The sequence below is a fragment of the Streptomyces sp. NPDC037271 genome (genome assembly GCF_055603605.1).
The window spans coordinates 365,840-421,440 of the sequence record NZ_JBVJVN010000003.1; the positions used below are offsets into that span (position 1 = coordinate 365,840).

At 72.5% G+C, this 55,601-nt stretch carries 54 protein-coding genes and 3 pseudogenes (2 of these 57 running past the window's edge); 25 read left to right on the forward strand and 32 right to left on the reverse strand.

Features of this window, described 5'->3' with window-relative positions:
• A protein-coding gene (locus tag ACZ7G3_RS09430) for a hypothetical protein (protein ID WP_470924437.1) crosses the window boundary here: on the reverse strand, positions 1-198 show its beginning. The gene continues 519 nt to the left of window position 1, outside the view; 198 of the gene's 717 nt are visible here — the first part of the coding sequence; the start codon lies at positions 196-198; the stop codon falls past the left edge of the window.
• Positions 199-362: 164 nt separating this feature from the next.
• Between ACZ7G3_RS09430 and ACZ7G3_RS09435 the strand changes: the two genes are divergently transcribed.
• A complete protein-coding gene (locus ACZ7G3_RS09435; protein WP_470924439.1) occupies positions 363-770 on the forward strand; it encodes a CoA-binding protein in 408 nt (135 codons plus the stop codon).
• Positions 771-919: 149 nt separating this feature from the next.
• On the opposite strand, the gene ACZ7G3_RS09440 is transcribed toward ACZ7G3_RS09435, so the two are convergent.
• From ACZ7G3_RS09440 to ACZ7G3_RS09450, 3 genes are all read right to left on the reverse strand, one after another.
• Entirely contained in the window at positions 920-2,224 is a 1,305-nt protein-coding gene (locus ACZ7G3_RS09440; RefSeq protein ID WP_470924440.1) for a vWA domain-containing protein, read from the reverse strand.
• Positions 2,221-3,501 (reverse strand): AAA family ATPase, encoded by a 1,281-nt coding sequence (locus ACZ7G3_RS09445; protein ID WP_470924442.1) that lies wholly within the window; start codon positions 3,499-3,501, stop codon positions 2,221-2,223. Before ACZ7G3_RS09445 ends, ACZ7G3_RS09440 begins: the two co-directional genes overlap by 4 nt.
• Before the next feature lie 84 nt (positions 3,502-3,585).
• Complete coding sequence (locus tag ACZ7G3_RS09450) at positions 3,586-5,007, reverse strand: hypothetical protein (protein ID WP_470924444.1); 1,422 nt, start codon at positions 5,005-5,007, stop codon at positions 3,586-3,588.
• A 159-nt stretch (positions 5,008-5,166) separates the two neighbouring features.
• Here ACZ7G3_RS09450 and ACZ7G3_RS09455 point away from each other — a divergent pair, with 159 nt between their 5' ends.
• Positions 5,167-6,390 carry a 4-hydroxybenzoate 3-monooxygenase gene (locus ACZ7G3_RS09455; RefSeq protein ID WP_426598544.1) on the forward strand — a complete coding sequence of 408 codons (1,224 nt, stop codon included), beginning with the start codon at positions 5,167-5,169 and terminating at the stop codon, positions 6,388-6,390.
• 10 nt (positions 6,391-6,400) lie between these two features.
• On the opposite strand, the gene ACZ7G3_RS09460 is transcribed toward ACZ7G3_RS09455, so the two are convergent.
• Positions 6,401-6,760 carry an ArsR/SmtB family transcription factor gene (locus ACZ7G3_RS09460; protein WP_426598545.1) on the reverse strand — a complete coding sequence of 120 codons (360 nt, stop codon included), beginning with the start codon at positions 6,758-6,760 and terminating at the stop codon, positions 6,401-6,403.
• Between the two features lie 172 nt (positions 6,761-6,932).
• On the opposite strand from ACZ7G3_RS09460, the gene ACZ7G3_RS09465 reads away from it, so the two are divergent.
• Positions 6,933-7,988 carry a cation diffusion facilitator family transporter gene (locus ACZ7G3_RS09465; protein ID WP_470924446.1) on the forward strand — a complete coding sequence of 352 codons (1,056 nt, stop codon included), beginning with the start codon at positions 6,933-6,935 and terminating at the stop codon, positions 7,986-7,988.
• A gap of 4 nt (positions 7,989-7,992) precedes the next feature.
• Here the strand turns inward: ACZ7G3_RS09465 and ACZ7G3_RS09470 are convergent, their stop codons facing one another.
• Both ACZ7G3_RS09470 and ACZ7G3_RS09475 read right to left on the reverse strand, forming a co-directional pair.
• Complete coding sequence (locus ACZ7G3_RS09470) at positions 7,993-8,550, reverse strand: YbaK/EbsC family protein (protein ID WP_470924448.1); 558 nt, start codon at positions 8,548-8,550, stop codon at positions 7,993-7,995.
• A 342-nt stretch (positions 8,551-8,892) separates the two neighbouring features.
• Positions 8,893-9,729, reverse strand: a complete 837-nt coding sequence (locus tag ACZ7G3_RS09475; RefSeq protein ID WP_470924552.1) for an acyltransferase — start codon at positions 9,727-9,729, stop codon at positions 8,893-8,895.
• A 107-nt stretch (positions 9,730-9,836) separates the two neighbouring features.
• On the opposite strand from ACZ7G3_RS09475, the gene ACZ7G3_RS09480 reads away from it, so the two are divergent.
• Positions 9,837-10,373: a gamma carbonic anhydrase family protein gene (locus ACZ7G3_RS09480; protein WP_470924450.1), complete on the forward strand. Its 537-nt coding sequence runs from the start codon at positions 9,837-9,839 to the stop codon at positions 10,371-10,373.
• Positions 10,374-10,439: 66 nt separating this feature from the next.
• On the opposite strand, the gene ACZ7G3_RS09485 is transcribed toward ACZ7G3_RS09480, so the two are convergent.
• Entirely contained in the window at positions 10,440-11,063 is a 624-nt protein-coding gene (locus ACZ7G3_RS09485) for a DedA family protein (protein ID WP_470924452.1), read from the reverse strand.
• Positions 11,064-11,186: 123 nt separating this feature from the next.
• Complete coding sequence (locus ACZ7G3_RS09490; protein ID WP_426598655.1) at positions 11,187-11,624, reverse strand: DUF4442 domain-containing protein; 438 nt, start codon at positions 11,622-11,624, stop codon at positions 11,187-11,189.
• An 85-nt stretch (positions 11,625-11,709) separates the two neighbouring features.
• Between ACZ7G3_RS09490 and ACZ7G3_RS09495 the strand changes: the two genes are divergently transcribed.
• Positions 11,710-12,654 (forward strand): DUF8017 domain-containing protein, encoded by a 945-nt coding sequence (locus tag ACZ7G3_RS09495; RefSeq protein ID WP_470924454.1) that lies wholly within the window; start codon positions 11,710-11,712, stop codon positions 12,652-12,654.
• Between the two features lie 126 nt (positions 12,655-12,780).
• Positions 12,781-13,812 carry a DUF8017 domain-containing protein gene (locus ACZ7G3_RS09500; RefSeq protein ID WP_470924456.1) on the forward strand — a complete coding sequence of 344 codons (1,032 nt, stop codon included), beginning with the start codon at positions 12,781-12,783 and terminating at the stop codon, positions 13,810-13,812.
• A gap of 30 nt (positions 13,813-13,842) precedes the next feature.
• Here the strand turns inward: ACZ7G3_RS09500 and ACZ7G3_RS09505 are convergent, their stop codons facing one another.
• The 3 genes from ACZ7G3_RS09505 to ACZ7G3_RS09515 form a co-directional block, all read right to left on the reverse strand.
• A complete protein-coding gene (locus tag ACZ7G3_RS09505) occupies positions 13,843-14,688 on the reverse strand; it encodes a spermidine synthase (protein WP_470924458.1) in 846 nt (281 codons plus the stop codon).
• A 25-nt stretch (positions 14,689-14,713) separates the two neighbouring features.
• Positions 14,714-15,883: an elongation factor Tu gene (gene tuf, locus ACZ7G3_RS09510; protein ID WP_426598553.1), complete on the reverse strand. Its 1,170-nt coding sequence runs from the start codon at positions 15,881-15,883 to the stop codon at positions 14,714-14,716.
• Between the two features lie 300 nt (positions 15,884-16,183).
• Positions 16,184-16,906: a DNA alkylation repair protein gene (locus tag ACZ7G3_RS09515; protein WP_470924460.1), complete on the reverse strand. Its 723-nt coding sequence runs from the start codon at positions 16,904-16,906 to the stop codon at positions 16,184-16,186.
• A 49-nt stretch (positions 16,907-16,955) separates the two neighbouring features.
• Here ACZ7G3_RS09515 and ACZ7G3_RS09520 point away from each other — a divergent pair, with 49 nt between their 5' ends.
• From ACZ7G3_RS09520 to ACZ7G3_RS09530, 3 genes are all read left to right on the forward strand, one after another.
• Positions 16,956-17,744 (forward strand): TVP38/TMEM64 family protein, encoded by a 789-nt coding sequence (locus ACZ7G3_RS09520; RefSeq protein WP_470924462.1) that lies wholly within the window; start codon positions 16,956-16,958, stop codon positions 17,742-17,744.
• A gap of 355 nt (positions 17,745-18,099) precedes the next feature.
• Entirely contained in the window at positions 18,100-18,975 is an 876-nt protein-coding gene (locus ACZ7G3_RS09525) for an undecaprenyl-diphosphate phosphatase (RefSeq protein ID WP_470924464.1), read from the forward strand.
• A gap of 63 nt (positions 18,976-19,038) precedes the next feature.
• Entirely contained in the window at positions 19,039-19,218 is a 180-nt protein-coding gene (locus ACZ7G3_RS09530; RefSeq protein WP_426598593.1) for a hypothetical protein, read from the forward strand.
• 126 nt (positions 19,219-19,344) lie between these two features.
• Here ACZ7G3_RS09530 and ACZ7G3_RS09535 read toward each other — a convergent pair whose 3' ends face one another.
• Positions 19,345-20,085, reverse strand: a complete 741-nt coding sequence (locus ACZ7G3_RS09535) for an SDR family NAD(P)-dependent oxidoreductase (protein ID WP_426598594.1) — start codon at positions 20,083-20,085, stop codon at positions 19,345-19,347.
• A gap of 284 nt (positions 20,086-20,369) precedes the next feature.
• Between ACZ7G3_RS09535 and lnt the strand changes: the two genes are divergently transcribed.
• Positions 20,370-21,944, forward strand: coding sequence for an apolipoprotein N-acyltransferase (lnt, locus tag ACZ7G3_RS09540; protein ID WP_470924466.1), 1,575 nt, complete (start codon positions 20,370-20,372; stop codon positions 21,942-21,944).
• On the opposite strand, the gene ACZ7G3_RS09545 is transcribed toward lnt, so the two are convergent.
• Together ACZ7G3_RS09545 and ACZ7G3_RS09550 are read right to left on the reverse strand one after the other, a co-directional pair.
• Positions 21,868-22,773, reverse strand: a complete 906-nt coding sequence (locus tag ACZ7G3_RS09545) for a Gfo/Idh/MocA family protein (protein WP_426598596.1) — start codon at positions 22,771-22,773, stop codon at positions 21,868-21,870. The genes lnt and ACZ7G3_RS09545 overlap by 77 nt on opposite strands.
• A 13-nt stretch (positions 22,774-22,786) precedes the next feature.
• The gene (locus tag ACZ7G3_RS09550; RefSeq protein WP_470924468.1) at positions 22,787-23,044 is read right to left on the reverse strand and encodes a hypothetical protein; all 258 of its coding nucleotides are present in this window, start codon (positions 23,042-23,044) and stop codon (positions 22,787-22,789) included.
• A 51-nt stretch (positions 23,045-23,095) separates the two neighbouring features.
• On the opposite strand from ACZ7G3_RS09550, the gene ACZ7G3_RS09555 reads away from it, so the two are divergent.
• Together ACZ7G3_RS09555 and ACZ7G3_RS09560 are read left to right on the forward strand one after the other, a co-directional pair.
• Entirely contained in the window at positions 23,096-23,608 is a 513-nt protein-coding gene (locus ACZ7G3_RS09555) for a DinB family protein (protein WP_426598599.1), read from the forward strand.
• A gap of 151 nt (positions 23,609-23,759) precedes the next feature.
• On the forward strand, positions 23,760-24,224 hold the full coding sequence (locus ACZ7G3_RS09560; protein ID WP_470924470.1) for a hypothetical protein: 465 nt from the start codon (positions 23,760-23,762) through the stop codon (positions 24,222-24,224).
• A 34-nt stretch (positions 24,225-24,258) separates the two neighbouring features.
• Here the strand turns inward: ACZ7G3_RS09560 and ACZ7G3_RS09565 are convergent, their stop codons facing one another.
• From ACZ7G3_RS09565 to fabG, 5 genes are all read right to left on the reverse strand, one after another.
• Positions 24,259-24,801 (reverse strand): hypothetical protein, encoded by a 543-nt coding sequence (locus ACZ7G3_RS09565; protein ID WP_470924472.1) that lies wholly within the window; start codon positions 24,799-24,801, stop codon positions 24,259-24,261.
• 124 nt (positions 24,802-24,925) lie between these two features.
• The gene (ung, locus tag ACZ7G3_RS09570; RefSeq protein WP_426598602.1) at positions 24,926-25,609 is read right to left on the reverse strand and encodes a uracil-DNA glycosylase; all 684 of its coding nucleotides are present in this window, start codon (positions 25,607-25,609) and stop codon (positions 24,926-24,928) included.
• Between the two features lie 82 nt (positions 25,610-25,691).
• Positions 25,692-27,278 carry an ABC transporter substrate-binding protein gene (locus tag ACZ7G3_RS09575; protein WP_470924473.1) on the reverse strand — a complete coding sequence of 529 codons (1,587 nt, stop codon included), beginning with the start codon at positions 27,276-27,278 and terminating at the stop codon, positions 25,692-25,694.
• Between the two features lie 209 nt (positions 27,279-27,487).
• Positions 27,488-28,249, reverse strand: a complete 762-nt coding sequence (locus ACZ7G3_RS09580; protein WP_426598604.1) for an SDR family oxidoreductase — start codon at positions 28,247-28,249, stop codon at positions 27,488-27,490.
• A gap of 59 nt (positions 28,250-28,308) precedes the next feature.
• A complete protein-coding gene (gene fabG / locus ACZ7G3_RS09585) occupies positions 28,309-29,070 on the reverse strand; it encodes a 3-oxoacyl-ACP reductase FabG (RefSeq protein ID WP_426598605.1) in 762 nt (253 codons plus the stop codon).
• Between the two features lie 282 nt (positions 29,071-29,352).
• Between fabG and ACZ7G3_RS09590 the strand changes: the two genes are divergently transcribed.
• A complete protein-coding gene (locus ACZ7G3_RS09590) occupies positions 29,353-30,165 on the forward strand; it encodes a hypothetical protein (RefSeq protein ID WP_470924475.1) in 813 nt (270 codons plus the stop codon).
• 43 nt (positions 30,166-30,208) lie between these two features.
• Here ACZ7G3_RS09590 and ACZ7G3_RS09595 read toward each other — a convergent pair whose 3' ends face one another.
• Positions 30,209-30,592 carry a DUF3037 domain-containing protein gene (locus tag ACZ7G3_RS09595; protein WP_470924477.1) on the reverse strand — a complete coding sequence of 128 codons (384 nt, stop codon included), beginning with the start codon at positions 30,590-30,592 and terminating at the stop codon, positions 30,209-30,211.
• A complete protein-coding gene (locus ACZ7G3_RS09600; RefSeq protein WP_470924479.1) occupies positions 30,589-31,344 on the reverse strand; it encodes a HipA family kinase in 756 nt (251 codons plus the stop codon). Before ACZ7G3_RS09600 ends, ACZ7G3_RS09595 begins: the two co-directional genes overlap by 4 nt.
• A gap of 237 nt (positions 31,345-31,581) precedes the next feature.
• On the opposite strand from ACZ7G3_RS09600, the pseudogene ACZ7G3_RS09605 reads away from it, so the two are divergent.
• Together ACZ7G3_RS09605 and ACZ7G3_RS09610 are read left to right on the forward strand one after the other, a co-directional pair.
• A pseudogene (locus ACZ7G3_RS09605) lies at positions 31,582-31,740 on the forward strand (site-specific integrase); the annotation flags it as partial.
• A pseudogene (locus ACZ7G3_RS09610) lies at positions 31,689-32,379 on the forward strand (IS5 family transposase); the annotation flags it as partial. The pseudogenes ACZ7G3_RS09605 and ACZ7G3_RS09610, both read left to right, overlap by 52 nt.
• 45 nt (positions 32,380-32,424) lie before the next feature.
• Here ACZ7G3_RS09610 and ACZ7G3_RS09615 read toward each other — a convergent pair.
• On the reverse strand, positions 32,425-32,910 hold the full coding sequence (locus tag ACZ7G3_RS09615; protein WP_470924481.1) for a hypothetical protein: 486 nt from the start codon (positions 32,908-32,910) through the stop codon (positions 32,425-32,427).
• A 704-nt stretch (positions 32,911-33,614) separates the two neighbouring features.
• Here ACZ7G3_RS09615 and ACZ7G3_RS09620 point away from each other — a divergent pair.
• The 4 genes from ACZ7G3_RS09620 to ACZ7G3_RS09635 all read left to right on the forward strand — a co-directional run bounded on the left by ACZ7G3_RS09620 (position 33,615) and on the right by ACZ7G3_RS09635 (position 40,361).
• Positions 33,615-36,701, forward strand: a complete 3,087-nt coding sequence (locus tag ACZ7G3_RS09620) for an FG-GAP-like repeat-containing protein (RefSeq protein WP_470924483.1) — start codon at positions 33,615-33,617, stop codon at positions 36,699-36,701.
• Between the two features lie 568 nt (positions 36,702-37,269).
• Positions 37,270-38,625: a D-alanyl-D-alanine carboxypeptidase/D-alanyl-D-alanine endopeptidase gene (gene dacB / locus ACZ7G3_RS09625; protein ID WP_470924485.1), complete on the forward strand. Its 1,356-nt coding sequence runs from the start codon at positions 37,270-37,272 to the stop codon at positions 38,623-38,625.
• 145 nt (positions 38,626-38,770) lie between these two features.
• On the forward strand, positions 38,771-39,583 hold the full coding sequence (locus ACZ7G3_RS09630; protein WP_470924487.1) for a GNAT family N-acetyltransferase: 813 nt from the start codon (positions 38,771-38,773) through the stop codon (positions 39,581-39,583).
• Between the two features lie 289 nt (positions 39,584-39,872).
• Positions 39,873-40,361, forward strand: coding sequence for a Rieske (2Fe-2S) protein (locus ACZ7G3_RS09635; protein ID WP_426598618.1), 489 nt, complete (start codon positions 39,873-39,875; stop codon positions 40,359-40,361).
• 234 nt (positions 40,362-40,595) lie between these two features.
• Here the strand turns inward: ACZ7G3_RS09635 and ACZ7G3_RS09640 are convergent, their stop codons facing one another.
• The gene (locus tag ACZ7G3_RS09640) at positions 40,596-41,516 is read right to left on the reverse strand and encodes a LysR family transcriptional regulator (RefSeq protein ID WP_426598619.1); all 921 of its coding nucleotides are present in this window, start codon (positions 41,514-41,516) and stop codon (positions 40,596-40,598) included.
• A gap of 74 nt (positions 41,517-41,590) precedes the next feature.
• Here ACZ7G3_RS09640 and ACZ7G3_RS09645 point away from each other — a divergent pair, with 74 nt between their 5' ends.
• A complete protein-coding gene (locus ACZ7G3_RS09645) occupies positions 41,591-42,715 on the forward strand; it encodes a DMT family transporter (protein ID WP_470924489.1) in 1,125 nt (374 codons plus the stop codon).
• A 554-nt stretch (positions 42,716-43,269) separates the two neighbouring features.
• Here ACZ7G3_RS09645 and ACZ7G3_RS09650 read toward each other — a convergent pair.
• Positions 43,270-44,619, reverse strand: coding sequence for an aminotransferase class I/II-fold pyridoxal phosphate-dependent enzyme (locus ACZ7G3_RS09650; protein ID WP_470924491.1), 1,350 nt, complete (start codon positions 44,617-44,619; stop codon positions 43,270-43,272).
• Between the two features lie 35 nt (positions 44,620-44,654).
• Here ACZ7G3_RS09650 and ACZ7G3_RS09655 point away from each other — a divergent pair, with 35 nt between their 5' ends.
• Positions 44,655-45,347: a pyridoxamine 5'-phosphate oxidase family protein gene (locus ACZ7G3_RS09655; protein WP_470924493.1), complete on the forward strand. Its 693-nt coding sequence runs from the start codon at positions 44,655-44,657 to the stop codon at positions 45,345-45,347.
• 252 nt (positions 45,348-45,599) lie between these two features.
• On the opposite strand, the gene ACZ7G3_RS09660 is transcribed toward ACZ7G3_RS09655, so the two are convergent.
• From ACZ7G3_RS09660 to ACZ7G3_RS09675, 4 genes are all read right to left on the reverse strand, one after another.
• Positions 45,600-46,541 carry a DMT family transporter gene (locus ACZ7G3_RS09660; protein WP_426598659.1) on the reverse strand — a complete coding sequence of 314 codons (942 nt, stop codon included), beginning with the start codon at positions 46,539-46,541 and terminating at the stop codon, positions 45,600-45,602.
• Positions 46,542-46,741: 200 nt separating this feature from the next.
• Positions 46,742-47,746: an EamA family transporter gene (locus ACZ7G3_RS09665; RefSeq protein ID WP_470924495.1), complete on the reverse strand. Its 1,005-nt coding sequence runs from the start codon at positions 47,744-47,746 to the stop codon at positions 46,742-46,744.
• 96 nt (positions 47,747-47,842) lie between these two features.
• A complete protein-coding gene (locus ACZ7G3_RS09670) occupies positions 47,843-48,382 on the reverse strand; it encodes a Clp protease N-terminal domain-containing protein (protein WP_470924497.1) in 540 nt (179 codons plus the stop codon).
• Between the two features lie 340 nt (positions 48,383-48,722).
• Complete coding sequence (locus ACZ7G3_RS09675; RefSeq protein ID WP_426598625.1) at positions 48,723-49,373, reverse strand: PadR family transcriptional regulator; 651 nt, start codon at positions 49,371-49,373, stop codon at positions 48,723-48,725.
• Positions 49,374-49,781: 408 nt separating this feature from the next.
• Here ACZ7G3_RS09675 and ACZ7G3_RS09680 point away from each other — a divergent pair, with 408 nt between their 5' ends.
• The gene (locus ACZ7G3_RS09680; RefSeq protein WP_426598626.1) at positions 49,782-50,591 is read left to right on the forward strand and encodes a PhzF family phenazine biosynthesis protein; all 810 of its coding nucleotides are present in this window, start codon (positions 49,782-49,784) and stop codon (positions 50,589-50,591) included.
• A gap of 48 nt (positions 50,592-50,639) precedes the next feature.
• On the opposite strand, the gene ACZ7G3_RS09685 is transcribed toward ACZ7G3_RS09680, so the two are convergent.
• A complete protein-coding gene (locus ACZ7G3_RS09685) occupies positions 50,640-51,590 on the reverse strand; it encodes a CPBP family intramembrane glutamic endopeptidase (protein WP_470924499.1) in 951 nt (316 codons plus the stop codon).
• Positions 51,591-51,680: 90 nt separating this feature from the next.
• Complete coding sequence (locus tag ACZ7G3_RS09690; protein WP_426598628.1) at positions 51,681-53,198, reverse strand: glutamate-cysteine ligase family protein; 1,518 nt, start codon at positions 53,196-53,198, stop codon at positions 51,681-51,683.
• A 551-nt stretch (positions 53,199-53,749) separates the two neighbouring features.
• On the opposite strand from ACZ7G3_RS09690, the gene ACZ7G3_RS09695 reads away from it, so the two are divergent.
• From ACZ7G3_RS09695 to ACZ7G3_RS09705, 3 genes and pseudogenes are all read left to right on the forward strand, one after another.
• Entirely contained in the window at positions 53,750-54,334 is a 585-nt protein-coding gene (locus tag ACZ7G3_RS09695; protein ID WP_470924501.1) for a hypothetical protein, read from the forward strand.
• 274 nt (positions 54,335-54,608) lie between these two features.
• Positions 54,609-54,812, forward strand: coding sequence for a DUF5999 family protein (locus ACZ7G3_RS09700; RefSeq protein WP_426598630.1), 204 nt, complete (start codon positions 54,609-54,611; stop codon positions 54,810-54,812).
• A gap of 219 nt (positions 54,813-55,031) precedes the next feature.
• Positions 55,032-55,229 (forward strand): annotated as a pseudogene (locus ACZ7G3_RS09705) (LacI family transcriptional regulator); the annotation flags it as partial.
• Between the two features lie 188 nt (positions 55,230-55,417).
• Here the strand turns inward: ACZ7G3_RS09705 and ACZ7G3_RS09710 are convergent.
• On the reverse strand, positions 55,418-55,601 hold the 3' end of the coding sequence (locus ACZ7G3_RS09710; RefSeq protein WP_470924503.1) for a potassium-transporting ATPase subunit C. It continues 485 nt past the right edge of the window; the window shows 184 of its 669 coding nt (coding positions 486-669); its start codon lies off the right edge, out of view; its stop codon occupies positions 55,418-55,420.

Here is a 55,601-nt window from a genome sequence, read left to right on the forward strand (position 1 = left end):
CTCCTCCGCGCCGGTCAGCACCGCCCACACGGGAGTGCCGTCCAGCTCCAGGGCGCGGACCAGGAGGTCGGCGACGAGCAGCACGCGCAGTCCGGTCGTGCCGCGGCCCGGCGCGTGCGCCTCGACACGGGTGGGGCCCCGCCGGGCGGGGGCGGCGGGGGCGGGCTCTCGGGTCCGGGCGTCGATGATGCGCAGCACGGGGTGAGCGTAGGCGGGGTGGAGCGGTGGCGCACAGAGGGCGCGCTCGCCGCGGCTCCCCCGCCGCACGGGAATCCCGGCGGGCCGCCGTCCGTTGTCCTGCGGGAAGACACGACACACGACACGCGGCAGGCGAGTCGTCCAGGAGTCCAGGGAGGCCGCCGGTGTACGGCGACGAGGCAACCGTCCGGAAGATCCTCACCGAACTCGGTGACACCTGGGCCGTGGTGGGCCTGTCGTCGAACAGGCAGCGCGCGGCGTACGGCGTCGCCGAGGTGCTGCAGCGCTTCGGCAAGCGCGTCGTGCCCGTGCATCCCAAGGCGGAGACGGTGCACGGTGAGCGGGGGTACGCCTCTCTCGCGGACGTCCCCTTCGCGGTGGACGTCGTCGACGTCTTCGTCAACAGCGACCTGGCCGGACCGGTCGCCGACGAGGCGGTCGCCAAGGGGGCCGGGGCCGTCTGGTTCCAGCTCGGCGTGATCGACGAGGCCGCGTACGAGCGGACCCGGGCCGCGGGACTGGAGATGGTGATGGACCGCTGCCCGGCGATCGAGATCCCACAGCTCGGCTGACTCCTGCCCGACCACCGGCATCCCACAGCTCGACCGACCCCCTGCCCGCCACCGGGATCCCACAGCTCGACCGATACCCCCTGCCCGGCGTTTCGGGCCGCCAGGAGGTGACGGCCCTCGCACCGGTGGCGGGTGAGCCCGCGGGCGCCTCACCCGCCACCGGCCGGGTCGGACCCGATGACCACCACGCGCGCCCAGTCGGGTGGTGAGTCCGGCACGTACTCGGGGTCGTCCTCGTTCCAGGAGCCGCGGATCCGCTGCCGGGGAAAGAGGCCGACCACCGTCCGACACGCCGGCCGTGTGTCCGGCCAGGGCGTCTGCCCGTCGGTCAGGACCACGACGGCGTCCGGTGCGGGCTGCGCGCGCAGCGCCTTGGCGAAGCCCGTGCGCAGGTCCGTGCCGCCCCCGCCCACCAGGGGAATTCCCTCGGCGCGGCACAGGGAGTGCGCGAGCCGCGCCGACGCGTCGCAGGGCACCACCGTGACCAGGTCGCGGCGGCCACCGACGGCACGGGCGATCGCGGCGACCTCTAGCAGCGCGCTGCCGAGTTCCGCGTCGCTGACCGATCCCGAGGTGTCGATGACCACGGCGACCCGGGGCGGTCTGCGGCGCAGGCTCGGCAGCACGACGCCGGACATTCCGGCCGAGCGGCGCGACGGCCGGCCGTACGTGTAGTCCTCGCCCGCGCCACCCGAGGAGGTCGCCGAGCGGACCGCCGTTCCCAGCAGGTCCCGCCACGGCTGCGGCGGATGGAACGCCTGTTCCGCCCACCGCTTCCACCCCTTCGGCGCGCTTCCCGGGCGGGCGTTGATGCCCTGCGCGACCCGGAAGCGCACCGCGTCCTGTTGCTGCTCACTGAGCCCGTCCGCGCCGTCCGGCCCGAGGTCCCACTCCCGTTCGAGGCCGTCGGCGCCACTGCCGCAGTCCAGCCAGGCCAGGCTCTCGGTGAGCCGCCCGAGCCGGAACTGGCGCAGGTAGTCCTCCATGAGCTGGCCCTCGGGCAGTTTGAGGAGCTCCGGCTCGACCGCGCCCTCGGGACGGACCAGTCCGTCCCCGAACACGTCGTCGTTGATCTCGCAGTCCGCGGCGATGTTCATCCGAAGCCGTTCGGCCGGACCGGTCAGCCCGCGCTCCCGCGCGACCCGGTCACTGCGCCCGTGGTGGTCGCGCAGCAGGTGCGCCACCTCGTGCACCCAGACCCCGGCCAGTTCCTCCGCGGGCGTCCGGTCCACGAAGACCGGCGAGACGTAGCACCGCCAGTACCGGTCGACGGCCATCGTCGGCACCGTCCTCGACGGGACGACGTGCAGGGCGAACAGCGCCGTCGCCAGGTAGGGCCGGGCCCGGGCGGCGTGCAGCCGGGCGGCGAAGAGCTTGTCGCGGTCGAGCACGGCCGGAACCGGTGTGGTCGTCACCGTGGCCGACGCGGCCGTGCTCGACGTGCCGCTGCTCATCGGCCCGCCTTGACGGGGCCGGCGGTCCGCGTCACCGCACGGTCCGCCGCCCGGTCCGCGCGCCGGGACAGCGACACGGCTCCCGCGAGCCGCTCGATCGACGCCGGGATGTCCCAGTCCTGTTGCCGCAGGGCGGCGAGTGTCGTGGCGGGGACGACCACGACGTCCGGGGCACCGGTCTCCATGGCGCGGGCCAGCAGCGCCCACGCCGCGTCCCACCGGGATCTTTCCGGCCGTTTGCGTACCGCGGCCACCACACCGTCGAGCGCGGCCTGGCGCAGGTCTCCGCGCTCGGGCAGGACGGCGCCGGTCGGGTCGGCGAGCAGTGTCTCGGGGTCCGGGAGGTCCATGCGGTCCAGGCTCGCCATCAGTTCCAGCCCGGGACCGTCGCCGACGGTGCCCCGCACCAGCAGGGAGAGCACCTCTTTGGAGGAGCCGGCCGCGGTCGCGAAGGCGATGAGGCACAGGGTCATCTCCCAGCTCCGGGGCGACGGCCAGGCGCCGCCCCGGCGTGTTTCGCCGCTGGGCAGGCGGTGCACGAGCCCGGGGCGGGCGGTGAGGAAGGCGCACACCGCACGGCGGGCGTGGCCCACGGCGTGAGCGAGCCCGTCCGGGTCGAGCCGCGGCAGTGTCGCCCGGGGCCAGGTCCCGCCGAGTCCTCGTACGACGACGTCGTGGTCGTGGGTCCACTGGAGGTGGACGAACCGGTTGGCCAGCGGCGGGCTCAGCTCCCAGCCGTCGGCCGCCGAGGACCGGGGGTTGGCGGCGGCCACGATCCTGACCCCGGGCGGCAGTCGGAGGGCGCCGATCCGCCGTTCGAGGACGAGGCGGAGCAGGGCGGCCTGTACGGCCGGTGGCGCGGTGGACAGCTCGTCCAGGAACAGCAGCCCCCGGCCGGCCCGTACCAGTCGCACCGCCCAGTCCGGCGGGGCCATCGGGACACCCTGTTCCGCGGGGTCGTCCCCGACGACGGGCAGCCCGGAGAAGTCGGACGGCTCGTGCACGCTGGCGATCACGGTGGTCAGCGGAAGGTCCAGGGCGGTGGCGAGCTGGGTCAGGGCGGCGGTCTTGCCGATCCCCGGCTCACCCCACAGCAGTACGGGGAGGTCGGCGGCCACGGCCAGGGTGAGGGCCTCCAGTTGGTTGTCGGGCCGCGGTTCGGTGGTCGCGTCGCGCAGCAGGGCCAGCAGGTCACCGGCGATGTCGAGCTGGGTACGGTCCGGTGAGGAGTCGGGGCGGTCGGCGGAGACGGAGGCTGCGGGCGTACAAGTCGTCATAAGTCATCACCTGTGGGGTCGTGGTGGGCGGGTGGCGGCACCGGGCGGACGCCCCGAGCCAGTCGCGGGGCGGCACTCCCCGTGTCAGTCGCGGGTCGCATGGCGCGGGCGGGAACGGGCGACGCGGGGACGGTGACGGTCCGGGCGGACCCGTCCCGGACCGGGTCCGTCGAGGCCGGCGCGGAACATCCCGTAGGTGATCCGCCGTAGCGCGGCGGCCTCCAGTTCGTCCCGCAGGGCGCCGTCGCGCAGGCGTGCGCCGGGACCCAGCAGGTCTTCGACGGCCGCGAGGGCGCCGGTGGTGTCGCCGTGTCTGAGGCGTTCGCGGATGTCGGGGAGGCACTCCGGACGTCGGTGCGCCTCGTCGATGACCTGGAAGCAGGGCAGCGGAGTGCCGGTCAGTGCGGCCAGCAGCTCCTCCCGGCGGGTTTCCGCCGGGTCGTGGTCCAGCGCCGCCAGTACCCCGTCGACGAGGCCGATCCGGTGCCGGGCTCCCCGGCAGTCCACGAGGCGGGGATGTCCGGCCGGGTCCGGGGGCCGGGGCGGGACGGCCGGTTCGTGGTCCGCTGTCAGCGCGGAGGCGACCAGCGGATGGAGCCGATCGGCCTCGATCGCGCCGGCGCGGACCAGTTCCAGGTCGGGTGAGATCCAGGTCGCCGCGTCGGGCAGCACCGGCAGTGCGGACGGCGCGACGCCGCCGGTGGGCGCCGGCTCGATCCGGAGCACGGGCGGACTTGCGCCGTTCCGGTCCGCGACCAGTTCGACGGCCAGCCGGCGCCCGGCCCCGAGCCGCACGGTCACGGTGCCGGTGCCGTCCGTCGTCCGTCCCTCGGCGCGGAGCAGGATTTCCGCCTCGGCTGCCCACCGGCCGAAGGCACAGCGGTGCCCCGGCGGCACCGTCCCCGGCAGGCCCGGAGGTCGGGGGTGCCCGAAGTGGTCGTCGGTGGGCGGCAGGTCGGCCCCCGCCCGGACGCGCAGCTCATCGGTTCTGCGCGCGTCCCACAGGTGGCGGTGCAGGTCGAGGCGGAACCGTCGGTTGGGCCGGGGGTGCGGATGTCGGCCGGCGCCCGTTTCCGGACCGGAGCCGTCCCACAGGGCGAGGCTGATCCGCTGGCCGCCGTCCGCCCAGGCGGGCGGCGTCCGGACCACGAGGTGCACCGGTTGTGCGCCGTCGCCTCCGGTGCTGTCGTATCGCGCCAGAGTGAGCGTGAGGCCCGGGCGCAGCAGCCCGTCCGGAGCGATTCTCGGCATGTGCCAGCGCAGCAGGTCGGGCGCGAGATGGCGCAGGTCGGCCCGGATCCGGGCGGCGAGGTCGTGGCCGTGCGTGCGCGCCACGGAGCGCGGGTTGAGGTCGACGTCGATGCCTGCGGCGGCGCATGCCCCGGCCCAGTCCCCGGCACGGCGGCGGGCGGTCGCAGTCTCGATCATGGACGGCGGCACGGCGAACTCGCGCACGCGCCGCCAGAGGGAAAGGCGGGAGTCCTCGTTCACGGGGTGAGTGAGCATCAGCACTCACCTTGCGCGGACGGGTCCCCCAATCTGCCGACGGAAGGAGTAGTCATCGCGGGGAGCATAGCCGCGCCGGTCGCGGGCCGCGAGGTGTTTTCCGGGCGGCGGGCCGCGCGGACCGTTCCGGTGGCCGGGTACCGCCCGCATAATGCTCGAGTGACCGCAGCCTCCTCCCACGGCAGCTCCGGTGCCGCACAGGGCTTTTCGGCCGTCGTCGTGGGTGCCGGCCCCGCCGGGCTCACCGTCGGCAACATCCTGCGCGCCGCGGGCGTCGGCTGTCTGGTCCTGGAGACCGAGACCCGGGAGTTCATCGAGCGGCGGCCCCGCGCCGGGGTCATCGAGGAGTGGGCCGTACGGGGGCTGGAACGGCGCGGCCTGGCGCGGACCCTGCTGGAGCGGGCCCAGAGGCACACCGAGTGCGAGTTCCGGTTCGCCGGGGAGTCGTACCGGTTCGAGTACACCCGGCTGACCGGCCGGCACCACTTCGTCTACCCGCAGCAGTTCCTGGTGACGGACCTGGTCCGCGAGTATGCGGACGTGCGGGGCGGGGAGATCCGGTTCGGTGTCCGGGACGTCCGCCTGCACGGGCTGGAGTCCGGTCGGCCGTCGGTGTCCTACGTGTGCCCGGACTCCGGTGAACGGCGCGTCGTGGAGGCCGACTTCCTGGCGGGCTGCGACGGTGCGCGCGGGGTGACCCGCGCGGCACTGCCGTCCGGGCGGGTGCGCGTCGCGCGCCATGACTACGGCGTCGGCTGGCTGGCGCTCCTGGCCGAGGCACCGCCGTCCTACGACTGTGTCGTGTTCGGCATGCATCCGCGCGGTTTCGCCGGCCACATGGCGCGCAGTCCGGAGGTGACCCGCTACTACCTCCAGTGCCCGCCGGGCGACGATCCGGAGAACTGGCCGCACGAGCGGGTCTGGGCGGAGCTGCGCGAACGGCTCGGCGCCGTCGGGGTGCCGCCTCTCGAGGAGGGGCGGCTGATCGAGAGACGTGTCCTGGACATGCACGGCCACATCGTCGAGCCCATGGCCTTCGGCCGTCTCTTCCTGGCCGGGGACGCGGCCCACCTGACCGCACCCATCGCCGCCAAGGGCCTGAACCTCGCCCTGCACGACGCCTTCCTGCTCGGCGACGGACTGGTCGCGTACCTCACGGAGGGCGACGAAACCGGGCTGTCCGGCTACTCGGCAACGTGCCTCGCCCAGGCGTGGGACTACCAGGAGTTCTCCCAGTGGCTCGGGGAGATGTACCACGGCACGGCGTCGGGCGACCCGTACCGAGCGGGCGCCGCCCTGGCCCGGCTGCGGCGCCTGTTCGCCTCTCCGGTCGCGGCGGCGGCCTTCGCCGAGCAGTACCTCGGCACCCGGACCACCGGCTGAGAACTCCCGGTCAGTCGTGGAGCGGCCGGTCGCCGAGCCGGTGGTCGGCGACGTTCAGCGCCTCGGCGACCAGGCGGCGCAGATGCCCGTCACGGAGTGCGTACACGACCCGCCGCCCCTCCTTGCGGGTGCTCACGAGCCCCGCGAGCCGCAGCCGGGCCAGATGCTGGCTCACGGCGGGCCGGGCCGCTCCGCACGCCTCGGTGAGGGTGGTGACGTCGGCCTCGCCGCCGGTCAGGGCGTGCAGCAGGGACAGGCGGGTCCGGTCACCGAGCAGCGCGAGGACCTCGGCGGCGAGGGCGAACTGTTCTTCGCCCGGGGTGCGCGGGTGCGCATCGTCCGCAGGTGAAAGGTGCATGCGTGCGCTCATACGCACATAATGGCGTGGGGGACGCCGGCCGTCCACCGCCGCACCGGAACACCGCACCGCGCCGGCCCGCCCCGCCGTACCGCACCGCGCCGCGCCGCGCCGCGCCGCGCCGGCCCACCGCACCGTGACACCCACACCGGCCATCACACCCCGGCTTCGGAAGGGGAACCCCGTGAGCGACCCGCACCGGCATCACCGTCACCCTCACCACGGCGAGCACGCCCCCGGCCGCCGCTCCCCCGCCGGCCCGTGGCACCGCCCGGCGCACCGCCTCATCCCGCACTCCCACGAGAGCGCCGACAAGCTCGACCCGGCCCTGGAGTCCTCGGCCCGCGGACTGCGCGCGCTGTGGGTGTCGCTGGCGGTGCTCGGCGCGACGGCGGCGGCGCAGGCGGTCGTGGTGGTGGCCTCCGGGTCGGTGGCGCTGCTCGGCGACACGGTGCACAACGCCGCGGACGCGCTGACCGCCGTGCCGCTGGGCGTCGCCTTCGTCCTGGGCCGGCGCGCGGCCACCCGGCGCTTCACGTACGGCTACGGGCGGGCGGAGGACCTGGCCGGCATCGTCATCGTCCTGACGATCGCCGCGTCCGCGGTCCTCACCGGGTGGACGGCGGTGGACCGGCTGCTCGATCCGAGTCCGGTCTCCCACGTGCCGGCGGTCGCCGTGGCCGCCGTGGTGGGTTTCGCCGGCAACGAGTGGGTGGCCCGGTACCGGATCCGCGTGGGCCGGGAGATCGGCTCCGCCGCGCTGGTCGCCGACGGACTGCACGCCCGTACGGACGGCTGCACGTCACTGGCCGTTCTGCTGGGCGCCGGGGGCGCGGCGCTGGGGTGGCGGCTCGCCGACCCGGTCGTGGGCCTGGTGATCACGGCCGCCGTCGTGCTGGTGCTGCGGGACGCGGCGCGCGAGGTGTTCCGGCGGCTGATGGACGCCGTCGATCCGGCTCTGGTGGACCGGGCCGAGCGCGTACTGGGCGAGGTGGCCGGCGTGCGCGGGGTGGGCGAGCTGCGGCTGCGCTGGATCGGGCACCGGCTGCGCGCCGAGGTGGCCCTGGTGGTGGACGGCGAGGTCACGGTCCGCCAGGCCCACCGCATCGCCGTCGAGGCCGAGCACGCGCTGCTGCACGCGGTGCCGCGGCTCACCGCCGCCCTGGTCCACGCCGACCCGGAACCGGTCCCCGGTGAGACGGATCCGCATCTGGCGCTGGCCCACCACGCCACCGCCTGAACGGTCAGGCGACGCCCAGTCCCTCCAGGACCACGGCCCCCGGCAGTTCCGCGAAGGCCTTGCCCGGAACCAGTAGTTTGCCGCGTCGGCGTCCGCTGCCGACGAGGACGTACGGCAGGTCGACGACGGCCGAGTCCACCAGCACGGGCCAGTCGCCGGGCAGGCCGACCGGGGTGATGCCTCCGTACTCCATGCCGGTCTCGCCGGTCGCCGTGTCCATGGGCGCGAAGGAGGCCTTGCGGGCGCCGAGGTGGCGGCGTACGACCCCGTTGACGTCGACCCGGGTGGTGGAGAGGACCACACAGGCGGCGAGCGTCGTGCCGCCGCCCCGCTTGCCGGTGACCACGACGCAGTTGGCGGACTGTTCGAGCAGCTCGCGGCCGTAGTGCTCGACGAAGGTGGCGGTGTCGGCCCACTCCGGTTCGGTGTCGACGTAGACGATCTCGTCGGCGGGGACGCCGCCCCTCCAGTGGCGTACGGCGTCGGCGACCGGGCGGGTCAGCTCGGCGAGGCATTCCGTCGCGGGCGTGGCGCTGTCGAAGTTCCCGATGGGTGCGTGCATGGCGGCACGCTAGCAACAGCGGGCGGCGCGGTGAACGGCCGTCTCGGCGGAGGGCTGCGCACTGTGCGGGCGGTGAACGGCCGTGCCGGCGGACGGCTGCGCACTGTGCGGGCGGTGAACGGCCGTGCCGGCGGACGGCTGCGCACTGTGCGGGCGGTGAACGGCCGTGCCGGCAGACGGCTGCCTACTGTGCGGGCGGTGAACGGCCGTGCTGGCAGACGGCTGCCTGCTGTGCGGGCGGTGAACGGCCGTGCTGGCAGACGGCTGCCTGCTGTGCGGGCGGTGAACGGCCGTGCTCCGGTGGGCGCACCGCGTCGGGCGGCGGGCCGAGGCGCCGGACGGTCAGCTCTCGGCGGCCGGCTCCGCGAGCCTGCCCGCCGCTCCGGCCCGGTCGTCCGGTCCGGGCGCCCGGGCCACCGCCTCGTCGTCCAGCTCGGCCAGCCGGGCCACCGCCTCGTCGTCCAGCTTCGACAGTGCCCGCAGCTGTCCCGGCGTCACCCCGTCGGGGATCGGGACGGGAGGCGGGGTCCGCAGCGGCGGCTGCCAGCCGTCGTCGGGCGTCCAGCGCCGTACGACGCGGGCGGGCGCGCCCGCCACCACAGCGTGGTCGGGGACCGTGCCCCGGACCACGGCACCGGCGGCGACCACCACGTTCCGCCCGATCCGCGCGCCGGGCAGGATCACCGCGCCGGTGCCGATCCAGCAGCCGGAGCCGATCTCCACCGGTTCCATCCGGGGCCACTGCTTGCCGATGGGCTGGTGCGGATCGTCGTAGGAGTGGTTGGTGGAGGTGACGTAGACGTACGGGCCGAAGTAGCAGTCGCTGCCGATGGTGACCGTGGTGTCCGCGATGACGTGGCTGCCGCGGCCGAGCACGACTCCGTCACCGATGCGCAGGATCGGCTCGGGGCCCAGGTCGAGGTCGGGCATGAGTCCGGCGGTCAGGGTGACCTGTTCGCCGATGATGCAGTGGTCGCCGACGTGGATCCAGGGCTCTCCGAAGACCGTGCCGAGCGGGAACGCGAGCCGGGTGCCCGTGCCCAGCGCGCCGAAGCGGAAGCGCCCCGGGTGTGCGGCGGTGACGGAGCCGGTGCGCTGCACCCAGGCCCAGCCCGCGTGAACGGCCCGCTGCGCGAGGCGGCTCCGCCAGGACGGATACGTGTTCTTGCGCTTCGGCACCCGCTCACGGTAGTCGGCGGGCGCTGCCGGCATGGCTCCGAAGGGCTGTGACCTTCACCCCACCGGGTGGCGTACGGTGCCGTACACCACTTGAGCAGGAGGCGACGATGACACAGAAGGCGCTGATCACCGGCATCGGCGGCAGGGACCCGAAGGTGGACGCGGAGGCCTTCGTGGCACCGACGTCCTCGGTGATAGGGGACGTGACGCTGCACGCGGGGGCGAGCGTCTGGTACGGCGCGGTGCTGCGCGGCGACGTCGAGCGGATCTCCGTCGGCGCGAGCAGCAACGTCCAGGACAACTGCACGCTCCACGCCGACCCGAGCTTCCCCGTCACCGTCGGCGAACGCGTCTCCATCGGGCACAACGCCGTGGTGCACGGGGCGACCGTCGAGGACGACTGCCTGATCGGCATGGGCGCCACGGTCCTCAACGGCGCGGTGATCGGCGCCGGTTCCCTGGTCGCGGCGCAGGCGCTGGTCCCGCAGGGGATGCGGGTGCCGCCGGGTTCGCTGGTCGCGGGGGTGCCGGCGAAGGTGAAGCGGGAGCTGACGGAGGAGGAGCGCCAGGGGGTCACGCTGAACGGGACGATGTACGCGGCGCTGGCCGTGGAGCATCGGCGAGCGGTGGGGGGCGGTCTGTAGGCACGCCTTCCGCGGGTCGGTCGTGGTTGCCCGCGCCGTTCCCCGCGCCCCTTCGGGGGCGCGTTCCTACTCTGCGGCGGGGAGGGACTGGATCTTCTTGGCCTTGCGCTTCAGGACCAGCATCGACGCGACGCCGATGCCCACGGCCACCACCAGGCCCAGCCACGAGAAGCGCTTGAGCCAGGACTCGGCCACGACGCCGACGTAGTAGATGACCGCGGTGGTGCCGCCCGCCCAGACGATGCCACCGAGGACGTTGGCGATCAGGAACTTCCAGTACGGCATCCGCAGCACACCCGCCAGCGGGCCCGCGAAGATGCGCAGCAGGGCGACGAAGCGGCCGAAGAACACCGCCCACATGCCCCACTTCTGGAAGGACCGCTCGGCGGTCGCGATGTGCCCGTCGCTGAAGTGCCTGGGGAACTTCCCGCCCAGCCAGGCCAGCAGTGGCCGGCCGCCCTTGCGGCCGATGGCGTACCCGATGGAGTCGCCGATCACCGCGCCCGCGCTCGCACAGGCGCCCAGGACCAGCGGGTCGACACCGCCGTGCTGGGAGGAAAGGAGGGCCGCCGAGACCAGGATGATCTCGCCCGGCAGCGGGATGCCGAGGCTCTCCAGACCGATGACCAGTCCGACGACGGCGTAGACGGCCGCCGCGGGCACGGTGTCGAGCCACTCCTGGACGTGCAAGGCCGGACCCTCCGAGTTCGCGTTCCTGCTGCGTTCCGGGTGGGCCCAGGGCCTGCCTGGCCTGTCCGCTTCCCGGGTTCGCCTCGACGAGGCGCACCCGGAAGCGTACCGGCTCGGCCGGCGTCAGCTGTTGGGACGCAGGGTCCATATGACGGTCATCTCACCGGTCACCGCGCCGTCCTCGCGCCGGATGGCGACGCTCACCGGGAACTCGGGGCGGCTGCCCTCGTCCAGCTCCGCGACGACCTCGGCGACGGGGCGGCCGAGTGTCGCGGTGGCCGTGACCGGGCCGAGCGCGATCTTCTTGAAGGCGATCTCCGCGGTGACCGGCAGCGGCACCGCCCGGGAGAGCTGGTCGCCGAAGGCGGCCAGCACGATCGCGCCGCTCGCCGACTCGCCCAGCGTGAACATGGCGCCGGCGTGCGGCCCGCCGACGTGGTTGCGGTACTCGGCCTGGTCCGGAAGGGCCAGTACGGCCTTCTCCGGGGTGGTCTCCAGGTACTCGAGGTTCAGGGTCCGGACCATCGGCACCGTGGCGGCGAGCAACTCGCCGATCGACATCTGATCTGTGCTCATGGAGGGAGGTTACCCATGAGTAGCATCCAGTCGCCAGGTGTCCGCGGTGATCGTCGTATGCTTTCCGCCCATGTGGCCAGGAGAGCAGTCACCCACCGGCGGACCGACCCCCCAGCAGCCCAACCCGTACCAGCAGCCTGGCTACCAGCAGCAGCCCGGCGCGTACGCCGGGCAGCAGCCGCCCGCCCCGTGGAACGCCCCCACGGTCACGGCGGCCCCGCCCCCCGGCCGGGGTCCCGGGGGCCGTACGAAGGTGGTGGCGATCGTCGCCGCCTCGGCCGTCGTGGTGGCCGCCGCCGTGACCGGGGCCTTCCTGCTGGGCGGCGGCGAGGACGACGGGGCCGAGCCCGGCCCCACCGCCGCCTCGACGACCGCGCCGGTCGCCGACAACCCGCGGAACGGGGAGGACGGCCCGAAGCCGACCGTCGAGGGCTGGAACGTCGTGGCCAACCCCGACATCGGGATCGCCTTCGACGTACCGGCCTCCTGGATGCGGCAGTCGCCCGACTGGGTCACGTACGTCGCGGAGGACGACGACCCCGAGGAGAAGCCCCTGGTCGCCATGCGGGCCCCGGCCGTCCTCAAGGAGAAGTGGTGCCGGGCGGACGACGACCGGGACGGCTCGGCCGACCACACGCCCCTGGCCAGCGCGGGCACCCGCGGCAACAAGGGGGCGCGGAACACCGAGGAGATCGCCCGGGCCGACTCCGCGGCCTGGGTGTACGGGGGCTTCACCCAGCCGGACCGGGACAAGGTCTCGACGGGGCCGGTGACCTCCTTCACCACCGCCTCCGGCATCGAGGGCAGCGTCGCCACCTCCCGGTCGTCGGGGGTCGAGAAGAAGGGCAAGTGCGACGTGGACGGCAAGGCGACGACGTTCGCCTTCAAGAACGCCGACGGCGACCTCGTCTCCTGGTCGTTCTTCGGCGCCGCGGACGTCGACGACGAGGTACCGGACGCCGCCGTCCAGAAGATCCTCGCCACGGTCAGGGAGTACACGCCGGCGGATTCCTGAGGCACCGGCCCGCGGAATGCAGAGAGCCCAAGGGCCGCCGCCGGGACGCGCGTCGTGGGCTTCGGTACGTCCCTGACAAAGGCCGGTGACCGAAACGTGTCCTGGGCGGCATTAGGGTGACTGCTCATGTGGCCAGGACAGCAGCCGCCCGGGGGCGAGCAGAACCCGCAGAACAATCCGTACCAGCAGCCGGGGTACCAACAGCCGAATCCCTATCAGCAGCCCGGCTACCAGCAGCAGCCCGGCCCTTACGGGCAGCAGCAGTGGGGGGCTCCGCAGCCCGTCGGGGCTCCGCAGCCCGCTCCGGGCGGCAGTGGCAACGGCGGCAACGGCGGCAACAGAACCAGGCTGGTCGCGATCGTCGCGGCGCTCGCCGTGGTGGTGGCCGCCGGTGTCACCGGTTTCCTCGTGCTGGGCGGTGACAAGGACGACCAGGCGGACGGGGGCAAGGACGGCAAGCCGTCCGCGAGCGCGTCCACGGACACGTCCGAGCCCCCGACCGCTGAGCCGAGCGTGTCCGGCTCCGAGGACAACCCGCGGGGCGGCGACGGGCCGAAGGCGACCGTCGACGGCTGGAAGGTCGTCGCCAACCCGCGCTTCGGCACCATGTTCGACGTGCCCGCCGACTGGGAGATCGAAAGCACCGACACCAGCGTCGGCTTCGAGTGGGAGAAGGACGGCGAGTGGGACCGCACCTCCGTCACCGCCCCGGCCTACCTGAAGTCCGAGTGGTGCACCAGCGACGAGAACAAGGACGGCCGCAAGGAGAGCACCGCTCTCGCCACCGCCGGTACCCGCGGTGAGGAGGGCGCCACGAACACGGAGCAGGCGGCCGAGACGCGGGTGCCGTGGTGGATCTTCGGCGGTTACACGCAGCCGGACATGAAGAGCGTCAAGTACGGCAAGCCGAAGGCGTACACCACCGCGTCCGGCATCAAGGGCAGCGTCATCACGGCGCACTCGGAGGGCACCCCCCAGAAGGGGAAGTGCGACAGCGAGGGCAAGGCGATCACCTTCGCCTTCCAGAACGGCGCGGGTGACTTCGTCACCTGGAACCTGTACGGCGCCAAGGGCGTCGCAGACGAGATCCCGGAGGCGACGATCCAGAAGATCCTGAGCACCGTACGCCTCACCGAGGCCCCGCCGACCGATCAGTAGGAGCCCCGCGCGCGGCGCCGCGGGCGCCGCTCAGCCGATGCCGAACGCCCCGGCCGGAGGCTTGGGCGACGGTACGGCGTCCTCGTCCCGCACCGGCCGCGCGTCGCCGATGAACGCCCGCAGGGCGGGCCCGTGTTCGACCCTGGCCGGGAAGGCGTCCGCGGCGGTGCGCCGGGCCAGGGCGGCGGTGTCGAGCGGCCGGTGCGCGGCGACGAGGACGGCGTTGCCGAAGCGGCGTCCGCGCAGCACACCCGGTTCGGCGATCAGCGCCAGCTCCTCGAAGAGCGTGGCGAAGCCGGCCAGTTGGGCGCGCAGGAAGGGGAACGGCGCCCCGTCGGCCAGGTTGGCCACATACACGCCGTCGGCGCGCAGGACCCGTGCCGCCCGGTGGGCGTAGTCGACGGAGGTCAGATGCGCCGGCACCCGCGAGCCCCCGAAGACATCGGCGACCAGGACGTCGGCCGAGTCGGCGGGGGCGGCCTCCAGCCAGGCACGGGCATCGGCCCCGTGCGCGGTGATGCCCGAGCCGTCCGGAAGCGGAAGGTGCTCGGCGACCAGGTCCAGCAGACCCCGGTCGGCCTCCACGACGTCCTGCCGCGAGCCGGGCCGGGTCACGGCCAGGTACCGGGGCAGGGTGAAGGCGCCCCCGCCCAGGTGCAGCACGTCCAGCGCACGTCCCGGCTCGGCGATCGTGTCCAGGACATGGCCGAGCCGGCGCGTGTACTCGAACTCCAGGTGCGCCGGCTCGTCCAGATCGACGTACGACTGCGGGGCCCCGTCGACAGTGAGCAGCCAGGCCCGCTCCCGGTCGACGTCGGGCATGAGCTTGGCGGTGCCGTGGTCGGTGACGCGGCTGACGGGTATGGCTTCGTTCACCTTCTCATTGTGCCGGGCACCGTCCTCACCCGACGCCGGTCACGGTCCCCGCCCCCACGGTCCGCCCGCCCTCACGGATGGCGAACCCCAGCCCGGGCTCCAGGGGTACGTCACGCCCCAGTTCGACGGTCATCGTGACCGTGTCCCCCGGTCGCGCCACCGGGACCGGGCCGAGGTCGATGTCCCCGACGACGTCCGCGGTCCTGATGTAGAACTGCGGCCGGTATCCGGTGGCGACCGGTGTCGAACGCCCGCCCTCGCGCGCCGACAGCACGTAGACCCGCGCCGAGAAGCGCCGCGCGGGTACGACACTGCCGGGCGCGGCGACCACGTGCCCCCGGCGCACCGTGTCGCGGGCGACACCGCGCAGCAGCAGCGCCACGTTGTCCCCGGCCTGCGCCTCCTCCATCGGCTTGCCGAACGTCTCCAGTCCCGTGACGACCGTCTCCACGGACGCCCCGAGCACCTCGACCCGGTCGCCGGCCCGGACGGTGCCGCGTTCGACCGCGCCGGTGACGACGGTGCCGCGCCCGGTGATGGTGAGCACGTTCTCCACCGACAGCAGGAACGGCGCGTCCAGGTACCGCTCGGGCATGGGCACGTACGTGTCCACGGCGTCCAGCAGCGCCTCGACGGAGGCCGTCCACCGCGGGTCGCCCTCCAGGGCCTTCAGCCCGGAGACCCGTACGACGGGCACGGTGTCGCCGCCGTAGCCGTGCGCGGTGAGCAGGTCCCGCACCTCCAGCTCGACCAGGTCGGTCAGTTCCTCGTCGCCCGCGTCGGCCTTGTTGAGCGCGACGACGATGTGGTCGACGCCCACCTGCCGGGCGAGCAGGACGTGTTCGGCGGTCTGCGGCATGATCCCGTCCAGCGCGGAGACGACGAGGATCGCCCCGTCGAGCTGGGCGGCGCCGGTGACCATGTTCTTGACGTAGTCGGCGTGGCCCGGCATGTCCACGTGCGCGTAGTGCCGGGTGTCGGTCTCGTACTCGACGTGCGCGATGTTGATGGTGATGCCGCGCGCCGCCTCCTCCGGCGCGCGGTCGATGCGGTCGAACGGCACGAACGTGCCGGCGCCGCGCTCGGCGAGGACCTTGGTGATGGCGGCGGTCAGGGTGGTCTTGCCGTGGTCGACATGGCCCATCGTGCCGATGTTCAGATGCGGTTTGGTGCGGACGTACGCCGTCTTGGACATGGCGGTACCTCGAAGCCTCGTGGCGGTGGTGGGGACCCCGGGGACTGGCCGACCCTCCCCCTGCGGGGTCCGCCGGACGATCCGGGGAGGGTCAGCTTCGGGCGCCGTCGACGGCGGCCGGCAAGAAGGGGACGGCAGCCTTCGGGGCATCCGCGACCGCGGACGCTGCGAGGTGGAAGGCGTACCGGAACATGACGGCGATCCTTGCCGACGTTTTGCCCCACGTCGAATGGTTTTTTATGGCACGGGAGTTCGAGTATCGCCCCGGCCGTCCCGGACCAGCCCGGTCACCCCGGTCCGCTACCGGCCGACGGTGCGCAGCGCCTCCCGCACGGACAGCGGCGCGAGGCGTCGCCCGTGTTCGGCCACGAAGGCGCGTACGGCGTCCGGGTCGGTCCCGGCGTACGCGCGCAGGCACCAGCCGATGGCCTTGCGGACGAAGAAGTCGTCGTGTCCCGACTGGCGCAGGCAGTAGCCGAAGAGGCGCTCGGTGTCGGTGCGTTCCTTGTAGCGCAGCTGGTGGAGCAGGGCCGCGCGGACCAGCCACAGGTCCTCGTCGGCGATCCAGGCGTCCATCTCCGCCGTGAGGTCGCGGTCGGCCGCGACCAGCCCTCCGACGACGTGCGCGGCGAGCAGGTCGACGGTGTCCCACCACGGCACCGTGGTGAGCAGATGCCGGACCACGGGCAGGAAACCGGAAGAGCAATGCGTCACATGACGGCGCAGGAAATCGACGGCGAAGTAGTGGTACTCCCGCTCGGGCAGCCGCCAGCAGCGCAGCGCGACCGCGGCGCAGTCCGGCTCGCCCGGGCGAGGCAGACCCTCCAGGACCGTCCGGGACAGGGAGCGGCGAACAGGGGAGGTCAGACCGAGGAACGGGGCCACGTCCCTCATGTACGCCCGCATGGCCACGGCCCGTTCGGGATCGGCCGCGGCGGTGTACACGGTGGTGAGTCGCTCGACCACGGTGTCGGCGAGAGGGCTGCACGGCACGTCCGGAGTTTCCGCGGCTGTGACGCTCATGAAACGCACCATACGGCGATCACACACAATCGTCGGTTAGTGTCACCGGATGTTCGATGCCACCACCCGCTCTGGGGGCACCGCCACGGTCTCTCCCCGGACCGCCGCAGCAGAGCTCGCCGTCGCCGCGGCCGTCGGGCCGTCCGCGCCGGCCTCACCGACCGGTCTCGCCGCCCGCGTGACGAGGGTTCTGCTCTCCCCGTGGGCCCGGCTCTCCCTGCTCGTCGCCCTGCTGGCCTCGGCCGCGACCGCGGTGCTGCTGTTCCAGCCGCAGCAGTTGCTGACCAACGGCTGGCCGCCGCAGCTCGGGGGCACCGCGGCGGTGGTCGCGTACGCGGTGGCGTACGGACTGTGCACCGTCGCCTTCGTACCGCGGCCCCTGCTGAACCTGGCGGCCGGCGCTCTGTTCGGATGGCAACTGGGCCTCGCCTCGGCCCTCGCGGGGACGGTGCTCGGCGCCGGGATCGCCTTCTGCCTCGGGCGGGCGCTGGGCCAGGAGGCGCTGCGTTCGCTGCTGCGGGGCAAGTGGCTGAAGGCCGCGGACGGGCAGCTCAGTCGGCACGGTTTCCGCTCGATGCTGGCGGCGCGGCTGTTCCCCGGGGTGCCGTTCGTCGCCGCCAACTACTGCGCGGCCGTCTCCCGCATGGGCCTGCTGCCCTTCCTGCTGGCGACGGGGCTCGGATCGATCCCCAACACCGCCGCCTACGCCATCGCCGGCGCCCGCGCCTCGACACCGACCTCTCCCGCCTTCCTGATCGCGCTGGCCTGCATCGCCCTGCCCGGGCTGGCGGGCGCGGTGGTGGCCTGGCGCAGGCGCCACCAACTGCGCGGACGCTGAGAGCGCGTTGCACCGCCGGTCCGGACGACCCTCACGGCACGGGCCGGCCGGCACCTGCGCGCGGACGGCGACCGGTCCGTGGTGACCGAGCGCGCCTGCGGCGACGAGCTCGTCCCACCGGTCGCCTGCCGGGCCTGTCGCGGCACCGTCCGGCACGAGGACCCGACCGCCCACCCACAGGTCCCGGGCCGTACGGTGACCGCCCGACGGCGGCCCGGAGCCCGTTCACCCCGTGGCCCGGTGTTCATCAAGGGGCGCTACGCTGCCCCTCGGCACGCCTGATCCTGATCACCGCACACGGCGGTTCGGCGTGCCCATCGACCGTTTCTCGATCGCCGCTTGGACCCCGTAACCCATGTCTTGGTTTGAATCACTCATCCTCGGACTCGTCCAGGGGCTGACCGAGTTCCTCCCCGTGTCCTCCAGCGCGCACCTGCGCCTGACCGCGGCGTTCTCCGGCTGGCACGACCCGGGCGCGGCCTTCACCGCGATCACGCAGATCGGCACCGAGGCCGCCGTTCTCATCTACTTCCGCAAGGACATCGGGCGGATCGTCTCGACGTGGACGCGGTCGCTCGCGAACAAGGAACTGCGCGCGGACCCCGACGCGCGCATGGGCTGGCTGGTGATCATCGGCTCGATCCCGATCGGTGTGCTGGGCCTGACGCTGAAGGACCAGATCGAGGGACCGTTCCGCGACCTGCGGATCACCGCGACGATGCTCATCGTCGTCGGCGTGATCATCGGCATCGCGGACCGGATGGCCGCGCGGGACGAGAAGGGCGGCCGGCACCGCGCGCCCCGGCGGCGCAAGGAGCTGGAGGACCTCAGCGTCCGGGACGGCCTGATCTACGGTCTCTGCCAGGCGGCGGCGCTCATTCCCGGCGTCTCCCGCTCGGGGGCCACCATCAGCGGCGGTCTGTTCATGGGCTACCGGCGCGAGGCCGCGGCCCGGTACTCGTTCCTGCTCGCGATCCCCGCGGTGCTCGCCTCCGGTCTGTTCGAGTTCAAGGACGCGATGGAGAACGACCACGTCTCCTGGGGGCCGACGCTCTTCGCGACGGCCATCGCCTTCGCCACCGGGTACGTGGTCATCGCCTGGTTCATGAAGTTCATCTCGACCAAGAGCTTCATGCCGTTCGTCTGGTACCGCATCGCGCTCGGGATCGTCATCATCGCCCTGGTCGCGACGGGTGTACTCAGCCCGCACGCCGCGGAGTCGTCCGGCTGACCGCGCCCGCTCGTGTAGCCGTCCGGTAGCGCTCTGTCAGTGCTTGCCCCTAGGCTTGTCCGCATGTCCCCCGAATCCGTGACCCCTGGTTCCGTGCGGTCCGCCGCGGAGCTGAACGACGAGATCCGTGCCCTGTGGCGGCGCGCGGGCGGGTCCCTGTCGGCTCAGGAGCGTGTGGAGTACGAGTTGTTGGTGGTCGAGTGGGCGACCGCGATCCGCGGCGAGGTCATCGAGGCGGCCTGAGGGCCGGGGCCGCGCGGCGCGCGGAGCCACCCGCCGCGCACATGCGCCGCGGGCCCAGCGGGCCCCTCGGGGCTCCCGTCCGCTCGGCCCGGCGTCCGCCGGGCCGTCCACAGCACCGCCCGGGCGTCAGCGCCCGCCCGCCACCCGCAGTACCGTGCCCGTGGTGTACGACGCGTCCGGCGACATCAGCCAGGAGACCGCCGCGGCGATCTCCTCCGCCCGGCCCGCCCGGCCCAGCGGAACGGCCGACCCCATCCGCCGCGCCCGGTCGGGGTCACCCATCGACGCGTGCATCTCGGTGTCCACGACCCCGGGCGCGACGGCGTTGACGCGGACACCGTCCGGCCCGAGTTCCTTGGCCAGTCCCAGGGTCAGGGCGTCGACGCCCGCCTTGGTCGCGGCGTAGTGGACGTACTCCCCCGGGCTGCCGATGGTCGCGGCGCCCGACGACACGTTCACGATCACGCCGCTCCCCCGCTCGGTCATCAGCCGCGCTGCGCGGCGGGCGCACAGCAGCACGCCCAGCAGGTTGACGTCGAGGACCCGGCGCAGGTCGGCGGTGTCGCTGTCGGCGAGCCGTCCCAGCGGTCCGGTCACCGCCGCGTTGTTCACCAGTCCCGTCACCGGGCCGAGCCGCTCCTCCGCCACCTCGAAGAGCCGGTCGACGTCGGCCTCGACCGACGTGTCCACCCGTACCGCGACACCGCGGCCCCCCGCCGCTCGCACCCCGGCCACCACTCCCTCCGCGGCCGCCGAGTCCCGCACATAGCCCACGACGACGTCGTGCCCGTCCGCCGCGAGCCGCAGACAGGCGGCGGCGCCGATTCCCCGGCTGCCACCGGTGACCACCGTGACGGGACGCTTCATGAGTACCTCCAGCAGAAGCTCGGAAAAGAAGACCGAGAGGGAAGAGACCGAGAGGGAAGAGAAGGAAGAGACAAAAGGTCGAGTGAGCAGATCGCGAGACCGAAAGGTCCGAATTTTGATCGATCATCGATCATCCTAGAGGAGATCCCTCCGCCCGCACAGCTGCCGACGCCCGGCTCATGAACCACTGGTCGGCGTCCCCGGCGCGGGACATCCGATGTGATCAACTGAATCCGCCTCGCCGAGAGCGCACACTGAAGGGACCACGGGGTAGGGAGGCGCCTATGAAGACGCTCGACCACTGGCTCGCCTCTCCGTGGCGGCGCTCGGGTACCGCCGCGGTCGCCGGGGCGCTGCCCGTGCTCGCCTTCCCGGGTCCGGCCCTGTGGTGGTGGGCCTGGGTCGCGCTGGTGCCCTGGCTGCTGCTGGCCCGGACGGCGCCGACCGGAAAGCGGGCGGCGTACGACGGGTGGTGCGGCGGGTTCGGATTCATGCTGGCCATGCACCACTGGCTGATGCCCAACCTGCACGTGTTCACGTTCGTCATCGCCGCGCTGCTCGGCGCCCTGTGGGCGCCCTGGGGCTGGCAGGTGCGCCGGCTGCTGGGCGGGGCGCCCTCGGCCGGCCGGGCAGCGGCGGCGCTCGTGGTGTTGCCGTCGGGCTGGCTGGCGGTGGAACTGGTCCGTTCCTGGGAGGGGCTCGGCGGCCCCTGGGGTGTCCTCGGCGCGAGTCAGTGGCAGGTGGCGCCGGCGCTGCGGCTCGCCTCGGTGGGCGGGGTGTGGCTGCTGAGCTTCCTGGTGGTGGCCGTCAATGTCGCCGTCGCCGTGCTCGTCGCCGTCCGCCGGGCCCGGGTGCCGGCCCTGGCCGGGCTCGTCGCCACCGCCGCCGCGACCTCCGCGGCCTGGGTCTGGTCCCCGCGCCCCGATGCCGACGAGCGGGTCGCGATCGCCGTCGTACAGCCCGGCATCGTCGCCGGCCGGGACAGTGCCGACCGGCGCTTCGACCGCGAGGAGGAGCTGACCCGCCGGCTCGCCGACCGGGACCTCGACCTGATCGTCTGGGGCGAGAGCAGCGTCGGCTTCGACCTGGACGACCGGCCCGACCTGGCGCGCCGGCTCGCGGCGCTGTCGCGGGAGACCGGCGCGGACATCCTGGTCAACGTGGACGCGCGGCGCTCCGACAAGCCGGGCATCTACAAGAGCTCGGTGCTCGTCGGCCCCGACGGCCCGACCGGCGACCGGTACGACAAGATGCGGCTCGTCCCGTTCGGGGAGTACGTCCCGGCCCGCTCCCTGCTCGGCTGGGCCACCTCCGTCGGCGAGGCGGCGGGCGAGGACCGCCGGCGGGGAACCGAGCAGGTGGTGATGGACGTCGGGGACGGGCTGCGGATCGGGCCGATGGTGTGCTTCGAGAGCGCGTTTCCCGACATGAGCCGCCGGCTCGCCGCCGACGGCGCGGACGTGCTGCTCGCCCAGTCGTCGACGTCGACGTTCCAGCACACCTGGGCGCCCGCGCAGCACGCCTCGCTCGCCGCGCTGCGCGCCGCCGAGACCGGCCGCCCGATGGTGCACGCGACCCTGACCGGCGTCTCCGCCGTCTACGACGCGAACGGCTCGCGGATCGGGTCGTGGCTCGGCACCGACGCGAGCGCGTCGCGGGTGTACGAGGTCCCGGTCACGCACGGCAGCACACCGTACGTCCGGTACGGCGACTGGACGGTGCGGGGCGCGCTGCTGGTCCTCGCGGTCTGGGCCGCCGCCGAGGGCGTACGGACGGTGCGGCTCAGGCGGAGCGCTCCGCCACCGCCCGCACCACCCGCTCACACAGCTCATGGGTCTCCAGCGCGTCCCGGGCACTGAGCACCTGCCCGGCGCGCACGGCGTCGAGGAAGGTGAGGACCGCCTGCTCGATGCCGCGCTGGCGGGCCACCGGGACCCAGTCGCCGCGCCGCTGCACGCTCGGCCGGCCCTTGTGGTCGATCACCTCGGCGAGGTTGACCACCTGGCGCTTGGTGTCCTGGCCGGACACCTCGAGGATCTCCTCCGCCGAGCCGCTGAGCCGGTTCATGACACCGAGCGCGGTGAAGCCGTCCCCGGCGAGCTGGAGCACGACGTGGTGGAGCAGGCCGTCCTGGACGCGGGCGCGGACGGTCACGTCGTCGACCGGTCCCGGCGCCAGGAAGCGCAGCGTGTCGACGACGTGTATGAAGTCGTCGAGGATCATGGTGCGCGGTTCCTCGGGCAGGCCTGTGCGGTTCTTCTGCATGAGGATCAGCTCGCGCGGGTGCTCGGCGCACTGCGCGTACCCGGGGGCGTGGCGCCGGTTGAAGCCGACGGCGAGGCCGGTGTTCCGTTCCTCGGCGAGGGCCACCAGCCGCTCGGAGTCGGCGAGTTCGTAGGCGAGCGGCTTGTCGACGTAGGTCGGGACGCCGGCTTCCAGCAGCCGGGTCACGATCTCCGGGTGGACGGTCGTCGGCGCGTGCACGAAGGCGGCGTCGAGGCCCTCGGCGAGGAGCGCGTCGAGGCCGGCGTGGCGCTGCCCGTCCGGGAGGCGCAGCCCGTCGGCGACCCGGGTGAGCGTGGCCGGGGTGCGGGTCTGCAGGTGCAACTCGACCCCGGGCAGGGTGGCGAGCACCGGCAGATAGGCCTTCTGCGCGATGTCGCCGAGTCCGATGACGCCGACCTTCACGGGGTGTGCTCCTCTAACGCTCGCCGACCTGGGTCTGCGGGGAAGCATACGGCTGCCGCGGGGGCCGCCAGTCGGCGATGCCGTCGAAGCCGCGCGGGAAGAGGGCCGGTCCGGTCTTGGACAGCGCGGCGATCGTGATGTCGCGTACGGCGATCCCGGCCAGGTCGGCCTCCGGCTCGCCGTCGGGGGTGCGCACCCGGGCCGGGCGGTCGCCGTCGCCGGGGTCGGCGAGCATCGCGTCGGCGGCGGTGCGAACGGCACCGGGCGGCAACTGTGCGGAAAATACCTGGTGGGCGTGGTCGCCATCGGTGAGGATGCCGACATGACGACCGAACGCCGTGAACCCGCCGCCGACGCCGACGAACGCACCATGCTGGAGGGCTGGCTGGAGTACCACCGGCAGACCCTCGCGTGGAAGTGCGAGGGCCTCACCGACGCCCAGCTCAGGACCCCCGCCGTGGCCCCGTCGACGTTGTCCCTGATGGGGCTGGTGCGGCACATGGCGGAGGTGGAGCGGAGCTGGTACCGCAGGGTGCTGGCGGACGAGGACGCGGACCCGATCTACTACAGCGACGAGAACCCGGACGGCGAGTTCCGGCTGACCGAGGCGGACACCTGGCAGGACGCCCACGCCACCTGGCAGGCCGAGATCGAGGCGGCCCGGCGCAACGCGGCCGGTGCCCGCCTCGACGAACCGACCCGCGGCAGGCACCGGCGCACCGGTGAGCGGTACACCCTGCGCTGGATCCACACCCACATGATCGAGGAGTACGCCCGCCACAACGGGCACGCCGACCTGCTCCGCGAGCGCCTCGACGGCGCCACGGGCGAATGACGTCACCTTCACCGGGCCCGGAGCCTCCGTACGGGGCCGGACATCACCCGTGCGGGGCATCCTCCGCTTGTCCGGCGCCATGGACGGGGCCCGACCCAGCAGAGTGGCGCGGGTGCATCGAACGACGACCACCGCAACGCTCCTCGTGACCGTGGCTGTCTCGGCCCTGACCGCCTGTACGACGGTCCAGGGCCCGCCCGCGGCCGACCCGTCGGCGGCCGGCGCCCGCTCGTCCGCGCCGCACCCGGACGGCCCGGCCGAGCCGAGGGTCGTGCAGGCCCCGGCCCGCGAGGCACTGGAGATGATCGGCCCCTCCCGGGCCCCTTCCCGGCCCTCCGGCCACGCCTCCGGCGAACCCCGCCGCACGGCGCCCCCGCCGGCCCCGCCGCAGCGCAAACCGCCGACCGCCCGTGCCCACCCGGAACAGCAGCCGCGGCCCGCCCGTTCCAAGGCACCGGAGCGCGCGCACGGGGCCGAGCGACCTCGCGTCCTGGTCCCCGGCGTTCCGCCGCCGGTCGGCAGGAACGCGGACGTCTGCTCCCTCGGCAAACGGTACGGCGGCTGGCGGCCGGGCAGCCCCGAGACGGTCATCTGCGACCAGGCGTACGGCCACTGAGCCCGACCACGGGGATCGCCCGGGCCGGGGCGGGCTACGGCCGCTGCCGCGGTGGCCCCCACCGCCCGCCGGGCCGTTCGGGCCCGTCGGACGTGGGCCCGTCCTCGTCCAGTCGTCGCTCCAGCCGGTCGATCGCCGCGCGCACGCCGTCGCCGTAGCCGTCGGGGGCGAGGGACTCGGCCGCGCCGCGGGCACGTCGCAGGTGCACGCGGGCGGCCTCGCGGTGGCCGAGCCGGTCGTAGTCGGCGGCCAGGTTCAGGTGCAGGGACGGGTAGAGGGCACGCGCGGCGAGCGTGTCGTGGTGCCGGCCGGTGAGCCGGTCCTCCGTCAGTTCCTCGGCGGCGGACAACGCGCGCAGATCCCAGGCCAGTTCGTCACCCGGGTCGTCCTGGGTGTCGGCCAGGTAGTGGGCCAGGGTGCAGCGGTGCAACGGATCACCGTGCTCGCCGATCTCCGCCCACAGGCCGAGGAAGCGGTGCCGGGCCTCCTCACGGTCGCCCGCGTGGTGCAGCATGGCGACCTGCCCGATCCGCGTCAGCACGGCGTCCGGCGCCGCCTGCTCCTGTCCCTTGGCCACCGCTTCCTCCGTGCCCGTCGTCGGCTGTCCCCGACGACGCTAACGGCACCTGCCGCGATTCCCGGTCAGGCTGCCCGTGACGCGCGCGGGCGGACCGGCGGGCGGACCGGCCCGCCCGGCGGGGTCAGCCCAGATCGGGGATGGTCCAGTCGATGGGCTCGTGGCCCTGCCCCGCGACCGCCTCGTTGATCTGCGTGAACGGGCGGGAGCCGAAGAACTTCTTCGCCGACAGCGGCGAGGGGTGCGCACCCTTGACGACCACGTGCCGCGTCTCGTCGATCAGCGGCAGCTTCTTCTGCGCGTAGTTGCCCCACAGCACGAACACCGCCGGGTCGGTCCGGCCGGCCACCGCGCGGATCACCGCGTCGGTGAACAGCTCCCAGCCCCGGGCCTTGTGCGAGTTCGCCTCGCCGGCCCGGACCGTGAGCACTGCGTTGAGCAGCAGGACGCCCTGCTTCGCCCACGGCATCAGATAGCCGTTGTCCGGGATCGGGGTGTCCAGCTCAGCGTGCATCTCCTTGTAGATGTTCCGCAGGGACGGCGGCACCTTCACGCCCGGCCGGACCGAGAAGCACAGCCCGTGGCCCTGGCCCTCGCCGTGGTACGGGTCCTGCCCGAGGACCAGCACCTTCACCTGGTCGTACGGCGTGGCCTCCAGCGCTGCGAAGACCTCCTCGCGCGGGGGGTAGACGGGGCCGTTCGCCCGCTCCTCCTCGACGAACTCCGTCAGCTCCTTGAAGTAGGGCTTCTGCAGTTCGCCGCCCAGCACCTCGCGCCAGGACTCGGGCAGCATGGCGATGTCGGTCACGTCGACTTCCTTACGCTGTGCGGTCGTTTCCACTCCCCAGAACCTACCGGCGACCACTGACAACGGGCGCGCCGACCAGCGTCTACCAGCTCGTCTTCCGGTGCAGCTGCCACATCATCATGATCGTCGAGGGGTCCATGGCCCGCTCCGCGCCCGAGATGTCCGTGCTGACGGCCACGTACTGCTTGCCCTGCCACAGCGGCAGCAGCCGCGCGTCGTCCACGAGTATCTGCTGGGCCCGCTCGAAGTCCTTCTCCACGTGGGCACGGTCGCTCTCCCGGCGTGAGCGCGGCAGCAGCTCACCGGTGATCTCCGGTGCGGCATAGGGCGTGCCGAGCGCGTTCTGCTTGCCGACGAAGGGCGCGATGAAGTTCTCCGCGTCCGGGAAGTCGGGGGACCAGCCGCGGCCGAACACCGGGTACTCGCCCTCCTGGTAGCCCGCGACGTACGTCTTCCACGGGCGGCTTTCGAGGGTGACCGTGAACAGGCCGGAGGCGTCGAGCTGGCGCTTGATCTCCTTGAACTCCCGTGCCGTCTCGGAGCCGTAGCGGTCACTGGTGTACCAGAGGGTGAGCGGCACGGGCTCGGTGATGCCGGCGTCGGTGAGCATCTTCCGGGCCTTGGCGACGCTGGGGTCGCCGTAGTCGTCGAAGAAGCCCGTGGTGTGGCCGGTGAGGCCCTTGGGGACCATCGAGTACAGCGGATCGACGGTGTCCTGGTAGATCGTGTGGGCGATGGCCGCCCGGTCGATCACCTGGGCGACGGCCCGGCGCACTTCCTTCCGGCCCGCCCACGGGTCCTCGGGGTTGAAGACGAGGTAACGGATCTCCGTACCGCTGCCCTCGACCAGCTGGAGGTCCTCGTCCTTGCCGGTCCCGCCCTGCAGCGTGATGACGTCGTCGGCCGCGAGACCGCGGTAGGTGACCTGGATCTCCCCTCCGCGCAGCGCCTCCACCATGCCGTCGGAGTCCTTGAAGTAGCGGACGGTCACCGCGTCGTTGTGGCGCTCGGCGAACCCCTTGTAGCGGTCGTTGCGGACGAGTTCGGCCCGCTCGCCCTCCTCGTACGACTCGAGTGTGTACGGGCCGGAGCCGACGACCTTGCCGTCCTCGCGCAGGGCGTCGGCCGGGTAGCCGCCGGGTTCGACGATCGACATGGCGGGGGTGGCGAGCACGAACGGGAAGGTGGCGTCGGGCTTGTTGAGGTGGAAGACCACTTCCCGCTCGCTCGGCGCCTGGACCCGTTCGAGGCTGCCCAGCAGACCGGCGGGACCGCCGTTGACGTCGATGTCCTTGATCCGGTCGATCGAGTGCTTGACGGCCCGGGCGTCCAGCCGGTCCCCGTTGGAGAAGGTCAGGCCCTCGCGCAGCTCACAGCGGTACACCTGGTTCGTGGAGTCGGTGAAGGCGCACTCCTCGGCGGCGTCGGGCTCGGGCGCGGTCGCACCGTTGGGGTAGCTGAGCAGCGTCTGGTAGATGTTGCGGAACAGCTCCCACGAACCGTCCCAGGAGGCGGCCGGATCCAGCGTGCTGGGGGCACTGGTCGTCCCCACGACGATCGGTCCCTCGTCCTCGGAACTGTCGGACGACAGGATGCCGCATCCGGTGACCAGCGCCGACATGGACACGATGGCCGCCACTCGGCGCAGGCCTCGGTTCCGGTTGAACACGCGCACGCTCCTCGATCCGCCGTACCAAGGGTCGGCAGACCATACCGCAGCGCCACGCCACCTGAACCCCCTTCTGAACAGGGGTTTTGATCATCTGGCGATGACTACGTTGTCACCGCCCCGTGGTCTCGAAACGCGGACACGGGCGCCGTTTCCGTCAGCGGCGCCCGTGTCCGGGAGCGATCTCGAGGGGTCGGCGACGGCCGGTATCAGGCCACGCCGGCGTTCAGGAAGATGCCGCCGTCGACCACGAGCGTCTGACCGGTGACCCAGCCGGACTGCTCCGAGGTGAGGAACGCGGCGGCGCCCCCGATGTCGGAGGGCACGCCGAGCCGGCCCAGCGGGTAGCCCGCGGCGGCCTCCTCCTCGCGGCCCTCGTACAGGGCGGCGGCGAACTTGGTCTTCACGACGGCCGGGGCGATGGCGTTGACCCGCACCCCGGGCGCGAACTCGTGCGCCAGCTGCGCGGTGAGGTTGATCAGCGCGGCCTTGCTGACGCCGTACGCGGCGATGAAGGGCGAGGGCGACAGGCCCGCGACGGAGGCGATGTTGACGATCGCGCCGCCGTTGTCCTTCTGCCAGGCGTGCCAGGTGCGCTGGGCGAAGCCGAGCGCCGAGATCACGTTGGTCTCGAAGACCTTGCGCGCGACGTTCAGGTCGAGGTCGGCGATCGGCCCGAACACCGGGTTGGTGCCGGCGTTGTTGACCAGGAAGTCGACGCGGCCGAAGGCCTCCATCGTGCGCTCGACGGCGACGGCCTGGTGGGCCTCGTCGTGTGCCTTTCCGGCGACGCCGATGACCCGGTCCGGGCCGAGCTTGTCGACGGCCTCCTTCAGGGCGTCCTCGTTGCGGCCGGTGATGCAGACCCGGTCGCCGCGCGCGACGAGCGCCTCGGCGACGCCGTATCCGATACCGCGGCTGGCGCCCGTGATGAGCGCGACCTTGCCGGAGAGTCCGGGGAGTTCAGTCATGTCAGTGATCCCTAGTCCCAGTGTTCCCTAGTCTCCGTGTTCCGTGGTCTCCGTGTTCCCTAGTCGAGCGGTCCGCCGGCCACGTACAGCACCTGGCCGGAGACGAAGCCCGCCGCCTCGCCGGTGAAGAAGGCGATGGCGTTGGCGATGTCCTCGGGCTCGCCGACGCGCGCCACCGGGATCTGGGTGGCGGCGGCGGCCTTGAAGTCGTCGAAGCCCATGCCGACGCGGTCGGCGGTGGCCTTGGTCATCTCGGTGGCGATGAAGCCGGGGGCGACGGAGTTGGCGGTGACGCCGAACTTGCCGAGCTCCTTGGCGAGCGTCTTGGTGAAGCCCTGCAGACCGGCCTTGGCGGCGGAGTAGTTGACCTGGCCGCGGTTGCCGAGCGCGGAGGAGGAGGACAGGTTGACGATACGGCCGAAGCCGGCGTCCACCATGTGCTTCTGGCAGGCCTTGGACATCAGGAAGGCGCCGCGCAGGTGCACGTTCATGACGGTGTCCCAGTCGGAGGCACTCATCTTGAACAGCAGGTTGTCGCGCAGCACGCCCGCGTTGTTGACGAGGATCACCGGCGCGCCCAGCTCCTCCGCGATCCGCGCCACGGCCGCCTCGACCTGCGCCTCGTCGGAGACGTCGCAACCGACCGCGATCGCCGTGCCGCCGGCCGCGGTGATCTTCTCGACGGTGTCCTTGCAGGCGGCCTCGTCGAGGTCGAGGACGGCGACGGCGCGGCCCTCGGCGGCCAGTCGTACGGCGGTGGCGGCACCGATGCCGCGCGCGGCTCCGGTGACTACGGCGACCCGCTGCTCAGTGGTGGACATTGCTGCTTCTCCTCGTCCTGGGGATGCGGCCCGTGCGGAGCGTCGCGGCATGCTCTGGGTGAGCGACCGCTTAGTACCTTCCGCAGACGTGACGCTAGAAGCCCCGGCACCCGGTGTCAACGGGACACCGGGCCGGTGTGATCCATTACCTGGCTCCCCGATGCCGACGCCGAGCCGACGCCCCCGTTCCGGTCGCCCGATCGGCCCACCGCTGCGGGCCCCCGCACCGCCGGAGCCCTAGCGTCGAAGCGCGAGCCACTCGTGGCCGGAAAGGAGGCGTCCATGCGCCGTCACACCGGTGCAGCAGGCATAGCCGTCGCGATCGCCGCGATCGTGCCGCTGGCCATCCCCGCACACGCTCAGGACCTGGACTCGGACCTGGACTGCCGGAGCTACACCTACCAGGAAACGGTCCAGGCCGGACTGGACAGCGAGCCGGGCGACCCGGACCCGTACTGCCCGGAGGCACTCCAGGAAGACCCACGCGACGAGGGCCGACCCGACGACGGCCCACCCACCGAGGACGGACTGGACCAGCAGCAGTCCGACGAGGGACGACCCGACGAGGGACGACCCGAGCAGGGCCAGTTCGACCAGGGCGCGCCCGACCAGGGGCGATTCGACCAGGGCGAGCCCGAGCAGGGGCGATTCGACCAGGGCGAGCCCGAGCAGGGCCAATTCGACCAGGGGCGATTCGACCCGGGCCAATCCGACTACCAGGGGCATTCCGAGCAAGAGCATTTCGATCAGGGGCGTTTTGACCAGGGGCATTTCGACCAGGGCGACCAGGGCGGAATCGGTGGGATGCGGGAGGCGGACGACGGCGCGGACGACGGCACGGCAGGTGCGGCGCCACCGCGGCGGGCGCAGGTCCCGACGATCTCCGCCACCTCCTTGCCCCGTCCGGCAAGCACGACGCCGGCCCCGGCGCCCGCGACCTCCCCCGCCGTGACACCGACGCTCGGCACGCAGGGCGGACTGGGTGGCGCCTCGGGCTCCGGGCCGAGCGACTGGGACATCGGCATCGGCCTGAGTTTCGTGACCGGCGCCACGCTCGCCGCGGGCTGGGTGATCAGGCGCCGCCGACACGCCTGAGTGCGGACCTCGCCGGGCACGTACCCGACCGGCCGGACGCGCCCTACCGCACCAGCACGCCGAGGAGCCGTTCGGCCTCGGCCGCCGGGTCGGTCGTGAGACCGGTGTGGACGGGGCCGGGCTGGACGATCGTGGAGCGGGGGGCGATCAGCCAGCGGAAGCGGCGGCCGGGGTCGTCGCCGGCCGCCTGCCCCGCCGCGCCCCCGCCGGTGCACACCGCCTCGACGGCACGCAGTGCGGCGCGTACGCCGGGCAGGTCGACGTCCGGATCGAGGGCGAGGAGCCTGGTCTCGTCGAGGTGAGTGCGGGCGCCGACGTAGGACTTGCCCCGGCAGTACACGAGCACCCCGGCGTTGACGCACTCCCCGCGCTCTACACGGGGCACGACGCGCAGCAGCGCGTACTCGAACACGTGGCGGTCGTTCACCGGTTCCCCTCGACGCGTTCGTGGATGGTGGCGGCCCGCGCGAGCAGGGGCTCGGCGTAGGCGCGTCGCAGGTCGTCCGGTGTGGCGAAGCCAGGTTCGTCCAGCAGCCAGACGTCCGGGATCTCGGCGGTGACCTCGGCGAGGAGTTCCTCGGTGACCAGGGGCGCGAGCGCGGCGGCGGCGGAGCGGACGTCCGGCGCGAAGCGCGCCAGAGCGTGGTCGGAGGCGTCGTACGGCCGGGCGGCCGAGGCCTCGGCACCCGGCCAGTTGTGGTGCCAGATCATGGTCGCGCCATGGTCGATGAGCCACACCTCGCCCCGCCAGCGCAGCAGGTTGGGGTTGCGCCAGGACCGGTCGACGTTGTTCACCAGCGCGTCGAACCAGACGATCCGGCCCGCCTCCTCGGGGCTCACCTCGAAGGCGAGCGGGTCGAAGCCGAGCGCGCCGGAGAGGAAGTCCATGCCGAGGTTGGTGCCGCCGCTCGCCTTGAGCAGTTCCTGCACCTGCTGGTCGGGCTCACCTAGCCCGAGCACCGGGTCGAGGCCGACCGTGGCAAGGCGCGGCACCCGGAAGCCCAGGCGGCGGGCGAGTTCGCCGCAGACCACCTCGGCGACGAGCGTCTTGCGGCCCTGCCCCGCGCCGGTGAACTTCAGGACGTACGTCCCGAGGTCGTCGGCCTCGACGAGCCCCGGCAGCGAACCGCCCTCACGCAGGGGCGTGATGTAGCGGGTCGCGACGACCTCTTTCAACATTTTCGAAGGTCCCGTCGCTCGTTGACCTCAAAACAGGGGGGAACTCGGAGAGTTCCGACCGACACGCTCGTCCCCTCGTCTCCCCAGCAGTCCGTCGATGACACTGCGGCCCTTACTTCCAGCCGCCGGCATGAAGTGAGCATAGTAACCAAGCGTGACAGCCGGAGAAGAATGCCCGAGCCATCGCGCCGGCATCACCACCGGCTCCCCCGCCTCCGGAACGTGGCCCGCAACGTCACCGACCTCCGCAAGGGCGAACTCCTCGGCCTCCACTGAGAAGACCTCGACCTCACCACCGGAACGGCCAGCATCCGGCGCTCGCTTCAGCGCACCCGAAGCGGCGGCCTCACCCACGTGCCCACCGAAACCCCAGCATCCGAACGCCGCATCGCCCTCTGGAGCTGGGGTTCGGCGCGGGGCAGACGTGCTGGCGTCGCTTGGACCGGTGGCGGAAGGCAGGGGTTTTCGACCGGCTGCACCGGCTCCTGCTCGCCGAACTGAACGCGGCCGGTGAGCTCGACTGGTCGCGCGCGTGCGTGGATGGCCCCCACGTCCGCGCGAAAAAGGGGGACGCGACACCGGTCCGTCGCCGGTCGACCGGCGGAAGACAGGCAGCAAACACCACCTGATCTGCGACGGAAGCGGCACGCCGCTCAAAGTCATCACCACCGCGGCCAATGTCAACGACGTCAACAGACCCTCGCCCTGGTCGACGGCATCCCACCCGTCGCGGGCCGCCCCGGCCGGCCCCGCCGCAGACCCGAAGCCCTGCTCGGCGACAAGGGCTACGACTCCAACCCGAACCGAGACGCGCTGCGCAAGCGCCGGATCCTGCCCGTCATCTCCCGCAAGGGGTCACCCAACATCAAGGGCCTGGGCAAACTCCGCTATGTCGTCGAGCAGACCTTCGCCCTGCTTCACCACTTCAAACGCCTCGCCATCCGCTGGGAACGCCGCGCCGAACTCCATGACGCCTTCGTCTCCCTCGCCTGCAGTCTCATCTGCTGGCGACGGCTCAAGAAAGCAACTGAGTGAGCACCACGATGGGAAGAATGCGACCAGTAGGTCGCGCATGCCGACCTACCCAGCGTCGCGCCTGCGCCTCCAGTCCCGCTCTCCCAGTCGCCTGATCCTCCAGGCAGGCAGCGGGTGGCGGGCCTCCGTGACGATGAAGTGCGCCATGTCGGCCAGCATGCGTCGAACAGCTGAGATAGGGACGACCAGATCGTCCCATTGGTTGTAGTTTGCGTGAAGGCAAATCTCATCGTCGGAGACGCGCTCCAGAACACAGCTTTCCACGCCCAGTAGTAGCTCGTCGCCGGCCTCGATCTTGAGCCATTGCAGAAGGACAGACGAGACTGCCCAGTCAGGCCCACACTGGTCAACGAATTCCTCTGCTGTCCATCGCAAAGCCTGTGGCGTGTCCTCGGGGGCCCTGATCAGAATCCTGCCGAAGACGGGAGGATGCATTGTGCCGTCCTCGCTCACGTCAACGGCGGGGAGCTCCTCCAGGCCGAAGATCCAGGCGCTTTCGGAGGAACTGGCAGCGTTGTTCACAGGGCTCATCTGCACGACGATGCCACGCCTGTCGCGGCGCGCAGCCCACGAGGATGCCGAAGTGCCCCGCTCATGATCGTGTCACGAGCTCTGTGTAGCCCGTCACCACTGGGGCCGCAATTGTGGACCAGGACCGGCGCAGCCCCCGCCAGCACATAATACGTGTGCTACGCGCACCCCTCTAACCTGCTTTTCGCTGGTCAGCGCGCTTCTTGGGTTCCGCTGGCGTCCGTGGTTGTGCGGGGAAGTCCGTGGGTGTTGCCGTCGCTACTGCCGTCAGGGTTCGGGCGGTTGGCGTTGGCGCCGTTTTCCGTTCCGCCGGTCACCGCCCGGTGTATCGGGCCACTGTGTATGCGGTTGGGCCGGTGAGCCCTGCCCCTGTGCCGTCGAGCATGTCCAGAACCTCGAAGCCGACGCACTCCGCGTAGCGCTCCAACTCGCAACTCGCGGGGGAACAACACACGCCTGCGGATCTCGCCTCGGGCTTCGTCGCCCCAGGGGAGCACCCAGTGTCGGTGCATGGTGTTGATCTGGGTCCGCAGGTCCCACTCGTGCCGGATGGTGACGGTAGCCGGTCCCCTTGGGGTGTCCACCGTGGCGGTGGTCGGCTCGGTCCGGCTGATCGGGGCGATTGGGGAGCACAGTACGAGCAGCGTGCCCGGCTGGGCGTGGGCCGCGAAGGTGGCGAAGACCTGGCCGATCTCGTTGTGGGCGTGCACGTAGGCGAGGCTGTTGCCCATGCAGGTCACGACGTCCATGCGCTTGCCGAGTCGTACGGTGTGCATGTCGCCGGTACGGATGTCCAGTTCCGGCCGGGCCTGGTGGGCGTGGTCGACAAGGACGGCAACCCGGCCCGCACCGAGGGGAAGTTCCAGTTCACCGCGGAAGGCGTGACCGACGTCACCCGGTACGTCTGGTGGACCGACTCCGACACCCGTGAGCGGTTCGTCGACGCCGCCAGGGCCGGAGGACCCGCCAAGGAGCCGGTGACCTACACACCGCTGAACGCCGGCCCGCAGTACCTGTACGTCCGCAGCCTCGACGCCGCGGGCAACCGTTCCGACCTGAAGACGTACCTCTTCTACCCGACGCGCGCCCCGGAGCGGGACAGGCCCGGTGACCTCAACGGCGACACCACGGTCGACATGTGGACCGTCGACCCCGGCAGCGGCGCCCTGTGGATCCACCCGGGCCAGGGCAACGGCAAGTTCGGCGTGGGCCGCCAGGCCGACGAGGAGTCCTTCGGCACCGCGGTGCTCACCCACCGCGGCAGCTGGAACGAGGACTACTACGAGGACCTCGTCGCCCTGCGGCCGGGCCTGGAGGACCCGGGCGTCAAGGAGCTGTGGGTCTACACGAACCGCGGCGACGGCGAACTCGGGGGCACCGACACCGGCCGCTGGCCGCTGGAGGTCGCCGTCGAGGACGCCAACCACTGGAGGAACGCCGACCAGGCGCTGTCGATCGGCAGTGTCAACGACGACAACGCCGACGGCCGGGTCGACGCCGACGACGCGCCCGACCTGCTCGTCAAGGCGGGCGCCGAGCTCTGGCTCTACCTGGGCAGTCAGGGCAGCCCGCTCATCGACGAGGTCGAGCCGGTGTCCCTGGGCAACGCCGACTGGCAGAACATGACGCTCCTCGCCCCCGGCGACCTCAACGCCGACGGCCTGCCCGAGCTGTGGGCCCGCGACGTCGACAGCGGAAAGATCCACCAGTACACCAGCCGTCAGAACCCGGTACAGGACGACGTCACCGCGGCCGACCTGAGCGTGTACGCCGACCCCGCCGCGCGCGCCACGTCCATCGGCAGCGGCTTCACCGGCTCCGCCCACCCGCACCTCGCCACGGACGGCGACTTCGAGGGCGACGGGTTCCCGGACCTGTGGTCCCGGGACGGGGTGGGCAGCGCGGTCGAGTTCCCCGGCCGGGCGCTCGCCGACGGCTCCGCCTTCGGACCCGCCCGCCCGCTGGTGACCGGCGGTACCCCGTGGGGCACCTGTAAGACCTTCGAGTCGAAGGCCACCGGCAAGCGCACCCTGTGCGGCCCGATTCTCGCCAAGTACAAGGCGCTGGGCGGCCCGGCCGGCTTCGGATACCCGAGCACCGACGTCGTCACCGCTCCCGACAAGGCCGGCCGGTACGCGCACTTCCGGGCACCCGGCACCACCGTCGACAACCGGTCCGTCTACTGGAGCCCGGACACCGGCGCGTGGGAGGTGCGCGGCGCGATCCGGGCCAGGTGGACCGAGCTGGGCCGCGAGGGCGGAGTCCTCGGCTACCCGACCGCCGACGAGCGCCGCACCAGCGACGGCGTCGGCTACTTCAGCACCTTCAGCAAGTCCGGCAAGGGCAGCGCCGTCTACTACTCCTCCGGCACCGGCGCCCACGAGGTGCAGGGCGGCATCTACACCCGGTACCTCGCACTGGGCGGCCCGCAGCACGTCGGATATCCGATGGAGGGCGAGAAGGCCACCACGCCCAAGCCGGGCTGGTACCAGCGGTTCCGGTTCCGGGACGAGGAGACGCACAACACGGCGATCTACTGGAGCAAGGCGACCGGCGCCTGGCCCGTCCACAACGCCATCATGCGCAAGTGGACCGAGCTGAAGTCGGAGAACAGCTGGCTGGGCTTCCCCACGTCCGGGGAGTACCAGGTGACCGGCGGTATCCGGACCGACTTCGAGAACGGCTACGTCCGCTGGAACCGCACGAGCGGCACGACCACCCCGCAGAAACCGGACGAGCTCACCGCGCACCTGCGCACGGACCTCGCCGGTGACGTGAACGGTGACGGCCGCACCGACATGATCACGGTCTACGACTACGGGAACTCGTCGACCGGCATCCACGTCCTGACCGCCGACACCGACGGCGGTATGCGTCCCCCGAAGGAGGTCTGGACGAGCAACCGGGCCACCTTCGACGCCGCCCGCGCCAAGTGGACGGCCGGTGACGTCAACGGCGACAGGCTCACCGACGTCATCGCGTTCTACGGCTACGCGGACGGGTCGGCCGCCATGTGGACGTTCGTCACGCAGAAGGACGGCGGGCTCGAGCTGCTCAAGAGCGCGGTCCTGCCGCCGAACAGCTGGGACATGGAGCGGGTGATCTCGGTCCAGGCGGGCGACGTGAACGGTGACGGCCGGGCCGACCTGACCACCGTCTACGACTACGGCAACGCCCAGATGGGCCTGCACAAGTTCCTCGGCCGTGCCGACGGCGGGTTCGACATGCCCGTGCGCGGCTTCAACTCCGGTGACGGGAACTGGTGGGCCGAGAACGCCCGCTACACGATGGGCGACGCCAACGGCGACGGCCGGGCCGACCTGATCGCGTTCTACGGCTACGGCGCGGGCGCCGCCGCCCTGTTCACGTTCATCGCCGAGCCCGACGGCACCCTGGGCCAGCCGTTCAAGTCGTGGAACGTGCAGACGGGAGGCTGGGAGCTCGATCGCGTCGAGCTGACGAGCGGCGACTACAACGGTGACAAGCGCGCCGACGCCGCGGTGATGTACCGGCACGACGGCGCTGTGACCGCCCTGCACACCTTCACGGCGCAGGTGGACGGCGGCTTCGCTGATCCCCTGGCGGGCTGGGAGACCCAGCCGGACGTCTGGGACGCCGCCGCCTCGGGGATGCCGCTCTCCGGTGACGCCGACGGCGACGGCCGGGCCGACATCCTGACCATGTACAACTACGGTTTCGGAGCCACCCGGGTGTTCACCTTCCCCTCCCGGGAGGACGGCACGTTCGAGAACCCGCAGCGCTCCTGGTACGCGGAGCCGGGCACATGGTGACGCCGGGCCGGTGACGCACCCGCACGACCGGTGACCGACAGCCGCCGGGCACCCGCTACGGGTGCCCGGCGGCTGTGCGCCGAGGCACGGGCGGTGAGCGCCGGACATGGTCGCCGGGTGCCCACGTCCGCGTCGTACGGAGACGGTGGCGCCCATGGTGGCCGCGCGCACCCCTACGCCGAGATCCGCGCAATGGCCGCGGACGCCGCTCACCCGCATTCGGTTCCCGACCCGCGCCTCCGGCCCGGCGCCGGCACGGATTACCCGAAGGTCCCTTTCCGGTGCGTGAAAGGGCAGGGGAGGTGCCCGTACGACACCGAAAGGACTCTTTCACAAAGACGCACGGAAATGGGTTTCGTAATTCACTGGCCGTCAGAAACCACCTCGACAGCCCGTCGCGGGCGCCCTCCCCCTGACGCCCAGGCCGCACCCGTCACGAGACGGTCATGAACCGTCACGAGTCGTTCACGCGCCATCAATTTCCGATCCTGCCGTCCAACTGACGGCTGGTAACGTGCCCATCGTTCCACCCCACAGAACGAAGTAATCGATCTTTGGATTTCACTTTATGACTGGTACGCCGGACGAAACCCCCACCAACACTTTCGCCCCGGGCGGACGCCGTCGGCACCGCAGGGCAAGAGTGAGCCGCCTCGGCGCGCGACGCGCCCTCGTGCTCGCGATGGCCGTGCCCGTGGCCTCCGCCACGCTGGCCGGCACCTCGGCCTTCGCCGCCGACGACAGCACCACGACGGCGCAGGGCATCTCGGTCGACGGCCTCGACGCCGACGACGCCCGGTTGGTCAAGAACCTCAACGAGCGCGTCGCCGACGAGCGTCTGGGCTCCGACGTCAGCGGCGTGGTGCTCGACGCCGACTCGGACACCGCCCTCTGGGACCACAACGGCTCCACCACGCTCATGCCGGCTTCCAACGCCAAGCTCGCCACGGCCACCACCGCGCTGACGCTGCTGGGCGCGAACCACGAGTTCACCACGAAGGTCGTGTACGGCGACGGCACCCTCACCCTCGTCGGCGGCGGTGACCGCACCCTCACCAGCGACGACGTCGCCGAGCTGGCCAGGACGGCCGCCGACGGTCTCAAGGCCGCGGGTCTGTCCGGCGTCAAGGTCCGCGTGGACGACAGCCTGTTCGCCGCTCCGAGCCTCGCCAAGGGCTGGAACGAGGGCTACTACCCCACCGAGGTCACGCCGGTCCGTTCCCTCGTCGTCGACGGCGCCGCCGTGCACGACACGTCGATCAACGCCGGCAACGTCTTCGCCGAGCAGCTCGCCGCGCAGGGCATCACCGTAGACGGCGACGTCAGCCGCGCGACGGCCAAGCGGTCCGACGTGCCCGTGGCGCAGCACAAGTCTGCGCCGCTGTCGGCCATCGTCAAGCAGATGCTCAAGACGAGCGACAACAACATCGCCGAGACCCTGCTGCGGATGTCCGCCGTGGAGCTGGGCAAGCCGGCCACCTTCGAGAGCGGCACCGAACTCGTCCGCCAGGTGCTGAGCTCGTACGGGATCTCGCTCGACAACTTCGAGATGTACGACGGCAGCGGGCTCTCCCGTGCCGACCGCATCCCGGCCGCGACCCTCGCGCAGCTCCTCGACGCGATCACGGAGTCTCCCGCCCTGAGCTCGATCCTGGACGGGCTGCCGGTCGCCGGCGAGGCCGGTTCCAGCCTCGGCCCGGAGTGGGGACGCTTCGACGACGCCAACTCCCAGTGCGCCGTCGGCAAGGTGCAGGCGAAGACCGGCACGCTCACCGGGGCCATCGCCCTGAGCGGTGTCACGCGGACCGAGGACGGCGAGTGGAGGATCTTCTCCTTCATCGAGAACAACTCGTCGGCCGACCCGAGCGACATCAAGGACGCCATGGACGGCCTCGCCGCCACCGTGAACGGCTGCTGGGCCTGACCGGCCACCGCGTCTGACACATCGCACACCACGGTCCGTCCGCGCGCCGCCCACCGGCGGCGCGCGGACGGGTGAACCTTCCGGCCCCTCCCGCTCGTTGACTCCTCCGACGGCATTCAGCGCACGCGACGTTTGAGGAGTTTCGGTGAAAGATCTCGCGGACTCGATCGAATCGGTGGAGCAACTCGCCACGGTCTGGCGGACCATGGTCCTCGACCGTGCCCCGGATGCCGACGTACGTGACCTTCCGGGCATCGCGGTCCGCTGGGCGGACTGCCGTTTCGCCTTCTGGAACTGCGTCACGCTGACCGACGTGAAGGCCGACGCGCAACTCGTGGAACGGCGCCTGGCCGAGGCCGCGGACATCATGCGCGCCAAGCGGCGTCCCGGTTTCCTCTGGCTCTTCGAGGACCTCCTGGACGACGGGGCGCGGGCGGTCCTGGACGACGCGGCCGGGCGGGCGGGGCTCCGGCTCGCCTTCCCCGGCACCGGCATGGCCGGGGACCTGCTTCCCGTCCCCGATCCGGTCCATCCCGACCTGACGTTCGTGCGCGTCCGCTCCGACGACCAGCTGACCGCCTACGCGGACCTCAACTCGCGTGCCTACGGCTTCGACCTGGACGAGGGCCGCGACGGGCTCGCCGGCTCCGCGCTCTGGAAGAACGACGTGCACGCCTATCTCGGCCTGCGCGACGGTGTCCCGGTCGCCTGCGCCGCAGCGGTGGCGGCCGAGGGCCGTCTCTTCGTCGCGCTCGTCGCCACGGACCCCGAGTGGCAGCGGCGGGGCTACGGCGAGGCCGTCACCAGGAAGGCGCTGCACGAGGGCGGGCGGGCCACGGGTCTGACCCGTGCCACCCTGCACGCGACGGAGGCCGGGGCACCCGTGTACCCGCGCATCGGTTTCCGGCCGAACTCGCCGATCCGCTTCTACGGGCTGCGGGACCGCGCTTCAGCCTGAGGCGAGACCGACGCGCGTGACCCGGTCCTCACCCCCCGCCCGCATCCCACGGGCGCCCCGGGCGCCGACCCACCGCCACGACCGCGACCTCATCCGCAGTGCCCCGCCGAGATTGACGGGTACGGCCGCCACCAGGGACGCAGCCCCGCCGACAGCCGAACGACAGCCTTGTTTTACGCCCGCCCGACCGCCGGCGCGACAACATCTCGGCACGGTCTGAACAGCATGTGTCCCGGGGCCGTACCTCTCGGCAGATCATCACGCATCCACCCCGGAAGGGAACCCCAGCATGACCAGCGCATCGTTTCACCCCGCAGGACCGGCCCGTCGTACCGTCGTGGCGGCGGCCGGAGCGGCGGGGCTCGCCGTCGCGCTGACCGCGTGCGGCGGCTCGGACGACGACGCTTCGGACGGCACCGGCGCCGCTCCCTCGGCTCCCGCCTCCGAGGAGGCGGACGGCGGCGGTTCCGGAGGTGGCGCGAACGCCGAAGCCGCGCTCGCGGCGACCGCCGACATCCCCGAAGGCGGCGGCAAGGTCTTCGCCGACCGGAAGGTGGTGGTCACGCAGCCCTCGGCGGGCGAGTTCAAGGCGTTCTCCGCCACATGCACCCATCAGGGGTGCGCGGTGAAGAGCGTGTCCGACGGTGTCATCAACTGTCCCTGCCACAACAGCAACTTCTCGATCACCGACGGCAGCGTGCAGAGCGGTCCGGCGACCAAGCCGCTGCCCGCCGTGCAGATCACGGTCAGCGGGGACTCGATCCAGCTGGCCGGATGACGGTGCCGCAGCACCGGGACCGGAAGATCATGACGACGTCCGGCCAGCGGTTCGTGGGCGAGGCGCCGCGCACCGGCGGGCTGTGTGCCGAACTCGCCGTCCCGAGGAGGCTATTCCGTCCGCAGGAATTCCGGTCCGGAGGAGATGGCGCACGACGGCCGGCACGCCCGTCTGCGTCTGCCCCCCGGGAAGGCCGTCTCCCGGGCCTTCGCACACTGGCGTCGGGGTGATCGCTCACCCCGTCTGCCCCGCCTCCGCCACCTCCCTCGCCGTCGTCCGCAACGCCTCCACCGCCGCCCGGATCGACGGGCGGCGGTCGGCGTCCGCGCGCCAGACGACGTACACGTGCCGGCGCACCCGCTGCTTCAGTGGCGCGGTGACGACCCCCTCGGGCATCGGATGGCGCCCGAGCAACGGGGCGATGCACACACCGAGCCCCGCGGCGACCAGCCCGAGCTGGGTGTGGGTCTCGGCGGCGCGATGGCCGATGACCGGCTCGATGCCCTTCGAGCGCAGTGTGAACATCAGCCATTCGTGACAGAACTCGCCCTCTCCCCACGTGATCCACTCGTCCTCGGCGAACTCCGCGAGGTCCACCTCGCCCCGGCCCGCGAGCCGGTGGCCGACCGGCAGGGCCACGCCGGCGGGATCGTCCAGGAGCGGCGCCTTGACCAGGCCGTCGGGCAGCGGCATCGGCTTGTTGTACCAGTCGAGTACGACGGCCAGGTCGAGGTCGCCGCGCACCACACCGTTGACGCCGCGCTCCGGCTCCAGCTCGCAGGAGCGGATGCGCAGCGCGGGGTACCCGGCGCGCAGGGTGGCCAGTGCCGCGGGGAAGAGTCCGCGGGCGGCCGTCGGGAACGCCGACAGCCTCAGTTCGCCCGCCACCTGGCCGCGTTGCGCCTCCAGGTCGGCCTGGGCGAGTTCTACCTGGGAGAGGATGCGGGCCGCGTGCTCGGCGAGCAGCCGGCCCGCGTCCGTGAGCCGTACACCCCGTCCGTTCTTGGCCAGCAGCTGCTGGCCGGCCTCGCGCTCCAGCTTGGCCATCTGCTGGGAGACGGCCGAGGTGGTGATGTGCAGGCCGGCGGCGGCGCCGCTCACCGATCCGTGCCGGGCGAGGGCGTCGAGGGTACGCAGGCGCTCCAGGTTCAACATGTAAGTGATGCTACGAGATATCCGGTGCGAAATCTCGATTGTGCTACAAGGATGGCTGTACCATCGTTGCCTCCATGAGCAGTAGCGACACCTCCTCCCCGTCCCTCCGCGCCCTCGACTGGCGGCTGCGCTTCGGACTCCTCTCCCTCGTCTGGGGTTTCAGCTTCCTCTTCATGAAGGTGGGCACCGAGAGTTTCGCCCCGTTCCAGGTCACACTGGGGCGGTTGGTGTTCGGCACGGCGGTCGTCGCCGTGGCGATGGCGGTGAAGCGTGAGCGACTGCCGCGCGGGGCGCTGACCTGGGTGCATCTGACGGTCGCCGGGTTCCTGCTCAACGCGTTGCCGTTCTCCCTGTTCGCCTTCTCGGAGCTGACGATCCCGTCGTCGCTCGCGGGCATCTGCAACGCGACCTCGCCACTGTGGGGCATGGCCCTGTCGCTGGTCGCCCTCTCCGAGGACCGGCCGACGCGGCGGCGGGTGGCAGGCCTCGGCATCGGCTTCCTCGGCGTCCTGACGGTCCTGGGCGTCTGGCAGGGCTTCCACGGCCTGGACGTCACGGGCACGGCGCTGGCCCTGCTGGCCTCGCTCAGCTATCCGATCGGCTGGATCTACGTCCGCCGCACACTGGCCGGCTCCAGCCACTCCCACCTCTCCCTGACCGGCGCCCAGCTGCTCCTGGCCACGCTGCAACTGGCCGTCGTGACACCGCTCTTCACTTCGGTGCCGAGCAGCTTTCCGGTGCTCCCGCTCCTGGCTGTCGTGGCGCTGGGCGTCCTCGGCACCGGGCTCGCCTTCCTGATCCAGTACGACCTGGTCGCCGAGGTCGGCCCGACGACGGCCCAGATGGTCACCTACTTCACCCCGGTCATCGCCACGGCCGCGGGCATCGCGCTGCTCGGCGAGTCGCTGTCCTGGTCGACACCGGTCGGCGCGCTGATCGTCCTCGCGGGCGCGGCGCTGACACAGGCACGGCCGAAGTCCACCACGGGCGGCACGGGCGGCACAGCCCGGAACGACGCCATGAACGTCACGGTGGGCACGAGCGCCACCGACGGCACTGGCGCCGCGGCAGGCACGGATGCCACGACCGGCACAGGCGGCCCGGCCGACACAGTCGACTCGGCCCGCTCGGCCGGCGATGACGGCACGGCGGAGGAGCGGACGCGCCGGTCGCGAGTGCGTGAGAAGGCGACGGCGTAGGCGGGCGGCCCCGGGCGGCCGGCCCGTCGCGCGCACCGGGTTCGGCACGGCCCCGGACCGGCCCCGCGGCCCGCGCCGACCGGACCGTCGTGGGCGGCCGGCAGACCCCCGGCACCTCCCGCGACTGCCGCCGGCCCAACCGGCGAACCGGCACGCTCCACCGACCGACGACCGCAGCCGACCCCGGGGACGGCCACCACGCCACCACGCCGCCCCGGCCGGCCGCGCGGGCCGCACATCTCCGAACGAACCACCCGCACGCCCCCGGCGACCACCGGGACCCGGCCGAAGTCCAGCCACCGGCTCCAGCCGCCACCGGAACCGGCCGAGCCCCAGCCGCCACCTCCAGCCACCACCAGAACCCGGCCTAACCCCAACCACCGAAGCCCGGTCGGCGCCCGATCACCTGTCGCGGCCGCCCGCCCGCGAGCGGCGTGTACGGGCGAACCACCACCCGCCCGGCGGCCGGCCGCACACCCCAAAGGCCCTACCCGGGGCCCGTCCTCCGCGCCGCAGCCCGGAACGAGGCGGCGCAGCCGGGTGGAACGCGCACGTCAGACATAGTTCCGGAGCTGCCCCGGCCCCGCTCCCGCCCCTGGCCCGACCGCAGCCGCGACCGCGTCCGCGAGAGGCCCGATGTCGCCCTCCGTCAGCGTCGAGACCGTGATCCGGATGCCGGGCGGGGCGCTCACGCGGAAGCGTGCGCCCGGCGCCACGGCCCAGCCGGCGTGCAGCAGCCGGGCAACAGCGCCCGTCTCGTCCGGCACCGGGATCCACACGTTCATGCCGCTGCGTCCGTGCGCGGCGACCCCGCGTTCGGCGAGGGCGCCGAGGAGCCGGTCGCGGCGCCGCCCGTACTCCGCCGCCACCGCGTGCGCGTCCACCGCGCCGTCCGCCCACAGCCGGGCCACCGCCCGCTGGGTGATACGGCTGACCCAGCCGGGGCCCAGCCGCTGCCGCCCGCGGACCCGGTCGAGCGTGACGGCGTCCCCGGTGAGGACGGCGAGGCGCAGGTCGGGGCCGCACGCCTTGGCGGCCGAGCGGACGAAGGCCCAACTGTGCGTGGTACCGGCGAGCGGATGCAGGGGCAGGTCGACGATGCGGTGACCGTGGTCGTCCTCGATCAGCAGCGTCCGAGGGTGGTCGCGCAGCACGGACCGCAGGGCACGCGCGCGCGTGGCACTCACCGCGGCGCCGGTCGGGTTCTGCGCGCGGTCCGTGACGACCAGGGCGCGGGCGCCGCCCTCGAGGACCCTGCGTACGTCGTCGGGCAGTGGCCCCTCGTCGTCGACCCCGACGGCGACCGTGCGCAGGCCGAGCGCGGGGACGAGGTCGAGGAGGCTGCCCCAGCCCGGGTCCTCGACGGCGACGGCGTCGCCCGGCCTGAGGTGGGTCGTCAGGACCCGCTCCATGGCGTCCAGCGACCCTGACGTGACGGCCACGGGCCCGTCCGGCACCCCGTCGGCGTCGAGTTCGGCCCGCGCGCGGCGCACCAGGTCCGGCTCCACCGGGTCGTCCCCGTACAGCACCGGTTCCCGGTCGCCCTGCTCGGCCGCCGCGGCGAACACCGGTCCCAGCGCGGGCAGCAGCCCGGGGTCCGGGTTGCCCGCGGACACGTCGCGCACGCCCTCCGGCACCTCGACCCTGATGAATTCGCGCCCGGTGGTGGCCGGCTTCGCGCGCACCCGGCTGCCCCGGCGCCCGGCCGTCTCGATGACCCCGCGCTCACGCAAGGTGCGATAGGCGGCGGCGACCGTGTTCGGGTTCACGCCCAGCCGTTCGGCCAACTCCCGCATCGGCGGCAGTGGCTGCCCCGGCTTCAGCTCCCCGGAGCCCACCGCACGCTCGACGCTCGCGGAAATCTCCGCTGCGCCCCGCCCTGTGATCCGATACTCTCCTAGCACAAAGTCAATTATGCACTAGTGCAATGGAGAGCGCCATGCAGGGGACCACGGAGACGCACACGCCGTCGCAGCCCGGCACCGCCTACCCGCCCACCGACCGCACCGTCCCCACCCGTTCCCCCGACCGGGCCTCCTACGACAAGGAACTGGTGCACTCGATACTCGACGAGGGGTACGTCTGCCATCTCGGTTTCGTCCGCGACGGCGCCCCGGTGGTGCTGCCGACGCTCTACGGCCGGGTCGGCGAGCGGCTCTACGTACACGGCTCGACGGGCTCGCGCCCCCTGCGGATGACGGGCGCGGCCGACCCGGGGCTGCCGGTGTGCCTGACGGTGACGCACGTGGACGCGCTGGTGCTGGCCCGCTCGGCGTTCCACCACTCGATCAACTACCGGTCGGTGGTGGTGCACGGCACCGCGTACGAGGTGACGGACCCGGAGGAGAGGCGCACGGCCCTGGACGCCCTGGTCGACCACGTCGTCCCCGGCCGCTCCCGCGACTCCCGGCCGGCCAGCAAGAAGGAGCTGGCCGCCACCGCCGTGATCCGCCTCGATCTGAACGAGGTCTCCGCCAAGCTCCGCACCGGCGGTGTGAACGACGAGCCCGAGGATCTCGCCCTCCCCCACTGGGCCGGCCTCGTCCCGCTGCGCAAGGGCTACGACGCCCCGGTCGCCGACCCGGACCTGGCCTCCGGCACCGGCGTGCCCGACTACCTGTCGGCCCTGTGACGTCGGCGAATCCGTCCGACGGCGGCCAGGAGAGTGCCCCGGGGCCCGCGATCTGAGCGCATGTCCCGGCTCGCGTCCCGGCTCGCGCCCTGGCGCGTGCCCGGCGCGTGTCCCGGCAGAGCAGTGCGCAAGGGGCGTGCCGCTGTGGCGGTCGCTCCGGTCGGCGACCTTGCGACGGATTCGCCGGCAGGGGCGGCTGACGGTCCCGCCCCTGCCGGAAAAGGGGCCTCTCCCGCCGAGAGGCCCCCGCCGTCACGCCGGCGCCGACCGCGTCCGCGCCTCCCGGGTCTCCGCCACCGCGAGCCCCGCGACCGAGCCGAGCATCAGCAGGGTGCCGGCGAGCGTCGCCACCGTGAGGTGCTCCCCGAGGAGCAGGACGGCGAGGACCGCCGCGCTGACCGGCTCCAGCAGCATGACCACGGAGACGGTGGCGGACCGGACGACGGCCGCGCCGGCGAAGTAGAGCCCGTAGGCGAGGGCGGTCGGGACGGCGGCGACGTACGCCAGGAGCCACAGGAGCCGGACCGGTTCGGCGGTGTGCGGCACCAGGCCCTCGGCGAGGGCGAACGGCAGCAGGCAGAGACTGGTGACGGCGAAGGCCCCGACGGACGTACTGGCGCCGTCCGCCCCGCCGTCCCGTCCCCACCAGCGGGTGAGCAGCGTCATCACGGAGTACCCGGCGGCGGACAGCAGTGCGAGGAGCACGCCCGACGGACGGACGGTCGTACTTCCGCCGCCGAGGACGAGCACCACGAGTCCCGCGAGCGCACCGACCACGGCGGCGGCCCCGCCCCGGCCCAGGTGCTCCCCGAGGGCGAGGCGCGCGCCGAGCGCGATCAGCACCGGGCCCGCGCCGAGCGTGACGACGGTGGCCACGGCCAGCCCGGTGGACTGCACCGCGGCGAAGTAGGCGGTCTGGAACACCGCGAGTCCGAGGCCGGTGACGACGGCCCGCAGCGCCTTGCGGGCGAACGGCTCGCGTACGGCCGTGCGCGCCCGCGGGCGCAGCGGATGGACGGCGAGCAGCAGCACGAGCCCGGCCGCGCACCGCCAGAACGACAGGGCGACGGGCCCCATGTCGCTGGCCCGGTAGACCAGCGAGGCGGCGGCACCGGCGGTGCCCCAGGCGGCACCGGCGACGATCAGATAGAGGAGGCCACGCCCGACGGGCAGGCCGGAGACGGCATTCGACACGGCATTCGACACGAGTTCTCTCCGCAGACGCGCACGGGGCGCGGGAGTTCGAAGCGGCCCCGGAAGGACCGGAGGCGCGAGGACTGCGTCTGCGGGCAGCACCGTCCGGCCCGGCGACAGCGCGCCGGGCTGGTCACAGGGGCCCGCCTCAGGCGGCCGGAGGCGGGAGGACGAGTGCGTCGGAATGCATGATCAGCACCTTAGGCCGCCGTTTCCCGGCTGGACAACTCCCTTTCCCCTCCGCCGCCCGCCACGGGGTCCGGGGAGCCTTTCGCGGGCGTCGACGACTGGGCGATGAAGGCGCCCACCAGGACCACGATGCCGCCGATGATCTGCGGGGGCGACAGGTGTTCGCCGAGCAGCACCCAGGCCAGGACGGTCGCGATGACCGCTTCGAGGCACGCCACGACGCCCGCGACCTGCGGTGAGAGGCGGCGCACGGCGACGATGCCGGTGACGTAGGCGAGGACCGTGGCGATGAACACGATCCAGGCCAGCAGCAGGGCGGCGGCGACGGGTGTGCCGTCCATCGGGACGGTGTGGGTGAGCAGGGACCAGTCCATCGACCAGGGGCGGGCGACGACGGTGAGCACGGCGGCCCCGACGAGCAGGCCGTAGGCGATGACGCCGAGCGGGTCGGGCGCCTCGTCACCGGCGTCACTGCCCTGGTCGGACAGGACGAAGTAGCCGACCTGGCAGCAGGCCGCGCCGAGCGCGAGCAGCAGTCCGACGGCGTCGAAGCGCAGCCCCGACCAGACCTCCACCACGCAGGCGAGCCCGCCGACCGCGAGGACCACACCGAGCGCCGCGGCCCGCGTCACGGGCCGTCGTTGCACGAACCGCACCCAGCCCAGGACGAGGGCGGGTGCCAGGTACTCGACGAGCAGGGCGACGCCCACGGGGATACGGGAGATGGCGGCGAAGTAGCAGGCCTGTACACCGGCCACGGCGAGCAGCCCGAACCCGGCGAGCAGCCCGGGGCGGCGGCGCAGCAGGGCGCGGTGGCGCACGGCGAGCGGCAGCATCACCAGGGCCGCGCCGGCCACGCGCAGCCAGACCACGTGGAGCGGGTCGAGTCCCGCCTCGATCAGCGGCTTCGCCGCGACCCCGGAACCTCCGAAGGCGACCGCGGACGCGAGCGCCAGGCCGAGCCCGGCGCCCTTTCCGCGGCTGCCGCGAGCGCTGTCAGACGTATGCACCGGCACATGATGACAGGGGACGACATGACCGTCACCTCCAATGACCCCTGTCTCGCCGACTGGACACGACCACGGCACGACCGAGGGCGAGCCGGGGCGGGCTCAGGCCGTCGCCTCGAAGTGGTCGTCCACCCGGGCGAGTACGGCCTGTGGCTCGACGGCGGCACGGGCGAGTACCTCGACGGCACGCGCCTGCGGGTCTGCGACGAGGGCGGCGAGCAGGTCGACGCCGCAGGCCCCGGCCGCCCCGCGCCGTTCGGCGCGTGCGCGGGCGGCTTCCATGGCCGCGGCGGCCAGCGGCGAGAACCCTGCGGCACCGGTCACCACGGGTACGGCGCCGGAGTCCTCGACGGCGGCCTGCCAGCGCAGGCCGTAGCCGATGCTGCGCTGCACGAGGTAGCCGAGGAGCCGGGCGACCCGCGCCCCCTCGCCGAGGACGGTACGCGCCTCGGGGTCGTACTCCAGGAGGGAGTGCAGCAGGTGGGCCGTGTCGATCTGCCGGTCTCCGTCCCGCACGGCTCTGCGACGGGCCCCGGAGACCACCGACGCCAGTTCCGCGCGGAACGGGGCATCGGCGTCGGTGCCGACCGGGCGCCGGCCGCCTTGCTCGCCGGCCGACTGCCGGGGGATACGGGATTGCACACCCCTAGCTCATCAGTCCCTCGGGACCGGGTCATCCCCGAAGGGGAGCATTTCGGCATCCCGCGCAGAGGCTACCCAGCCGACCGGAATCTCCTCCTTACGGATGAGATCAAGCCCTTTCGTCCTCCCGGGCGCGCGCCGCCTTGTCGCGCTCTCCCCGGCGACCGAGGCGTTCCGCCGCGCGTCCGACCGGGGCATGTGAAGCGGGTGCCCGCCCGCGGCACCGATCGCCGTCCACGGCTGCCCGTACGTGTCCGAGGCGGGCCGGCCGAGCAGGCCCGCACGCGAAGGTGCCCCGCGGATCGCTCCGCGGGGCACCTGGCCACTCCGTCCGTCCGGGTCAGTCCTCGTCGGCGAGGATCAGGTACAGCTTCTTGCGGGCGTCACCGATGACGGCGAGCGCCTTCTCCCGCTGTTCCTTGCTGCCGGTCTTCCAGACCTGGCCGAACGCCTCCATCAGCCCGAAGCCGGCCTGCCGGATGTCGTTCAGGGCCTCCCAGTCGACGCCCCGCGAGGCCTCTTCCCAGGGCGCCTCCGGACCCTCCTCGGACGCGGTGCGGCCCGCCTCGGTGAGCGCGAAGAGCTTCTTGCCGCCCTCGCTCTCGCTGGCGATCAGCCCCTCGTCCTCCAGCAGTTGGAGCGTGGGGTACACCGAACCGGGGCTGGGCTTCCACGCCCCGCCGCTGCGCTCGGCGATCTCCTGGATCATCTCGTAGCCGTGCATCGGCCGGTCCTTCAGGAGGGCCAGGATCGACGCCCGTACGTCGCCGCGCCGCGCCCTTCCCCTCGGACCGCCACGTCCCCGGCCGCCCCAGGGCCCTCCATGACCGAAGCCCGGCCCGAAGGGGCCGCCGCCGTGACCGCCGCCGGGGCCGCCCGGCCCGAAGGGGCCGAAGGCCGCACGCCGGCCGTCGAAGCCGCCGTGACCGAAGGGGCCACCCTCTCCGCGGCCGTGTCCGCCGTGCCCACGCTCGTATCCGTGGCTGTGCATCGCCATCACTCCATCCAGTCGTTGATCGATCACGATGCTTCAACGATATATCGGAACGTTTCGACTGACAAGCCCTTTGCAAAGGGGCGCCGTGCTCCGGAAGTCGTACGTCTCTGTCGCCGCCGGCTGTGCGAGGCTCGTCGATGAGCCGACGGAGCAGGCGCGTTCGCGGGATCCCGCCGCACGCTCTCGCCCGGCGGACGCCTCATTCCCGACCGACGGTCCGTCCCGGCGGACGCCTCACTCCCGACCGACGGTCCGTCCGGCGGACGCCTCACTCCCGACCGACGGTCCGCCCTGGTGAACCGGACCGCCGCACGCCCCGCACCTGCTTCCCGTCACAAAACCGGTCCAGCACTCGCGCATTGGCCTTGGTCCGCGGCTCCGCGGAGCGTCTAGCGTCGGAGCATGCGCATCCGAATCGTCGACGCCTTCACCGACCGGCCCTTCGCCGGCAATCCCGCCGGGGTCCTGCTCCTCGACGCCTTCCCGGACGACGACCGGCTCCAGCGGGTCGCCCTGGAGGTCAACCACGCCGAGACCGCGTTCGCCCACCGCCTGCCCGACGGCGGCGAGGCCGACTGGGCGCTGCGCTGGTTCACGCCGGCCACGGAGGTCGCGATGTGCGGCCACGCCACGCTCGCCACCGCCCACGTCATGCACACCACCGGCGCCCACGAAGGCCCGGTGCGGTTCGCCACCCGCAGCGGCGTCCTCGTCGCGACGCCCCGCGAGGACGGCTCGATCACCCTGGACTTCCCTACCGCGCCGCTCACCCGGGTCGAGCCGCCCGCGGGCGTCGCCGAGGCCCTGGGCGCCGAACCCCGCGCCGTCCTCGACACCGGTCCGGACGTGGGGGACCTGCTGATCGAGGTCTCCGACGAGAAGACGGTCCACGGCCTGACGCCGGACCACAAGGCGCTGGCGGCCCACTCCGCGCGCGGCGTCATCGCCACCGCCCGTGCGGAGGACCCCGCCCGTGGCTACGACTACGTCTCCCGCTGCTTCTTCCCGAACGTCGGCATCGACGAGGACCCGGTCACCGGCAGCGCCCACACCGCCCTCGCGCCGTACTGGTCCGAGCGCCTCGGCCGCCCCGACCTCACCGGGCTGCAGGCCTCGCCCCGCTCCGGCCGCGTCCGCACGGAACTGCGCGGTGAACGCACACTGCTGAGCGGGCACGCGGTGACGGTGATCGACGGAGAGCTGCTGGTCTGACCCCGTGGAGGGGCGTGGGCGAGAGGCGCCCGCGCCGCCCGCTCCCCTTCACGCCGTCGGCAGCCAGTCCACCTTCCCGGCCAGCAGCGCGTAGCCCACGAAGGCCCCGATGTCGAGCAGCGAGTGCGCCACCACCAGCGGACCCACGCGCCCCCACCGGCGGTAGAGGTACACGAACACCACGCCCATCACCATGTTGCCGATGAAGCCGCCGATGCCCTGGTAGAGGTGGTACGACCCCCGCAGCACCGAGCTGGCCGCCAGTGACGCGCCAGGACTCCAGCCGAGCTGGTCGAGCCGGCGCAGCAGGTAGCCGACGACGATGACCTCCTCCAGGACGGAGTTCTGCACCGCCGACAGAATCAGCACGGGGTACTTCCACCACACGTCGGGCAGGGCCTCGGGCACCACGGTGAGGTTGAAGCCGAGGCCCCGTGCGGCCAGGTAGAAGGCGATGCCGGTGCTGCCGATGACTGCGGCGACGGCGGCCCCGCGGCCCAGGTCCGGCCACGGACGGCCGCGGTCGAAGCCGAGTGTGCGCAGGCTCCGCCCCTCCCGCAGCAGGAAGTGCGCGACGAGGGCGACCGGGACGAGCGCCGTGGTGATCCCGAAGAGCTGCCACGCCAGGTCCAGCCAGGGACGGCCCGGGGCCGCGGAGGCGTTGAGGGTGGCCGCCTGGTCCTTGAGCCCGCCGGGACGGGTGACCGAGCCGATGAAGCTGATGAGGGCGGACACCCCGCTGGCGCCGAGCGACAGCGCCAGGACGAGCAGCGTCTCGTCACGCAGGGTCCGTCGCGAGAGCCGCTCCCGAGGAACCGGTTCCCCACGAACCGCCCTCTCCCGAACCGGCCTCTCCCCACCGACCGGCCTCTCCCCACCGACCGGCCTCTCCCCACCGACCGGCTTCTCCCCACGAACCGGCTGGTCGTCACCGACCGGCTTCTCGCCACGAACTGGCTTCTGAGGGAACGAATCGTCCACCGGGCCCGCCTCCGCCATGCACACCTGCCTCCAGCTGGGACGTCACAGCTTGCCCGATCAGTGTGAGGCGGTGCGCGGCGGGGGCGGGGCCGGCGGTCGTGGCGGGGATCAGCCCAGCCGCGCCGGCTCCGGCAGACCCACCGGCCACAGGTGTACGGGATGGCCCTCGCGCATGAGCTCGACGTAGCGGCGGGTCGTGGCGGCCAGCGCGGCCTCCCGGGACAGGCCGGCCTCCAGCGCCCGGTGGAAGGTGGCCGCCTGCCAGGACGCGCCGTTGACCCGGCGCCGGCACCGCTCCTCGATCACGCCGAGGTACAGGTCCCGGTCGGCGGGCTCGACGCCCCACGCGTCCAGCCCGGCCTCGGCGAGCGGCAGCAGCTCGTCGCGTACGAGGACGGCGGCGTCGACCTCGGTGGTGCCGCCCAGCCGGCCGCGCCGGGGCCATTCGAAGCGGGCGTCGATGCCGTGGCGGCACGCGGCCTCGAAGTTGGCGGCGGCGGCCTCGAACGGCAGCCGGGTCCATACCGGCCGGGGCTCCTCGGCGAGCGCGCGGACGACGCCGTAGTAGAAGGCCGCGTTGGCCATGACGTCGGTGACGGTGGGGCCGGCGGGCAGGACGCGGTTCTCCACGCGCAGGTGCGGGACACCGTCGGCGACGTCGTAGACGGGGCGGTTCCAGCGGTAGACGGTGCCGTTGTGCAGGACGAGTTCGGAGAGCGAGGGCACGCCGCCCGCGTCCAGGACCTCCAGCGGGTCCTCGTCGTCGCAGATCGGCAGGAGCGCCGGAAAATAGCGCCGGTTCTCCTCGAACAGGTCGTACGCCGAGGTCACCCACCGCTCGCCGAACCAGGTGCGCGGTCGGACGCCCTGGGCCTGGAGCTCGGGCGGGCGGGTGTCGGTGGACTGCTGGAACAGCGGGGGGCGCGACTCGCGCCACAGCTCGCGGCCGAACAGGAAGGGCGCGTTGGCGCCGACGGCGATCTGCGCGGCGGTGACCGCCTGGGCCGCGTTCCACACATCGGCGAAACGGTCCGGGGTGACCTGGAGGTGCAACTGCACCGAGGTACAGGCGGCCTCGGGGGCGATGGACTTGGAGGTGCAGGTCAGGCGCTCGACCCCCTCGATGTCGAGGGTGAAGTCCTCGCCGCGGGCGGCCACGATCTGCTCGTTGAGCAGGGCATAGCGATCGACGGCGGAGAGATTGGAGGAGACCAGGTCGTCCCGGTCCAGTGTCGGCAGAATCCCGATCATCGCGATGCTCGCGTCGACCTCGCCGGCCTTTCGGTCCGCATATGCCAGTGCCGTACGGATCTCCTCGGCGAGGCGGTCGAATACCCGGCCGCCCAGTCGATGTGGGGCAATGTTGACTTCCAGGTTGAACATGGCGAGTTCTGTTTGGAAGTCGCGGCTCGCGATGCGTTCGAGGACTTGCGCATTCAACATTTTCGGCATCCCGTCGGCACCGACGAGATTCAATTCGATCTCCAGCCCCATCAGGTTCTTCGGGCGATCGAACCGCTTCTCCGCCAGAAGCCGCTCCAGGCCCGTCAGGCACCGCTGGAGCTTCTCGCGGTAGCGCTGGCGATCGGACAGGTCGAACTGACCTGCCACGACCTTCTCCCCCATGGAAGAGTCCCTTCTAGAAGCGGCGCGTCGAAGATCCGGCCGCCGGTGGCCGGTCAGGTGGGATGATGCCCAGCCGAAGCGATCGATAACGTCCCCGGACCGGCCCGGCACCCGCTACTCTGTGCCGATGTGACCACTGGCACATTCACCGGGCATGGCACGTCGATCAGCTCCCTGCCCGGTAACTCGTGAAAAACGCCGACGACAATTGGCCGACCGCTTGGTGAACATTCCCCGAGGTCATCGTCGTACACCCGGTCGTAAATCCGGAGGATTCCCGCATATCGACGACCGAATGCAACCTTGTACTGGTTGCCGGAATCGGCTAGTCGAAACACAGTCTGAACACATGTCGTATAAACTCCGCGGACAAGGCAGACGACCGGCGCCCACGGTCGATGGATCCTGCCGCCGAGCTGACGCGCGGCAGGCCTCGCCCCCTTCTCGGTTCTCGGACCCGGCCCCTGCCTCCCCAGCCCCGTGAGCTGACAGCGTCGTCCGCCCCGCTCCGCCCTCGCGCCACCGTGCCTTCGAATGAGAGGCGACCCATCATGCCCCTGCATGTCCCCCCGGCTCCCGCGCCCGCCCTGCGCTCCGTCCTCACCGCCCTCTCCTCTCCCACCGCGGTCCGCGAGGCCCGGACTCCCTCCCTGCTCGGCACCCAGGGCCCCGCCACGCCCGAACTACCGCTGCCCGTGCACGTCCTGGACGGGATCACGGCGGAGGGCGTGACGGCGACTCGACTGACCGGGTGGCGGTTCCTCATCCGCTGCGGCGACCGTGCGGTGGCGGCGGCGGAGACCATGCTGACCCCCGACGGCTGGGCGTTCTCACGCTTCTTCGAGGGCCCCTACGTCGCCTCGACCGAGCGCGCGCTGCGCCAGGCCGAGTCGGTCCCCCAGGCCTACCAGCCGCGTCTGCTGTCGGTTCCCGGGCTGTACATGCTCACGCTGTGGCTGCACGGCGACTGCACCGCGGACGCCGCCGCCGGACACCCCGCTGCCACCGACCTGCTGGTACCGCTGGCACCGGCCCCTCCCGGCATCGCGGCCCACCGGCCGCACCGGGTCTCCGAACTGCTGCCCGTGCTCACCCACCGGGTGACGCCGACCCGGCTGCTGCGCTCCCCCGCCTGACCCGCCCCGCTCACCCACCCGCGCGGACTAGCCTCATCCGGCCATGTCGAACCACCCGAAATGACAGTGCAGTTGAGATGAACCGTCCGCGCGGGTGGTGCGTCATCAACCTGTGAGAAGCGGTGCTGCGAAATACCTGCGGATCGACGCCCGTGGGGCAACACTGGGTCAGGACCGACCAATACAACGGGGGGCGGCCATGAACGACGCTTCACGCCGCGAGACAGCCAAGACAGCGAACGCACCCGCGACAACAGACCGAGAGACCCCACTCATGTGTCAGCACCAGCCACCGTGCCCCTCAGTCGACTCCGCCGACCGGGAATCCGCCCGCCTCGTGGCGCACCACCCGGAGCAGGGCTGGAGCCTGCTGTGCAACGGTGTCGTCCTCTTCGAGGACACCGGTGAGCTCCTGCCGGACGGCCGGGCCATCGCCCCGCACCGCCCCGTCGGAGCGGGCCTGACGGCCGCCGCCTGAGCACGGGCCGGGCGGCGTGTCACCACTGCGCCCGGTGAACCACGGGGCCGGCCCGCAGACACCTCTGCGAACCGGCCCCAACGCGTGTCCGGCGCCGGTCACTCCACGTGGTTCACCGTGCCCTCGCGGTCATGGCGCGGTGTTCCAGGCGCAGGAACGCCCACCCCCGCCCGGCCACCCGGTTCCCGGAAGACGACAGCCGCGGGACTGGAACGTTGGAGCGTCGTCGGCTTCGACGACCTTCCGGAGGTCCGCCGGTCGGCCACGCCCCTGACGACCGTGCGGCAGCCGCTCGCCGACATGCAAGCCCCGCCGCCCGTACGGCTCCGTCCGGCTCGCGACGAGCAGCCGGAATCACCGCGGGTGGAACTCGTGCTCCGCTCGAGCACGGCGCCGCCTGCTGCGCGGTGCCCCTGACACGGCCGTCGCGACCGAAGGGCACGCGGGCGTGCGGGCGTGCGGACACTCGACAGGCACGCGGACATGCCAAGGCATGCGGTACGACGGCCGTGCCGCGCGGTGCGGGAGCCGGCGGCCCCCGGGACCTCCTCGTGCCGTCGGCTCCCGCCCGCCCGTACCGCGCCGTACGATGCCGGCGATCCCGCTCAGCTCTTCTTCATGAGCCTCTCGAGGCCGATGTTCAGTTCGAGGACGTTCACCCGCGGCTCGCCGATGAAGCCGAGGGTGCGGCCCTCGGTGTGCCGGTCGACGAGCCCCCGTACCTCCGCGACGGGCAGGCCGTTCCGCTGGGCGACCCGGGCAATCTGCAGGCCGGCGTAGCGCGGGGAG

Excerpts from the sequence above, each read along its gene's own strand:
- ACZ7G3_RS09440 (WP_470924440.1), bottom strand. The coding sequence starts at position 2,224 with ATGAGCAGCGGCACGTCGAGCACGGCCGCGTCGGCCACGGTGACGACC.
- ACZ7G3_RS09445 (WP_470924442.1), bottom strand. The coding sequence starts at position 3,501 with ATGACGACTTGTACGCCCGCAGCCTCCGTCTCCGCCGACCGCCCCGAC.
- ACZ7G3_RS09450 (WP_470924444.1), bottom strand. The coding sequence starts at position 5,007 with ATGCTCACTCACCCCGTGAACGAGGACTCCCGCCTTTCCCTCTGGCGG.
- ACZ7G3_RS09460 (WP_426598545.1), bottom strand. The coding sequence starts at position 6,760 with ATGAGCGCACGCATGCACCTTTCACCTGCGGACGATGCGCACCCGCGC.
- ACZ7G3_RS09470 (WP_470924448.1), bottom strand. The coding sequence starts at position 8,550 with ATGCACGCACCCATCGGGAACTTCGACAGCGCCACGCCCGCGACGGAA.
- ACZ7G3_RS09480 (WP_470924450.1), top strand. The coding sequence starts at position 9,837 with ATGACACAGAAGGCGCTGATCACCGGCATCGGCGGCAGGGACCCGAAG.
- ACZ7G3_RS09490 (WP_426598655.1), bottom strand. The coding sequence starts at position 11,624 with ATGTCGATCGGCGAGTTGCTCGCCGCCACGGTGCCGATGGTCCGGACC.
- ACZ7G3_RS09495 (WP_470924454.1), top strand. The coding sequence starts at position 11,710 with ATGTGGCCAGGAGAGCAGTCACCCACCGGCGGACCGACCCCCCAGCAG.
- ACZ7G3_RS09500 (WP_470924456.1), top strand. The coding sequence starts at position 12,781 with ATGTGGCCAGGACAGCAGCCGCCCGGGGGCGAGCAGAACCCGCAGAAC.
- tuf (WP_426598553.1), bottom strand. The coding sequence starts at position 15,883 with ATGTCCAAGACGGCGTACGTCCGCACCAAACCGCATCTGAACATCGGC.
- ACZ7G3_RS09515 (WP_470924460.1), bottom strand. The coding sequence starts at position 16,906 with ATGAGCGTCACAGCCGCGGAAACTCCGGACGTGCCGTGCAGCCCTCTC.
- ACZ7G3_RS09520 (WP_470924462.1), top strand. The coding sequence starts at position 16,956 with ATGTTCGATGCCACCACCCGCTCTGGGGGCACCGCCACGGTCTCTCCC.
- ACZ7G3_RS09525 (WP_470924464.1), top strand. The coding sequence starts at position 18,100 with ATGTCTTGGTTTGAATCACTCATCCTCGGACTCGTCCAGGGGCTGACC.
- ACZ7G3_RS09530 (WP_426598593.1), top strand. The coding sequence starts at position 19,039 with ATGTCCCCCGAATCCGTGACCCCTGGTTCCGTGCGGTCCGCCGCGGAG.
- ACZ7G3_RS09535 (WP_426598594.1), bottom strand. The coding sequence starts at position 20,085 with ATGAAGCGTCCCGTCACGGTGGTCACCGGTGGCAGCCGGGGAATCGGC.
- lnt (WP_470924466.1), top strand. The coding sequence starts at position 20,370 with ATGAAGACGCTCGACCACTGGCTCGCCTCTCCGTGGCGGCGCTCGGGT.
- ACZ7G3_RS09555 (WP_426598599.1), top strand. The coding sequence starts at position 23,096 with ATGACGACCGAACGCCGTGAACCCGCCGCCGACGCCGACGAACGCACC.
- ACZ7G3_RS09580 (WP_426598604.1), bottom strand. The coding sequence starts at position 28,249 with ATGACTGAACTCCCCGGACTCTCCGGCAAGGTCGCGCTCATCACGGGC.
- fabG (WP_426598605.1), bottom strand. The coding sequence starts at position 29,070 with ATGTCCACCACTGAGCAGCGGGTCGCCGTAGTCACCGGAGCCGCGCGC.
- ACZ7G3_RS09590 (WP_470924475.1), top strand. The coding sequence starts at position 29,353 with ATGCGCCGTCACACCGGTGCAGCAGGCATAGCCGTCGCGATCGCCGCG.
- ACZ7G3_RS09600 (WP_470924479.1), bottom strand. The coding sequence starts at position 31,344 with ATGTTGAAAGAGGTCGTCGCGACCCGCTACATCACGCCCCTGCGTGAG.
- ACZ7G3_RS09615 (WP_470924481.1), bottom strand. The coding sequence starts at position 32,910 with ATGAGCCCTGTGAACAACGCTGCCAGTTCCTCCGAAAGCGCCTGGATC.
- dacB (WP_470924485.1), top strand. The coding sequence starts at position 37,270 with ATGACTGGTACGCCGGACGAAACCCCCACCAACACTTTCGCCCCGGGC.
- ACZ7G3_RS09635 (WP_426598618.1), top strand. The coding sequence starts at position 39,873 with ATGACCAGCGCATCGTTTCACCCCGCAGGACCGGCCCGTCGTACCGTC.
- ACZ7G3_RS09640 (WP_426598619.1), bottom strand. The coding sequence starts at position 41,516 with ATGTTGAACCTGGAGCGCCTGCGTACCCTCGACGCCCTCGCCCGGCAC.
- ACZ7G3_RS09645 (WP_470924489.1), top strand. The coding sequence starts at position 41,591 with ATGAGCAGTAGCGACACCTCCTCCCCGTCCCTCCGCGCCCTCGACTGG.
- ACZ7G3_RS09655 (WP_470924493.1), top strand. The coding sequence starts at position 44,655 with ATGCAGGGGACCACGGAGACGCACACGCCGTCGCAGCCCGGCACCGCC.
- ACZ7G3_RS09675 (WP_426598625.1), bottom strand. The coding sequence starts at position 49,373 with ATGCACAGCCACGGATACGAGCGTGGGCACGGCGGACACGGCCGCGGA.
- ACZ7G3_RS09680 (WP_426598626.1), top strand. The coding sequence starts at position 49,782 with ATGCGCATCCGAATCGTCGACGCCTTCACCGACCGGCCCTTCGCCGGC.
- ACZ7G3_RS09685 (WP_470924499.1), bottom strand. The coding sequence starts at position 51,590 with ATGGCGGAGGCGGGCCCGGTGGACGATTCGTTCCCTCAGAAGCCAGTT.
- ACZ7G3_RS09690 (WP_426598628.1), bottom strand. The coding sequence starts at position 53,198 with ATGGGGGAGAAGGTCGTGGCAGGTCAGTTCGACCTGTCCGATCGCCAG.
- ACZ7G3_RS09695 (WP_470924501.1), top strand. The coding sequence starts at position 53,750 with ATGCCCCTGCATGTCCCCCCGGCTCCCGCGCCCGCCCTGCGCTCCGTC.
- ACZ7G3_RS09700 (WP_426598630.1), top strand. The coding sequence starts at position 54,609 with ATGTGTCAGCACCAGCCACCGTGCCCCTCAGTCGACTCCGCCGACCGG.